This is a genomic window from Bacillus sp. MYb209 (genome assembly GCF_002975175.1).
GTDB lineage: Bacteria > Bacillota > Bacilli > Bacillales > Bacillaceae_G > Bacillus_A.
In genome coordinates this window covers 57,672-108,406 of record NZ_PCNZ01000018.1, presented here as the reverse complement: position 1 = coordinate 108,406, position 50,735 = coordinate 57,672, and the positions used below count along the sequence as shown (strand labels likewise).

44 protein-coding genes and 3 pseudogenes (1 of these 47 only partly in view) are annotated in these 50,735 nt (G+C 33.2%); 43 read left to right on the top strand and 4 right to left on the bottom strand.

All coding sequences use genetic code 11. The annotated features are described in order from the left end of the window. Positions 1-250: 250 nt before the first annotated feature. The 6 genes from CQZ94_RS21830 to CQZ94_RS21805 all read left to right on the top strand — a co-directional run bounded on the left by CQZ94_RS21830 (position 251) and on the right by CQZ94_RS21805 (position 6,692). Positions 251-886 carry a TetR/AcrR family transcriptional regulator gene (locus tag CQZ94_RS21830; protein ID WP_105587052.1) on the top strand — a complete coding sequence of 212 codons (636 nt, stop codon included), beginning with the start codon at positions 251-253 and terminating at the stop codon, positions 884-886. Between the two features lie 61 nt (positions 887-947). After that, positions 948-2,195, top strand: a complete 1,248-nt coding sequence (locus CQZ94_RS21825) for an MFS transporter (protein ID WP_105587051.1) — start codon at positions 948-950, stop codon at positions 2,193-2,195. Between the two features lie 6 nt (positions 2,196-2,201). After that, complete coding sequence (locus CQZ94_RS21820) at positions 2,202-4,541, top strand: ABC transporter permease (protein ID WP_105587050.1); 2,340 nt, start codon at positions 2,202-2,204, stop codon at positions 4,539-4,541. A 12-nt stretch (positions 4,542-4,553) separates the two neighbouring features. Next, on the top strand, positions 4,554-5,315 hold the full coding sequence (locus tag CQZ94_RS21815; RefSeq protein WP_142395900.1) for an ABC transporter ATP-binding protein: 762 nt from the start codon (positions 4,554-4,556) through the stop codon (positions 5,313-5,315). Between the two features lie 134 nt (positions 5,316-5,449). After that, on the top strand, positions 5,450-6,157 hold the full coding sequence (locus CQZ94_RS21810; RefSeq protein WP_105587048.1) for a class I SAM-dependent methyltransferase: 708 nt from the start codon (positions 5,450-5,452) through the stop codon (positions 6,155-6,157). A 121-nt stretch (positions 6,158-6,278) separates the two neighbouring features. Beyond that, positions 6,279-6,692, top strand: a complete 414-nt coding sequence (locus CQZ94_RS21805; RefSeq protein ID WP_105587047.1) for a VOC family protein — start codon at positions 6,279-6,281, stop codon at positions 6,690-6,692. A gap of 249 nt (positions 6,693-6,941) precedes the next feature. On the opposite strand, the gene CQZ94_RS21800 is transcribed toward CQZ94_RS21805, so the two are convergent. Continuing rightward, complete coding sequence (locus tag CQZ94_RS21800; protein WP_105587046.1) at positions 6,942-7,574, bottom strand: type 1 glutamine amidotransferase family protein; 633 nt, start codon at positions 7,572-7,574, stop codon at positions 6,942-6,944. A 273-nt stretch (positions 7,575-7,847) separates the two neighbouring features. On the opposite strand from CQZ94_RS21800, the gene CQZ94_RS21795 reads away from it, so the two are divergent. From CQZ94_RS21795 to CQZ94_RS21690, 20 genes and pseudogenes are all read left to right on the top strand, one after another. Next, entirely contained in the window at positions 7,848-8,324 is a 477-nt protein-coding gene (locus CQZ94_RS21795; protein WP_002147949.1) for a MarR family winged helix-turn-helix transcriptional regulator, read from the top strand. Between the two features lie 173 nt (positions 8,325-8,497). Beyond that, on the top strand, positions 8,498-9,235 hold the full coding sequence (gene gpmA / locus CQZ94_RS21790) for a 2,3-diphosphoglycerate-dependent phosphoglycerate mutase (RefSeq protein WP_105587045.1): 738 nt from the start codon (positions 8,498-8,500) through the stop codon (positions 9,233-9,235). Positions 9,236-9,421: 186 nt separating this feature from the next. After that, entirely contained in the window at positions 9,422-10,162 is a 741-nt protein-coding gene (locus CQZ94_RS21780) for a type II toxin-antitoxin system SpoIISA family toxin (RefSeq protein ID WP_002147945.1), read from the top strand. 111 nt (positions 10,163-10,273) lie between these two features. Continuing rightward, on the top strand, positions 10,274-10,399 hold the full coding sequence (locus CQZ94_RS21775) for a hypothetical protein (protein ID WP_033717878.1): 126 nt from the start codon (positions 10,274-10,276) through the stop codon (positions 10,397-10,399). A 74-nt stretch (positions 10,400-10,473) separates the two neighbouring features. Next, on the top strand, positions 10,474-10,650 hold the full coding sequence (locus CQZ94_RS31290; protein WP_181149533.1) for a hypothetical protein: 177 nt from the start codon (positions 10,474-10,476) through the stop codon (positions 10,648-10,650). Positions 10,651-10,787: 137 nt separating this feature from the next. Next, entirely contained in the window at positions 10,788-12,257 is a 1,470-nt protein-coding gene (locus CQZ94_RS21765) for an aminoacyl-histidine dipeptidase (protein WP_105587044.1), read from the top strand. Between the two features lie 380 nt (positions 12,258-12,637). Next, positions 12,638-13,297 carry a CatB-related O-acetyltransferase gene (locus tag CQZ94_RS21760; protein WP_105587043.1) on the top strand — a complete coding sequence of 220 codons (660 nt, stop codon included), beginning with the start codon at positions 12,638-12,640 and terminating at the stop codon, positions 13,295-13,297. Between the two features lie 484 nt (positions 13,298-13,781). Further along, positions 13,782-15,095, top strand: a complete 1,314-nt coding sequence (locus CQZ94_RS21750) for a D-alanyl-D-alanine carboxypeptidase family protein (RefSeq protein ID WP_105587042.1) — start codon at positions 13,782-13,784, stop codon at positions 15,093-15,095. 766 nt (positions 15,096-15,861) lie between these two features. After that, complete coding sequence (locus tag CQZ94_RS21745) at positions 15,862-16,377, top strand: transglycosylase SLT domain-containing protein (RefSeq protein ID WP_105587041.1); 516 nt, start codon at positions 15,862-15,864, stop codon at positions 16,375-16,377. A gap of 190 nt (positions 16,378-16,567) precedes the next feature. Continuing rightward, a complete protein-coding gene (locus CQZ94_RS21740; protein ID WP_105587040.1) occupies positions 16,568-17,677 on the top strand; it encodes an acyltransferase family protein in 1,110 nt (369 codons plus the stop codon). 352 nt (positions 17,678-18,029) lie between these two features. Continuing rightward, a complete protein-coding gene (locus tag CQZ94_RS21735; protein ID WP_105587039.1) occupies positions 18,030-19,061 on the top strand; it encodes a VanZ family protein in 1,032 nt (343 codons plus the stop codon). A 170-nt stretch (positions 19,062-19,231) separates the two neighbouring features. After that, a complete protein-coding gene (locus tag CQZ94_RS21730; RefSeq protein ID WP_142395899.1) occupies positions 19,232-19,825 on the top strand; it encodes an SGNH/GDSL hydrolase family protein in 594 nt (197 codons plus the stop codon). 542 nt (positions 19,826-20,367) lie between these two features. Continuing rightward, positions 20,368-22,335, top strand: a complete 1,968-nt coding sequence (locus CQZ94_RS21725) for a penicillin-binding transpeptidase domain-containing protein (protein WP_105587037.1) — start codon at positions 20,368-20,370, stop codon at positions 22,333-22,335. 619 nt (positions 22,336-22,954) lie between these two features. Next, positions 22,955-23,659, top strand: coding sequence for a response regulator transcription factor (locus tag CQZ94_RS21720; protein ID WP_105587036.1), 705 nt, complete (start codon positions 22,955-22,957; stop codon positions 23,657-23,659). A 2-nt stretch (positions 23,660-23,661) separates the two neighbouring features. Further along, the gene (locus CQZ94_RS21715; RefSeq protein ID WP_105587035.1) at positions 23,662-24,648 is read left to right on the top strand and encodes a sensor histidine kinase; all 987 of its coding nucleotides are present in this window, start codon (positions 23,662-23,664) and stop codon (positions 24,646-24,648) included. Positions 24,649-24,776: 128 nt separating this feature from the next. Further along, positions 24,777-25,547 (top strand): ABC transporter ATP-binding protein, encoded by a 771-nt coding sequence (locus CQZ94_RS21710; protein ID WP_105587034.1) that lies wholly within the window; start codon positions 24,777-24,779, stop codon positions 25,545-25,547. After that, positions 25,522-27,443: pseudogene (locus CQZ94_RS21705) on the top strand (FtsX-like permease family protein). The gene CQZ94_RS21710 and the pseudogene CQZ94_RS21705 overlap by 26 nt, the downstream one beginning before the upstream one ends. A gap of 35 nt (positions 27,444-27,478) precedes the next feature. Beyond that, positions 27,479-28,159, top strand: a complete 681-nt coding sequence (locus CQZ94_RS21700; protein ID WP_105587033.1) for a lipoprotein BA_5634 family protein — start codon at positions 27,479-27,481, stop codon at positions 28,157-28,159. Between the two features lie 216 nt (positions 28,160-28,375). After that, positions 28,376-28,909: an RNA polymerase sigma factor gene (locus CQZ94_RS21695; RefSeq protein ID WP_142395898.1), complete on the top strand. Its 534-nt coding sequence runs from the start codon at positions 28,376-28,378 to the stop codon at positions 28,907-28,909. Next, positions 28,899-29,726, top strand: coding sequence for an SH3 domain-containing protein (locus tag CQZ94_RS21690; protein WP_142395897.1), 828 nt, complete (start codon positions 28,899-28,901; stop codon positions 29,724-29,726). The genes CQZ94_RS21695 and CQZ94_RS21690 overlap by 11 nt, the downstream gene beginning before the upstream one ends. 10 nt (positions 29,727-29,736) lie before the next feature. Here the strand turns inward: CQZ94_RS21690 and CQZ94_RS21685 are convergent, their stop codons facing one another. After that, entirely contained in the window at positions 29,737-31,497 is a 1,761-nt protein-coding gene (locus CQZ94_RS21685) for a peptidoglycan D,D-transpeptidase FtsI family protein (protein WP_105587030.1), read from the bottom strand. A gap of 402 nt (positions 31,498-31,899) precedes the next feature. On the opposite strand from CQZ94_RS21685, the gene CQZ94_RS21680 reads away from it, so the two are divergent. The 15 genes from CQZ94_RS21680 (at position 31,900) to CQZ94_RS21610 (ending at position 48,611) form a co-directional block, all read left to right on the top strand. After that, positions 31,900-34,035, top strand: a complete 2,136-nt coding sequence (locus CQZ94_RS21680; RefSeq protein WP_105587029.1) for a peptidoglycan D,D-transpeptidase FtsI family protein — start codon at positions 31,900-31,902, stop codon at positions 34,033-34,035. A 282-nt stretch (positions 34,036-34,317) separates the two neighbouring features. Continuing rightward, entirely contained in the window at positions 34,318-35,244 is a 927-nt protein-coding gene (gene bla / locus CQZ94_RS21675; protein WP_374954554.1) for a class A beta-lactamase Bla1, read from the top strand. Between the two features lie 265 nt (positions 35,245-35,509). Next, complete coding sequence (locus CQZ94_RS21670) at positions 35,510-36,352, top strand: metallophosphoesterase (RefSeq protein WP_105587028.1); 843 nt, start codon at positions 35,510-35,512, stop codon at positions 36,350-36,352. 215 nt (positions 36,353-36,567) lie between these two features. Then, positions 36,568-36,819 (top strand): hypothetical protein, encoded by a 252-nt coding sequence (locus CQZ94_RS21665; RefSeq protein ID WP_002017002.1) that lies wholly within the window; start codon positions 36,568-36,570, stop codon positions 36,817-36,819. Positions 36,820-37,003: 184 nt separating this feature from the next. Continuing rightward, the gene (locus tag CQZ94_RS21660) at positions 37,004-37,729 is read left to right on the top strand and encodes an ABC transporter ATP-binding protein (protein WP_105587027.1); all 726 of its coding nucleotides are present in this window, start codon (positions 37,004-37,006) and stop codon (positions 37,727-37,729) included. After that, positions 37,726-38,745 (top strand): ABC transporter permease, encoded by a 1,020-nt coding sequence (locus CQZ94_RS21655; RefSeq protein WP_105587026.1) that lies wholly within the window; start codon positions 37,726-37,728, stop codon positions 38,743-38,745. The genes CQZ94_RS21660 and CQZ94_RS21655 overlap by 4 nt, the downstream gene beginning before the upstream one ends. Positions 38,746-38,769: 24 nt before the next feature. Next, positions 38,770-39,423: a TetR/AcrR family transcriptional regulator gene (locus CQZ94_RS21650; RefSeq protein WP_105587025.1), complete on the top strand. Its 654-nt coding sequence runs from the start codon at positions 38,770-38,772 to the stop codon at positions 39,421-39,423. A gap of 4 nt (positions 39,424-39,427) precedes the next feature. Then, positions 39,428-40,396, top strand: coding sequence for a YbgA family protein (locus tag CQZ94_RS21645; RefSeq protein WP_105587024.1), 969 nt, complete (start codon positions 39,428-39,430; stop codon positions 40,394-40,396). Between the two features lie 214 nt (positions 40,397-40,610). Further along, positions 40,611-41,756, top strand: coding sequence for an acyl-CoA dehydrogenase (locus CQZ94_RS21640; RefSeq protein WP_105587023.1), 1,146 nt, complete (start codon positions 40,611-40,613; stop codon positions 41,754-41,756). A gap of 15 nt (positions 41,757-41,771) precedes the next feature. Next, entirely contained in the window at positions 41,772-43,109 is a 1,338-nt protein-coding gene (locus tag CQZ94_RS21635) for an acetyl-CoA carboxylase biotin carboxylase subunit (RefSeq protein ID WP_105587022.1), read from the top strand. Positions 43,110-43,135: 26 nt separating this feature from the next. Beyond that, complete coding sequence (locus CQZ94_RS21630) at positions 43,136-43,351, top strand: acetyl-CoA carboxylase biotin carboxyl carrier protein subunit (protein ID WP_002136443.1); 216 nt, start codon at positions 43,136-43,138, stop codon at positions 43,349-43,351. A 21-nt stretch (positions 43,352-43,372) separates the two neighbouring features. Next, positions 43,373-44,284, top strand: coding sequence for a hydroxymethylglutaryl-CoA lyase (gene mvaB, locus CQZ94_RS21625; RefSeq protein ID WP_105587021.1), 912 nt, complete (start codon positions 43,373-43,375; stop codon positions 44,282-44,284). A 4-nt stretch (positions 44,285-44,288) separates the two neighbouring features. Next, a complete protein-coding gene (locus CQZ94_RS21620) occupies positions 44,289-45,077 on the top strand; it encodes an enoyl-CoA hydratase (protein WP_105587020.1) in 789 nt (262 codons plus the stop codon). A gap of 2 nt (positions 45,078-45,079) precedes the next feature. Continuing rightward, positions 45,080-46,621 carry an acyl-CoA carboxylase subunit beta gene (locus CQZ94_RS21615; RefSeq protein ID WP_105587019.1) on the top strand — a complete coding sequence of 514 codons (1,542 nt, stop codon included), beginning with the start codon at positions 45,080-45,082 and terminating at the stop codon, positions 46,619-46,621. 49 nt (positions 46,622-46,670) lie between these two features. After that, positions 46,671-48,611 carry an AMP-binding protein gene (locus CQZ94_RS21610; RefSeq protein WP_105587018.1) on the top strand — a complete coding sequence of 647 codons (1,941 nt, stop codon included), beginning with the start codon at positions 46,671-46,673 and terminating at the stop codon, positions 48,609-48,611. 101 nt (positions 48,612-48,712) lie between these two features. On the opposite strand, the pseudogene CQZ94_RS31840 reads toward CQZ94_RS21610, so the two are convergent. Both CQZ94_RS31840 and CQZ94_RS21605 read right to left on the bottom strand, forming a co-directional pair. Then, a pseudogene (locus tag CQZ94_RS31840) lies at positions 48,713-48,935 on the bottom strand (hypothetical protein). A gap of 395 nt (positions 48,936-49,330) precedes the next feature. Further along, positions 49,331-49,885: pseudogene (locus CQZ94_RS21605) on the bottom strand (collagen-like protein); the annotation flags it as partial. 138 nt (positions 49,886-50,023) lie between these two features. Here CQZ94_RS21605 and CQZ94_RS30925 point away from each other — a divergent pair. After that, complete coding sequence (locus CQZ94_RS30925) at positions 50,024-50,227, top strand: hypothetical protein (RefSeq protein WP_142395896.1); 204 nt, start codon at positions 50,024-50,026, stop codon at positions 50,225-50,227. A 493-nt stretch (positions 50,228-50,720) separates the two neighbouring features. After that, positions 50,721-50,735: the start of a GNAT family N-acetyltransferase gene (locus CQZ94_RS21600; RefSeq protein WP_105587017.1), read on the top strand. Its footprint extends 510 nt past the window's final position; the window shows 15 of its 525 coding nt (coding positions 1-15); the start codon lies at positions 50,721-50,723; the stop codon falls past the right edge of the window.

Genomic DNA, 50,735 nt, shown 5'->3' with positions numbered 1-50,735 from the left:
CTTCTTGATGTTGCCTAACTTTTTTCAAAATGTCCTTTACAAAGGGTACAGATTAAATTGCGTCTCTTTTTTTTTATTTACAATGAAGAAACTTTTATAATTTCATTCACCGTATTTGAAATGATTTTTAAAAAATCATAAAGGAAATATAAAGCGGAATGTTGTATATGTACATAGGAGGAATCTTTTTACTAATTAAACATATAATTAAAACAGACCGACAGTCGGTCTGTTAGGAAGGAGAACATGAATGAGAATCGTAAAGGAGTATGAAGAGCGTAGAAACGAGATTTTAGAAACTGCAGAAAAATTATTCGTTACAAAAGGGTATATGAAAACAACGATTAATGACATTTTAAAAGAAATCGGTATAGCTAAAGGGACATTTTATCATTATTTTAATTCGAAAGAAGAAGTGATGGATGAAATCATTATGAGGATTATTAAAGTGGATGTAGCGAAAGCGAAAGCAATAGTCTCTAATCCAGATATCCCGGTTTTAGATAAGTTATTTCGAGTTTTAATGGAACAATCGCCAAAATCAGGAGATATAAAAGAAAAAATGATTGAACAATTTCATCAGCCAAATAATGCGGAAATGCATCAAAAAAGTTTAGTGCAATCAATTATACATTTATCTCCTGTTTTAGCAGAGGTGTTAAAGCAAGGAATCGAAGAGGGTATATTTTCTACCCCCTATCCTCAAGAAACGATTGAATTATTAATTTCATCAGCGCAAGTAATATTCGATGATGGGTTATTCCAATGGAAGCCTGAAGAAATGATGAGAAGAGCTGAAGCCTATATTAAAATGATGGAAGCTTCTGTTGGAGCGAAGGAAGGTTCTTTTGATTATATGTTGGAGGTTTTAATCAAACAGAAATAGTAATTTTCTGTTTGATTAAAACAGACCGACAGTCGGTCTAAAATAAATGAAGGGTGTGGGTATGATGTCAATCAGCACAAAATCGTCTATGAAAGATTTTCATTTAATGGTTTTGGGGCAAATTATAACAATTTTAGGATCAACGCTCTTGCGTTTTGCTTTGTCCTTATATGTGTTAGATATAACAGGGCGTGCAGATATATTTGCGGGATTATATGCAATAACGAGTATTCCATTTTTGTTGGCACCTCTCGGCGGGGCAATTGCAGATCGCTTTAATCGCCGTAACTTAATGGTTATCTTTGATTTTATAAACGCTACAATTGTATTAGGTTTCATTGCTATATTAGTTAATGGTTCTGTATCTATTATATGGATTGGAATTGTTATGTTTCTATTAGCAGTTGTTAGTGCGATGTACGCGCCAGTTGTAATGGCAAGTATTCCGCAATTAGTTCCAGAAAAAAAGCTAGAGCAAGCTAATGGTATCGTTAATGGTGTGCAAGCATTATCCAATATTGTTGCGCCTGTATTAGGAGGAGTATTATATGGCATAATTGGTTTGAAAATGCTTGTTATAATAAGTGGCATTGCGTTTTTTCTATCAGCCATATTAGAAATGTTTATTAAAATACCATTTATAAAAAGAATTCAAGAAGACCATATCGTACCGACAATTGTAAAAGATATGAAAGAAGGATCTCTTTACGTTTTAAAACAACCATTTATTTTGAAATCTATGCTTCTTGCAGCGCTTTTAAACTTAATTTTGACACCATTATTTGTTGTAGGGGGACCTATTATTTTACGAGTAACTATGCAAAGTAGCGATACGTTGTACGGAATTGGGATGGGGTTAATCGATTTTGCTACAATATTAGGTGCATTATCAATTGGTTTCTTTTCTAAAAAGTTGCAGATGAAAACATTGTATTACTGGATGCTTGTTATTGCTTTATTAGTTATACCAATGGCTTTATCAGTTACACCATTTATCCTTAATATGGGACACTACCCTCCATTAATCCTCTTTATACTTTGTTCTATTTTTATTGCAATGATTATGACAATCGTCTCCATTTATGTAATTACCGTTGTACAAAAGAAAACACCAAATGAAAATTTAGGGAAAGTAATGGCAATCATAACAGCAGTGTCTCAATGTATGGCACCAATTGGGCAAGTTGTATATGGTTTTATGTTTGAAGAGTTTATTTTGAAAATTTATTTACCTATATTATGTATTAGTTTCATATTGATAATAATAGCTTTTGTGACGAAGAAAATATTACGGAATGAGGGGAACTAGATTGATATGATTAGGAGAATGTTAAAAAGAGATTTCTCTCAAAATAAAATGATAATCGTTATTTTATTTATGTTTATAATGCTATCAACTCTTTTAATGGTTAGTGCTTCAAGTATGGTTGTAACTCTGTTTAGTTCAATGGGTCAATTGTTTAAACAATCAAATGCACCTCACTTCGTACAAATGCATGCTGGAGAAATAAATCAAAAATCAATTGATTCTTTTGTTGCGAAAACGCCATTTGTAAAAGAACAGCAAACAGCTGAAACGATCCTATTGAATGGGTCTAATGTATTTATAAAAAATAAAGAGCATGCAGAACATAATAGTGTAATGGATATAAGTTTCGTTAAACAAAGCACTTCTTTTGATTTTCTATTAGATTTAAATAACAAAGTAATAGATGTTTCAAAAGGTGAAATTGGTGTGCCAATTTATTATATGCAAAAGTATGATTTGCATATTGGAGAGAAAATATGGATTGTAAAAAATAATATTGAACTGGAATTTACAATTTCGACATTTGTTCGTGATGTTCAAATGAATCCATCAATCGTTAGTTCAAAGCGATTCGTAATAAGTGATGTAGATTGGAAAAGAGTAAAAAGAAATTTTGGAGAAAGTGAATATCTTATTGAATTTCAGCTAACAGATTTAAATAAAATAAATGAATTTGAAAATTTATACCAGTCATCGAACTTACCTCAAAAAGGTCCCTCTATTACTTATTCTCTATATAAAACACTCAATTCGTTAACAGATGGAATAATAGCAGCAGTTATTATGATAATAAGTACCTTATTAATGCTAATTGCAATTTTATGTATTAGATTTACAATCATTACTTCTATGGAAGAAGACTATCGTGAAATTGGTGTTATGAAAGCTATCGGTATTCAAAATAAAGATATTCAAAAACTTTATTTAACAAAGTATGTTTTTATTTCGGCTAGCGCATGTATATTTGGATATATTCTTTCCTTATTTGTTACAAAAATCTTTACCTCTAATATCGTACTTTATATGGGAGCGGTAGATAAAAGTATTGTACATTATATTGTGCCGTTAATATCTACATCACTGATGTTTGTGGCTGTTATACTTTTCTGCCGATTCGTTTTGCGGAATTTTAGGAGAATTACGGCAATAGATGCTTTACGAAAAAGAGATGAGATAGGAAAAACAAAGCATAGAAAGTCTCTTTCACTCTTTCAATCTAAAATTTTAAGTGTAAACATATTTCTTGGTATACAAGATGTAGTGAAACGATTTAAATTATATCGAGTATTAATTGTCGTTTTAATAATTGCAGTGTTTATGATTGTTGTTCCAGTTAACTTTTTGTACACGATTAAGTCACCGCAGTTTGTCAATTATATGGGGACAGGGAAAAGTGATATAAGAATAGATTTACAGCAATCTGAAAATATAGAGAAACGATTTAAAGACGTTATATCGTATATACGAAAAGATAGTGATATAAAAAAACACGCTGCATTTGTAACAAGTACATTTAAAATGGTGAATGCTGATGGTACACATGAAAATATAAATGTGGAAGTTGGAGATTTTACTAAATTTCCACTAGAGTATGTTGAAGGTATGGCACCAGAAAATGAAAATGAAATTGCTCTTTCTTATATGAATGCTAAAGAATTAAAAAAGAATGTAGGTGATAGAGTAATTTTAATTGTAGAAGGAAAAGAGAGGGGGCTAACTATTAGTGGTATATACCAAGATGTAACGAATGGTGGAAAAACAGCTAAGGCGAACGTACCATATAACATAGAAAATATAGTATGGCATGTAGTAAATATAGATATAAAGCCTACTGTGAATATGCAAGAAAAAATGAATGAATATAAACAAAATTTTTATTCCGCAAAAATAACAGATACGGATGATTATTTGTCTCAAACTTTAGGAGAGACAATTAATCAATTAAAACTTGTGACTCAAGTTGCAATTATGATTGCTATAACAATATCTATTCTAATCACTACGATGTTTTTTAAAATGTTATTAGCAAAAGACTCCTCGCAAATTTTAATTATGAAAAGTATCGGCTTTTCTTACAAAGATATTCGTATGCAGTATGTAACTCGTTCTATTGCCATTGTATTAATTGGTATTGTAACAGGTACATTTATAGCTGCTACGTTTGGAGAAGTGCTAGTAAGTTGGTTAGGTTCATTTATGGGAGCTGCTCACATAAAGTTTGTAGTTGACCCATTTATTTCTTATGTAATATGTCCAGCTATTCTATTTATAGCAGTATCCACAACAACACTTTTTAGTAGTTTAACTGTGAAACAAACAAATGATTTAAAAGCAAATGGAGAATAGGAGGTGTGTAAATTGAAAAAGATTTTAGAAGTAAAACAATTAAATAAAAAATATTCAATAGATGGAAATAGAACTTACCACGTACTTAAAAATATAGATTTAGAGATTAATGTAGGAGAGTTTGTATCAGTCATGGGACCTTCTGGATCTGGAAAATCAACGTTACTTTATAATATAAGTGGTATGGATCGAATGACTTCAGGAAGTGTGAGAGTTTCTAATAAAAATATATCATTTATGAATGAGGAAGCGTTAGCAAAATTACGTCTTAACGAAATGGGATTTATTTTTCAGCAAAGCAATCTTCTTAGAAATTTGAATCTTTTTGATAATATAGTTTTGTCCGCATATTTAGCAAAAGTTGAGAGTAGGAAAGTCATAAATAAACGTGCACTTGAGTTGGTGAAGAAAATGGGGATAAGTGATATAGCAACTAATAATATAACTGAAGCATCAGGGGGACAATTACAAAGGGTATCTATTTGTAGAGCTCTCATAAACAATCCTAATATTATTTTTGCTGATGAACCAACTGGCGCTCTGAATTTAAAAGTGACAGAAGAGGTAATGGATATTTTATCGAATATAAATTGTAATGGTACTACAGTTATGTTAGTTACTCATGATGTAAAGGTAGCAGCTAGAACAGAAAGAATTCTTTTTATGGTGGATGGGGAATTTGTCGGTGAAATAAGAATGGGTAAGTATATGAAGGATGATTTGAAAGCACGAGAAGAGAAGCTCTTAAAATGGTTGACAGAAATGGGATTTTAATAATCTTTTAGTATGAATTTAAAAGAAGATGTTTCTGAATCACTACCTCCTACTGTAAGTGGGAGTTTTTTCTTTGTCTAAAAGTCTATAATTAGATATGATAATTTTCTGGATATTTAAAAGGGGGATTTTAAATGAAAAATGAAACGTTACATACACAAGAAGATGTTTTAAAAATGCTTGATTCCTTATTAAGACCCGCAGTACCATTTTGGAATGAATTTTATGCGAATAGAGAAAAAAATGTTCCATTTTTTGCAAATGTACCAGATGAGAATTTAGTTTCATATATACAAAAAGAATGGATTTCAAAAGGGAAAGTGTTAGAACTTGGTTGCGGTCCAGGAAGAAATGCAATTTATTTAGCGAAACAAGGGTTTGATGTAACAGGAGTGGATTTATCTATAGAAGGCATTAATTGGGCGAAAGAGAGGGCATTAGAAAAAGGAATAGAAATGCAATTTATTTGTGATTCGATTTTTAATTTAAATGTTCAAAATGAATTTGATTTTGTTTATGATTCGGGTTGCCTACATCATATTCCGCCACATAGAAGAATGAACTATATAGAGTTAATTAATAACTCTTTAAAATCAGGCGGTTATTTCGGATTAACATGCTTTGCAGCAGGTGATTTGGATGACCGGAATGGATCTGAAATAACAGATTGGGATGTATATAGAGGGTGGAATTTACAAGGTGGTCTTGCATATTCAGAAGAAAAGTTAAGAGAGATATTTAATGAATTTGAAGTAATTGAAATAAGAAAGATGAAACAAATTGAACACCCGAATGACATGTTCGGAGAATCATTTCTTTGGACAGCATTGTTCAAAAAATAACAAGGATAGACAATTGACAAGCCGAGGATTATTATAGATAATATAGTTACAAGAACGTGTGTTCTTAATTTTTATCCAGACGTATATTAAATGTATATACATAAAAGGGGGATGTCTCTAAATGAGTAACACAAATCAAAAAATCACTACTTTTTTAATGTTTGAGGGTAAAGCTGAGGAAGCAATGAACTTATATACATCACTGTTTGATCAGTCAGAAATTAAAAGTATCTCTCGTTATGATAAAAATGGACCTGGTAAAGAGGGAAATGTTATACATGCAACATTTACGTTAAATGGACAAGAGTTCATGTGTATCGATAGTTATGTGAAGCATGATTTTACATTCACTCCATCTATGTCTCTTTACGTAACTTGTGATACGGAAGAAGAAATTGAATCGGTTTTTAAAAAGCTAGCACAAGATGGGAAAATTCTTATGCCTTTAGGTTCGTATCCGTTTAGTAAGAAGTTTGGCTGGTTAAATGATAAATATGGCGTATCTTGGCAGTTAACTCTTGCTGGAGATGAATAATTAAAATAATATGGTGACATTAATGTCATAAAAAAAGGGATGATTCAAGATTAATATGTATCATCCCTTTTTTGTTTTACAACTGTCACCGATTCTTAATGATGTCTCATCATTATTACCAAAGTAGAAAGACCCCCGTTATGCAATAAAATTAAAAAGAGATTTAGTTACCGGTTGTATTTATAACAACTTTAGGGGTGTTTTTTAAGTTTTTTATATAATATAAAACTGCTAATTTAATTTTTTAGCTTATCTAGTAATTGAATTCATTAACTGGAAGAAGTATTCAGGTTTATAAGTCTTATTTAGGTTATACCATGAATGTAACGTATCTGGTGCAAATACATCAATTTTTTTCAGTACTTCCATTGCAAATTCCAGAGGAGCTACTCCTGATGCAGTAATCAAATTTTCATCACATACCGCAGGTTCCATTTTATAAAGTTTTTCTCCTTTATAATTAGGACAAACCATTTTAATATACTCTAAGTCATTGCTTGTATGCTTTCTAGAATCTAGGTATCCGAAATTAGCTAGTCCCTCAGTTGCACCACAAATGGCAGCAACAATAGTGCCAAGTTTTAACGCTTCACCAATTTTTTTCAAGATAGGGTGATGAATATGTTCTCCCCAAGTAGTCCCTCCAGGTAACACTAAAAGATCGTTACTCTCAAGAGTACATTTATCCAGAGAAATATCTGGTTTTATGCTCAGTCCTCCCATCGTAGTAATAATTTCATTAGTAGCTCCTACTGTAATTACCTTTAAAGAGGCTAAATCTTTTTTGAAATATCTTCCTGAGTTTAGTTCTGCAATTAAATGTCCATATTCCCAGTCTGACATTGTATTAAATACATAAAGGTAAACTTTTTTTGTTTGCATAAAATAACACTCCAATCACAATTGATTTTTTCGAAAAATATTAATAAATAAATTTTACAATATTTATCATTTGAATTTAACCTATTTCCTTAAGAAGTTTTTAAAAAGTAATTTGGAAACTTTATTTGAAGGTATAGTTTGCGAATTAAGCAACCTTCAAAAAATACAATAGTTGAAATTTATTGGTTTTAGAATGAAGAAATTAGGCTCAATATCCCAACTAAATTATTCATAAGTGAATTGTGGTATAATTTACATACAGGGGGAAAGTAGATGACACAACATAAAGAAGAACAAATGAATGAGGCATTAGCATTATTTTACTTTGCATATAAAACTTTTACAGAAAAACCAGATGAAATTATAAAAGAGTACGGTATACAGCGTGTACATCATAGAATTCTGTTTTTTATTGCTCGTTTTCCGGGGCTTAGTGTAAATGAATTGCTATCACTTTTAGAAATAAGTAAACAAGCTCTTCACGGACCATTGCGCCAACTGTTAGAAAAAGGACTTATTGAGAGTAATGAAGCTGCACATGATCGTCGTGTGAAACAGCTGTCTTTAACAGAAGAAGGAACAGACTTAGAGAAAAAACTGAGCGATGTTCAAAGAGAGCAAATGGGAGCTATTTTCTCACAGTTTGGCGAATCATGTGAAGAAAGTTGGCATCAAGTTATGAATGAAATGGCAAATAGCCGTTCAGGATTTGATGCATGGTCGTCTAAGCGTGAAATACCAGTAGAATAAAAGATATAAATAGTATCTTCTTTTGTAGTTTGAAAAATCATAAATTCTTATCTGTATATTTGGCAACTATGAATAAATCATAGAATGTATGGATAAAAAATTCACATTACCAAAAACTTTATATGTGTACGTATTGAAATTTTAAAATTCATATTTCCGAGAGGGGAATTATAATGATAAAACTTGTACTCATTCGTCACGGACAAAGTTTGTGGAATCTTGAAAATCGATTTACAGGATGGACAGATGTAGATTTATCAAAGAATGGATTAAGTGAAGCGAGAGAAGCAGGAACAATATTAAAAAAGAATGGATATACGTTTGATGTTGCGTATACATCAGTATTAAAACGAGCAATACGGACATTATGGATTGTACTTCATGAAATGGATCTTACTTGGGTCCCTATACATAACTCATGGAAGTTGAATGAACGCCATTATGGTGCACTACAAGGATTGAATAAAGACGAAACTGCAAAAAAATATGGAGATGAAAAAGTTCATATTTGGAGAAGAAGTATAGATGTGAGACCGCCTGCACTTACTGAAGATGATCCCCGATATACAGCGAATGATCCGAGATACAAAACGTTAAAAAAAGGCGAATTTCCATTGACTGAATGTTTAGAGGATACGGAGAAAAGAGTACTTGATTATTGGCATGCAGAAATCGCACCGGCATTAAAAAGTGGTGAAAGAGTAATGATTTCATCACACGGCAATACGATTCGTTCACTTGTGAAATACTTAGACAATCTCTCAAATGATGGTGTAGTAACATTAAATATACCGACTAGCATTCCACTTGTTTATGAATTAGACGAAAATTTACATCCAATTCGTCATTATTACTTAAGTATGGACGGAGAAGTACCTGAAGGGGAAATTCCGAAACATATTTCTTTTTAACATGAAAATTTGAAACGTATGCTTGTCTACATATACAATGTAGATTCATGACAAAAGACGTGGTCTGCTTCTAATGTATATGCGATGTAGCTAACTTTAGAAGGTTGTCCACGTCTTTTGTCATAAAGATGGCTCTTTGCGCATGTAATGGTATCGTGAGTAGTTTTGGAATGGAGGGTGATGTGATTGACGATCTCTAACATTCGAATCGGCTTATTTATTCTAGCAATCATCTTTGTAGTTCTTGTTTTCTTTTATTGGAAAAATGAAGAATTGTATGAGGAGAAGAAACAACGAATTCGAAAAACTTGGTATGGTTTGTTTATAACATCAGTCACAGTTTATTTCATGATTAAAGGAATAGATTTAACCCTCTGGAAAAACCTTTTAATGTTCACTGCGATGGTAATTTTCGTTGATATTGCATTCATTTTGACACCTAACATTTCAGAAATATGGGGCGCAAAATTCAGCGATATCGGAAAGACGGTCCAATCAATTAAACGGTCATTAATTGCTTCAAAAGCAAGAGGAGAAATATATACGACAATTATTCAAAATGTAAATCCAGTAGCATTTGGGACAATGGAATGGAATACGGAAGAAGAGTATACAAATAGTTTAAACGTATTTCTTGATTCGTATGGGGAAAAAGTAGGTGCGAAAATTGTTGTATTTGAAGCAGCGATCGAATTAAATACGAATTTCCGTGGTATTCGCTCTCAATTTAGTATTACAGTACCTTTAGAACACATAGAGCAATTGAATGGTCAGCAAGCGGTTCAAGTAGAAAATGTCGGAATTATACCAGCAAAAATAGTGAATGATGTTTTTATTGTTATTGATGGAAAGAAGAATAATCTACAAGATCGTGACTTTGAAAATGTATATAATTTAACAATACATCATAGTTATTTTAGTAAGTAAGGACAGAAACGTTTTCTGTCCTTTTCTCCAATACATAATTTAGAACAAAATCGGACAAAGTTGTATAAAATTGGACAATCATTCCTACACTAGTACGTAGAGGTGATTGTATTGATAAAAGATTATGATAATGATTTTTTTAAAGAAGAGACTGAAGATACAACAGATTTCTCTTTAATAAAAGGAGATACCTTGCAGCAAGTAGAAGAGTTGGAAGAAGAATTAAAAAGAAAATGATACGTGTACACTCTGTCTGCATTTGCTATATAATATAAATAAAAGGTTGTATCTTTTGAAAAGGGGGAGAAGAGATGGCTGAAATAAATGTACAAAATTCTTCGTTTTTTAAAGAAAAAAAAGAAGAAGCAAATACAGATTTCTCTCTTGTGAAGGGTGCATTAACAGAAAAAATAGATCACTTAGAGAAACTGATTGATGGAAAAACATCTAAATATATACAGCATAAGAAATTAAAGGAGAATACATAAATGTGTTCTCCTTTAATTTTTTGTTTCGTTATTGGTAGGGAATTATTCAGTATAAAAGTAAAATGGTGAATCATGATATAATAGAAGGTGATTTAAGTTATTTACATATTGATTGTATTTGAGAGAGGAGCTTAAAAATGTATTCCACTTTAGAACAATTAACAAAGCACCCTGTATTTTATCATTTTGCAGAAATTTCAAAGATTCCTAGAGGATCAGGTAATGAAAAAGAAATTAGTGATTACTTAGTGAGTTTCGCAAAGGAACGTAATTTAGAAGTTATTCAAGACGAAGCGTTAAATGTCATTATAAAAAAAGAAGCTACTTCTGGTTATGAGAATGTTCCAGCTATTATCATTCAGGGGCACTCTGATATGGTGTGTGAAAAAAACCAAGCGACAGTTCATGATTTTGAGAAGGATCCAATTGAATTAAGAATTATTGGAGATATGTTATATGCGAACGAAACTACTTTAGGTGCTGATAATGGTATTGCCGTTGCATATGCATTAGCATTATTAGATTCAACAGACATTCCGCATCCAGCTTTAGAAGTTGTTATTACAACTGAAGAAGAAACGACAATGGGCGGTGCATTCGCAGTTGATTCAAATCATTTTGACGGGAAAATATTTATTAATATTGATTCTGAAGAAGATCATAAATTACTAGTGAGTAGCGCAGGTGGTGCGAAAGCAGTTGAAACGATTTCAGTGATTTGGGATGAAGCGTCAGTAGATATGGACACATACCGACTATATGTTGGTGGACTTAAAGGTGGACATTCTGGTTTAGAAATTGATAAACAACGCGGTAATGCGAATAAAGTATTAGGACGAGTTTTACGTGATTTATCACTTCACATTCAATTTAATATGAGTGAAGTTCATGGCGGCTTAAAAACAAATGCAATTCCGCGTGAAAGTGAAGCTACAATTTTATTACGTGCAGAAGATGTACAGCAAGTAGAAGAAAAACTAGAATCATGGACACGTATTTTACAAGAAGAGCTGCGTGCTGTTGATCCGGATGTTCATGTTTCACTTACAAAAGTAGAAGAAAAGGCGGAAAAAGTCTTTTCTAAAGAAACACAAAAACAGCTTATTTCTTCATTATTCTTAATTCCAAATGGTATACAAAGTATGAACATGGATATTAAAGGTCTTGTAGAAAGCTCAACTAATTTAGGAGTTATTCAAACACTGCAAGATGAAATTAAATTACGAAGCGAAGTGAGAAGTTCTGTAAGTAGTTTAAAACAACATATTGTAGATGAAATTAAATATATTGCGGAATTAGTAGGTGCAACATTTGAAAAAGAGTCTGAGTATCCAGAGTGGCCATACAATCCAAATTCACCTATCCGTAATCTATTCGAAAAAGTACACCAAGAAAAATATAACAAAGATGCTGAAATCTTCGCAGTACATGCAGGGATTGAGTGCAGCGTATTTGTTCAAAAAATGCCTGAGTTAGATGCAATTTCATTCGGTCCAGATATCTTTAATGTTCACACACCAGATGAGCATATTAGTATTTCTTCTGTTGTGAATAACTGGGGATTCTTTGTTGATGTAATGAAGGGAACGAAAGAATTAGCTAAGTAATAACCGATGAATTTAAGAGCAGCCCATAAAAATTTATAGGCTGCTTTTTTGTATTGAATTTTTTATAAGTTTTGAGGATGGGAAATATAATGAACTTACACTACGTATATGAAGTGGAAATTTCATATACCGTATTTTATATAAAATATAAATAGTTTCAAAAGAAATAAAGTATAACAAATCCGTATTTATAAAAACAGATTTGTTATACCTTTCTCTATTTGACTTATGTAATTTATTGCATTATGATTTTTTTAGTATAAAAGAAAGGTTTGAAGATAATGATTCGTCGTTTGAAAAAGTTTAAAAATGTCGCTGTCGTATTAAGCTTCTAAGTAAATTGCAAAAATCTACAATACTTAGAAGCGAGGAATATAGTTATGAAGCATCCATTATTTAATCATTGGTCTGAAACAAAGTATTTAAAAGATATAGTAACAAATCCACTCATTGAAGTAGGAGAGTACTCCTATTATTCAGGGTATTATGGAAATCAAAATTTTGAAGATGGTTGTGTAAGGTATTTGTGGGGCGATGCTAAGTCCCAAGCACTTTTCAATCCAATTGAACAGATGGGTTGGCATCTTGATAAACTCATTATTGGAAATTATGTTTGTATTGCAAGTGGCGTTATCATTTTAATGGGTGGTAATCATAATCATCACTCAGAATGGATTACAGTGTATCCATTCGCTGAGCAAATCGGACAATCTTATGAACCGAAGGGTGATACAGTCATTAAAAGTGATGCCTGGATTGGTATGAATGCTATAATAATGCCTGGCGTTACAATCGGTGAAGGTGCAATCGTTGCGGCAGGATCTGTCGTATGTAAAGATGTTCCGCCATATACAATAGTGGGCGGTAATCCTGCTAAGGAAATAAAAAAACGGTTCACTGATACAGAAATTAATATGCTAATGGAAATGCGTTGGTTTGATTGGGATAGAGAATTGATTGAGAAGGCAATTCCTCTTTTATCTAGTCCAACCATTGAACCATTATTTGCTTTTTATAAAAATGAAGTGAAAAATAAATAAATTAGTTAGAAAAACTACATTCAATTTAGGATGTAGTTTTTTTACTATAAAAAAACTAATAGTTTAGATGAAGAAGAATTCATATTTGGTATGAGTCTAGCAAATAGCTGGATTGAATAATTAAAACCCTTGATAGCTAATAAACTAATGCTAGGCTACCAGTGTGTCTCGATATTTAATCGGGGCACACTGGTTTTATTTTTTTGTAAATGTGGAACAAATGTATTACTTAGATTGTCTATTAAGTGTAATCCTAAAAAATATGAAAGTACGGATCATTTTGAAAAATACAAGGGCATTAAAAAGAGGGATGTGTGTGGGAATACTAAGTGTCAGTGCGCCTAAAAGGGTGGGATGAGATGTTCTATATGAAAGCGATCCTAATGTCTTATATGTATATAGAATTTGATAACACTGTCTATTTTTTGGGAGATTATGTTAGAAAAACGTTTTTTTGAGTACAAAGATATTGGAGGTAACAGAAGTGAAAGGTATGTTTTGCAAGAGATTTATTGCAATAGTAACAGTGCTTACACTATTTTGTAGCATGGTTGTTACATCCGGGAGTGTATCAGCGGAAACAGTCCCTGTTCTAGACGTAGAAGCAGGATCAGCAATTTTAGTAGAAGCAAATTCCGGGAAAATTTTATATCAAAAAAATGCAGATGAATTATTAGCAATTGCTAGTATGACAAAAATGATGAGTGAATACTTAGTCCATGAAGCGGTGGATAAAGGAAAACTTAAATGGGATCAAAAAGTTAAAATTTCTGAATATGCACATAAGATTTCGCAAGATCGCTCATTATCAAACGTTCCATTAGAAAATGGTGGCTCTTATACGGTCAAAGAGTTATATGAGGCAATGGCAATTTACTCTGCAAACGGTGCAACAATTGCTTTAACTGAAGCAATTGCTGGAAAAGAAGTCGATTTCGTAAAAATGATGAACGATAAGTCGAAAGAGTTTGGAATGAAAAATTATAAATTTGTAAATTCTACAGGTTTAACAAACCAAGATTTAAAAGGACATCACCCAGAAGGGACAACTCCAGACGAGAAAAATAAAATGTCTGCAAGGGATTGTGCGATTTTAGCACAACGTCTCATTCAAGATTTTCCAAAAATATTAGATACAGCAAAAATCCCCAAAAAAACATTCCAAAAGGGTGGCAAGTATCCAATTGATATGGCGAACTTTAACTGGATGTTAAAAGGTTTAATTAAGCAATACGAAGGTGTAGATGGCTTGAAAACAGGAACTACTCCAGAAGCCGGAGATTGTTTCACTGGTACAGTAGAAAGAAACGGTATGCGTCTAATCTCTGTAGTGATAAAAACAAACTCTCATACAGCACGTTTTGATGAAACAAAGAAATTATATGATTATGGATTTGAGAATTTTGAAGTGAAGAAGGTCTATGGAAAAGATTCAGTAGTAAAAGGGCATGAAACAGTGCGAGTAGCAAATGCAAAAGACAAAGATGTAGTTGTTCAAACGAAGCAAGCTATTTCACTTCCAATGCCGAAGGGCAACAAAGATGTTTATACAAAAGAATTTAAAGTATCGAATAAAGAACAAGAAGCGCCTATTAAAAAAGATGTAACAATTAGTAAAATGATTATCTCGCCTAAAGATAGTACAGATCCTGGGTTTTTATCAGGTAAATCATTACAAGTAGACCTTGTAACAAAATCTGATGTAGAACAAGCTAATTGGTTTACACGTTTTATGCGCGAAATAGGATCTTTCTTTAACGGTATGTGGGATAGTGCGGTTGATATAGTAAAAGGCTAACTCTGTAGGATAAAACTAAATATTAGTCTGAAACAAAAGGTTTGAAAGTATTATAGATTCTTATGTGGATGGCTTGGAATTGAAGATTGCATTAATTCTCAAATTTGGTTCTTCGGAAATTTTGGTATTGCTATCAAGCTAAGATACATTTGTATCCATATAATCAAAAAACGCTATTCTTTTTGTAGAAATATACAGAAAGGATGGCGTTTATTATGAATCTTTCGATTCAAAGGATTCTGGTGCAAGGTTAGTTTAATAAAGTTACATGGTGGAAAAACATTCATTATTCCATCATGTGACAATAAAAAATTAATATCTGGTACTTATTTCTGTTATTAAATTTTATAAAAATTTAATAAAATCTTTTCTTTCTATTAAATATTTTGTTTTAAATTAATCATATAAAGAAATGGAGGCCAGGAAATGAATTTTTAAAAGGAATTTAAGTATCTTTTTATAGCGTTTATCCTTATGTATATAGTTATTCTTTAATTTCAATCGAATAAAAAAACAAGGTATTCGAGAAAAAGTACGATTTTAATGGATGGTACCATACGGAGAAAACTCTCTCCCATACAAAAGTAAATGTGCCGAAAGTGATAAAAGCGAATGCTATATGGAGGGGACCCCCTAATAATTCCACCTAAAAATCAGTAATTAATGAAATAAAGAATAATCAAATGATACACGATTACGAGTTAATATCCCCAAAAGATATGATTACTAGTGACAATCTTTGATACTGACAAGTGAGGTGACGTCGATGAGAGGGACATTAATAAAAAGTGGAGTATTTATTTTGGTTTTAACAGTAGGGCTATATCTTACAAAATACGCATATGACCATCATACTAACCGAGCTAAAGTAAGAGACACGATTCAACAAATATCAATAGAGCATGGTATACCACCATGGATTCCTTTATCTATTGCATTCCATGAAAGTAAGTTTGATCAAAATGCAGTCGGTGATCAGGGCACATCATTTGGACTGTTTCAGCTCCACCGGGGTGGACTAGCACCTAAAGATTTAACGAACGAAGATTTGAAAAATGCAGAAACCAATACTCGAATTGCAATATCTAATATGATAAATGCATATAACCGTGGTTTACAGCAAAATTTAAAAGGGCCAGAGCTATTAAGACATGTTGCAAATACCTCAGGGTGGCCTGGAAATAAGGGTGTTCAATGGACAGATAAACAGACAGACTATAACGAGGGTTTAGAAAACAGTTTTAAAATGTTTTCTAAACGACAATACGATTTTATAGAATGAAATTTCTTTTTTCTTTCTATTATTATATAAATTATGCCTAAATACGAAAGTTCCCTGAAACAGATACATAGATTGACTTTGTACTGCTTATATTAGGAATTTAAAGAAACAATATGTACAATTCTCCCACTACACTAGTATAGTGGCCTTTATTAACAGCAAAATCTACAATTTACAAGGAGAATATTTTATGAGTAAGAGAATAAAAGAATTAGATTCCATACGAGGGTTAGCGGCACTTACAGTGGTATTTGGACATTTTTGTTTAATGCTACCATCGTTGCCTAATTCTATTAAATTTTCACCGCTTAGGTTTTTATGGGCGGGTGGAGAAGCTGTAATTGTTTTTTATGTACTAAGTGGTTTTGTGTTATCTATGGCACTTTATCATTCAAAAACAAATTATTGGGGATATTTAATTAAGAGATTTGTAAGAATCTATATTCCTTATTATTTTTGGATAATCATAACCTTTGCTTTATTTATTTTGTTTTCGCCATATGAAGTGGCAGGACTACGGGATTGGTTCTATGATAGATGGCAAGGGTCTATAACAAAAATAGATATTATAAACCACTTTGTGCTTCTTAATAACTTTTTTACGGAAAATTATAATCCAGTTATCTGGTCATTGGCTCAAGAAATGCGTATATCTATTGTGTTTCCTTTGTTATTCCTTCTTTTTTATAAACTGAGTTGGAAGAAAACGATACTAATTGCTTTGAGCTTTTCTTTAATTAGTGTTTTCCTTAATATGTTGCATATTGGGAAAGCAGAGGGATTTTATAATGGTTATGCCGATACACTGCATTTCACATCGATGTTTATGGTTGGAATGTTACTTTTTAAGCATCAGGAAAAGCTTATTTACTTATATCAAAATATGAAAAAATTTAAAAAAGGATTTCTTATTACATTAGGGATAATTCTATATTTATATTCCATTTTAATTTATGGTTTTTCCCGTAATGACACTACTTTCTTATTAAAAGATTGGGGTGTCGTAATTGGTGTTAGTATATTTATTATCATGACGATGAGTAACCTAAAAGTAAAAGCATTTTTAAATAAGAGTGTATTTGTATACTTAGGGGAAATTTCATATAGTATCTATTTGTGTCATTTTCCAATCATGATGGTACTATTTAAACTTTTGTATACAAAGATACCTATCTTCTTCCTTCTTACTTTATGTATTACAATGACACTACTTTTTTCTATAGTATCGTATCATTTAATTGAAAAGAAATGTATCAACTGGGCAAAACAAAGAACAACAAATTTTCGGAAAAAAGTGTAATGCTTGAAGGAATCTTATTTCTTTAGTAAATATACGTATATTACCGGTTCCTAAGTATATTAGGAATCGGTCAATTATGGATTCTATATAAACATACTAAAATTGAATAAATTTTTAATTTTATACATAACTCCAAAAATCCTCTTACTAAAGAGAATCTTCGTAACGTTTATCCAAACATAGCCGAAAGTAAAATTAGTAAAACGCTAGTTTCCTTGTAGCCGCTTGGTCATATAAAGTTAGTTTCAAGAGTACAGGTTTAAATTATTAGAGGTAACAACACATCGCTATCTATATCTAGAATGTTATATAAAACTATTGAATATTTTATTCGTAAAAACAGAGGTGTAAAATGAATTTTATTTCCGAACTACTTGTTACCGTTGCAATTCCTACGATACAACTCACATTCTTGTTACTACTCATATTTGTTTTTAGCTACTTTGTAGTATACAAAAAGGTATGTAAAGGAGGAAAAAAATTTACCGTACAACAAATTATATTGTTTATATTTATAATAGGATATTATTCTCTTGCATTATCAGCTACTTCATTTGGTCGTCCAGATAATATAACTTTTGCAAGAACAATTGACTTTGATGTGCTTAGTGTTTATAAAAAAGCATGGAATACCTTTTCATTTTCTTCTTTTTTCCATATCATTGTAAATATAGGTATGCTTTTTCCGTTAGGAATTTTATTACCTTTATTTAGTGATATTTTCCAAAAAACAAAATGGATGTTAGTCAGCTCAATTATGGCAAGTTTATTGATTGAAATCCTTGAATTTATAATGCAACGCGGAAGTATGGAACTAGCCGATTTACTTCATAATACTTTAGGAATGATGCTAGGATATTCTATGTTAAATATAGTTCTTATATTGTTGAAGAAAAAAGAAACGGATACACAAATGATCAAGTATTTATTTCTTCCGATTACAGTAAGTTTTGTTGCACTTGGAATAATGATTTCGTATCAAATGAAGGAATTTGGGAATACGTCTTTTGATCCCATTACAAAAACAGATATGTCTGATGTCACTATAAAAACATCAATAGAGTTAAAAGACGAAGGTGAAAAAATGCCTGTTTACAAAGAGGAAATTACAAAAATGCCTGATGACAATGAGCTAGTTACAAAAAAATTACATATTCGAGATGTTGAAATTCTGTCTCCCAAAGAAGCATTTCAAAAACTAAAACAAGGAGACTTTGATCCTATAATATCTTTCAACGCAGGTGATACATTAGTCATTACAGATTATAATATAGATTACCACGCTGATTCGAAAGGTTTTTCTCAACCTATATATGTTTTTCAAGTACGCTTAAATGATAATGACAAAGATAGTTGGTCTCAACCTATTTCTGCGAGAAAATAACGTAGATTTTCATGTTTTTGTTCATGTGAAATAGTTCACTTCAGTTGTCTTGCTCATTTAAAAAAATCTCCTGTGGAATTTAATTGAAATTGAAAAACATTTAAGAAGAACAATTACGCTGTGGGCTATTGTATAGTGTAGATATGAATAACAAAAAAGGGGGACTAGATATGTGGAAGCGATTTGTAGCGATTGGTGATAGTTTTACAGAGGGGATAGGGGATGAAGTTGAGGGAATAGCATTAAAAAGCTGGGTAGGTCATTTTGTTCAACTTTGTGTAAACGATTTAAAGTATGCTAATTTTGCAAAACGTGGGTTAGTAACTAAAGAAATTCGCTCGCAGCAATTGGGAAAGGCATTAACTTTTAATCCAGATTTGGTTAGTCTAATTGCAGGTGCAAACGATGTTTTAAAAGGACGTTGGAATCATCATGCATATAAGAACGATATGGAATTTATGATAGATACATTAAGTAAAACAGGTGCTGATATTATTATAGCAAACCTTCCAGATTTTACAGTTAGGCTTCCTTTTTCTTCTGAAAAAAAACAAGTATTAAAAGAACAATTATTAGAGACAAATGAAGTTATACTTTCACTGAGTAGAGAGTATAAGCTTCATCATGTTGACTTTTGGAATCATCATTTAGTTAATGACAATACGCTTTGGTCTACGGATTTAATTCATCCAAACTCAAAAGGATATGTAAAAGTTGCTGAATTGATTTTTAGTAGTTTGCCTGTACATGACTCTTCTAAATAAGCTGTAGAATAAAATATGATGATACCGTCAGATAAGTATAATAGAATCCCTGTTGCATACAGCGCAGGGTTTTTTGATGCGAAAAAGAAGTACATAGAGCGCCCATAAATCCTACAATTAAAATTGTATATAATTTTATAAATAATAAAATATCAGGATGTAAATTATACTTTAAGTAATTCTTTTTATTGTTTATATTTTTGTTATTTTCTGTTGCAGAATCCTGAGTATAAGGATTCTTTTTTTGTATCAAAAATCTATAAAGAAAAAAGATAAAATCGGCGAAAACGAACTAAAAGGTGTTTTAAATGAAATTGTTAAAACAACACTAATAATGATAACGTTCGCTAAATATATTCGCTTCTTTTGTTTGTAAGAGTCTTAAAAATCTTCCCTTTTTGAATGCAGCTTAACCATAAATTTAATTTTTTTATAAATGTGGAACTATTTCATTACTTACACTGTCTATTAAGCGTTAAAACATTTTTTATTTAATATATTTAGAAAGGAATAATCATTTTTAACTAAGGGAGAAGATTGAATTGAAAAAAATATGTATGCTGCTTTTCTTTTGTTTCGGAGTTATGTTGGTAGGATGTAATAAAAACGAACCGCCAAAACAAGCATTTGATGAATATATCAATTTATGGAATGATAAAAAATTTACAAATATGTATGATCGTTTATCAGAACATGCAAAAAAAACGATTTCTAAAAAGGATTTCACAGAGAAATATCAAAAAATCTATGAGGGTATTGGAGTTAAGAATTTAAAAGTTAAAACGAAAGGAGAGAATACTAAAGATAAAGAACTTTTTCTTTTTGAAGTTAATATGGATACGGATGGAGGAACAGTTTCATTCATCCATGAAGCAAAACTCGTGAAAGATAAAGAATCTTGGAAAATAGATTGGACACCAGACTTCATTTTCCCAGGTATGAAAAAAGATTACAAAGTACGTATGCAAATAGAGCAAGGAAAACGCGGAGAAATATATGATCGAAATGGAAAAGGGCTTGCAACGAATGGTAAAGCGACTGAGGTTGGAATTATTCCAGAGAAACTAGGTGAAACGGCAGCGCAAACAAAAGAAATAGTAGCACAATTACTTGATATGTCTACAGAAGAGGTCGATCAGAAGCTCGCAGCGAAATGGATAAAACCAGATTCCCTTGTACCAATTGGTATTTTAAAAGAGGGAACCAGACAGAATGATTATATTGAATTAGAAGGAGTTTCATCTCGACCAGTAAATATTCGTACGTATCCATTAGGAGAAGCAGCGGCACACTTAACGGGATATATAGGAAAGGTAAATGCAGAGGAGTTAAAATCGCTTCAACAAAAAGGTTATCAAGCAGATGATTTAGTGGGTAAGACAGGTTTAGAGAAAGTATTAGAGAATAAACTGCGTGGTGAAAAGGGTGGACGCGTATTTATGGAAGATGAGAACGGGAAAGAGATTAAAAACTTAGCAAAAAAAGAAGCAAAAGAAGGGGGAAATGTTACGTTAACAATTGATGCTGCAATTCAAGAAAAAATCTTTAATGAGATGAAAAATGAGGCAGGATCTAGTGCAGCGGTCAATCCTAAAACGGGTGAAACAATCGCACTTGTAAGTAGCCCTGCTTATAATCCAAATACAATAGTTAGAGGAGCATCAAAAGCTCAACGAGAAGCATGGAATAACGACTCGAAACTGCCAATGATGAATCGCTTCACACAAGCATTTGTACCAGGTTCCGTATTTAAAACGATTACAGGTGCAATTGGTTTGGAAACAAAAACAATAAATCCTAAGGAAGAATTTAAAATCCAAGGATTAAAGTGGACAAAAGATTCATCGTGGGGAAATTATTATGTAACACGTGTGAAGGATGCTAGTCCAATTGATTTTGATAAGGCAATGAAGTACTCTGATAATATTTATTTTGCTCAACAAGCTTTAAAAATGGGAAAAGATCAGTATGTAAGTGAATTTAAGAAGTACGGATTTCATGAAAAATTACCAATCGAATACGAATTTCCTATTTCAATAATTGCAAAAGATGGGATAAAAAATGATATTCAACTAGCAGACACGGGATACGGGCAAGGACAAGTATTAATGACACCACTTCATTTAGCATTAACATATGCACCGATTGTGAATGAAGGGAATATTCCGTCGCCTCATCTTTTAAAAGAAGCAAAAGTAGCGGGGAATTGGAAAGAAAATGTGGTTTCTAAAAAGAATCAAGAGATATTAAAGAGTGCATTAATAAAAGTCATTAATGACTCTGATGGTGCGGGGAGAATTGCTAAGGTTGATGGTGTAACTCTTGCTGGTAAAACGGGTACAGCAGAACTGAAAGAGTCGAAAGAAGCAGACGGAAAAGAACTTGGATGGTTTGCAGCTTTTGATGCAAATGCGCCAGACATGATTGTTACCATGATGATCGAAGATGTAAAAGGAAGAGGGGGGAGCAATGTTCCAGGCGAAAAAGTAAAACATGTTTTTCAGAAATAATAGTTAATTAGAAGGTGAAATCGGCTGATACTGATATGTTAGTTTAGATTTTATGATTTTAATAATCGTATTTAATTACGTGTTTTTACACAATTAAATACGATTATTTTTTATTTGAAAATTATAAAACAAAAAGTTTAAAATGTTAAATTAAATAATTAAAATTTAAAAAATAAGAGAGCTATTATACTTAACTTTATTTTCAGAAACATTACACAGCTGTTAGTTTCAAGTAAGGTTATTCAATATAAGTAAGAGGGAAATTTCTTTATACTAAAAGATAAAAGTATATTTTATATTCTTACAGATAATAAACATATACTTTAACTAGTCCTACTTAACGACCTTGCGCCATGTTTGAAGAGGGAGATTCCTGCGGACACCGATGTAACCGTGGGTTGATCGAACGTTGAAGCTTTTACGATTTCAAAGATTTTTCTGCAACCAACCTCATATGTTCTGTTTTCAAAGAAAAATTTGTACAACTAAATCGGAGCAAACATCTTGGCTTACGCCAACCGGCATTCATCTTCCTCTTATGTGCTGATGCTATAATACCTTCACCTAAATTGATGAGGGAGCCTTCTATCGGAAAAGATAAATAAAAGGAGCTTAATATATGTATAAAATTATGATTGTAGAAGACGACCAAAAAATTTCTAAATTACTTCAATCCCATATTAACAAGTACGGATATGAAGGGAACATTACAGAGGATTTTGAAAATGTTTTGGTCAACTTTGAAAAAATCCAGCCTGATTTAGTTTTATTAGATGTAAATTTACCGAGTTTTGATGGTTTTTACTGGTGCCGCCAAATTAGAACGGTCTCTACTTGCCCCATTATTTTCATATCAGCACGTAGTGGAGAGATGGAGCAAGTTATGGCACTTGAACATGGTGCAGACGATTATATCACTAAACCGTTTCATTATGAAGTTGTAATGGCAAAAATCCGAAGTCATCTTCGAAGAATTTACGGAGAATACGCACCTAAAGCGGAAGAAAGAGTTGTTCAGCAATCTGGTTTAATACTTTATCCAGAAAAAATGGAATTAAAGCTAAATGATAGCATATGTATACTGTCAAAAAAAGAAACTGTTTTACTAGAAACTCTCTTACGACAATCTCCTAGTATTGTTAGTCGAGAGAAAATCTTAGAAAAACTTTGGGATGACTATACGTATGTAGATGATAATACTTTAAGTGTAAATGTTACACGTGTCCGAAAAAAATTAGAGGAAATCGGAATAAAAAATGCATTAGAAACAGTTCGTGGTGCTGGATATCGTTTGAAAATAACTTGGAAGAATGATGAGGTATAATAATGAATTTGTTTTTACGTGAACATATCCCTTTCATCTGTTTCTCAATCATTCAGCTATTTGTCGTTCTAACTGTTTATTGGCTGGATGGATATAATCACTTATCTACTGCATTATATAGTGTGTTTTTAGGGGGATGCTTTTTAATTGCGTTTTTACTTTATCGCTACCTTAGCCATCGTAGATTTTATAACAAATTATCCAACCCTTCTGAAACATTAGAGGACTCCTTAGAAGAACTCGATTCCACCCCATTATCAGTAGCACTTCAGCGTGTGTTAAAGACACAATACAGTCAATATCATCAACAGTTAAAGACTTGGGAATATAAACAAAAAGAGCACCTTACATTTATTAATCAATGGGTGCATCAGATGAAAACGCCTTTATCAGTTATTGAACTGATCACACAAGAAGAGAATGGGGAGGTTTTTGAAAGTATTGTAGAAGAAGTAGATCAAATGCAGTACGGATTAGAAATGGTCTTATATATGGCGCGATTACAAACGTTTGAGCAAGATTTTTATGTGGAAAGAGTTTCGTTACAGGATATTGTTCAAGAAGTAATTCGTGAAAATAAACGTCTGTTTATCCGTAACTATGTATATCCAGAAGTAAAAGTAAAACAAACTATTATGGTAGAAACCGATAGAAAATGGCTTCGGTTTGTTATTCATCAAGTGATATCCAATGCCATTAAGTATTCAGCAGGAAGTAGAAAAAACGTTACTATTACTACATTAGAAGAAGAGCGCTCTGTAATCCTTGCAATACAAGATCATGGTGTGGGAATTCCAAAAGAAGACCTTCCGAGAGTGTTCCGCCCATTTTATACAGGAATAAACGGTCGGAAATTTAAGGAATCTACTGGGATGGGATTATATCTTGTGAAAAATATTATAAAAAGATTGGAACATAATATTGAAATAAAGTCGGAAGTAGGAAGAGGAACAACAATCCGTATCATTTTCCCTTATGCAAATCGTTAGAATGTATTTTATTTTCACTTTTCAGAAATCTTACACGCCTGTTAGATACATGAAAGGTTAATCGATATGAGAAGAAGGGAAGTTTAGATAAACTTAGGTTATCAAAAGATAATAAGGAGCAAAATGATATGGAAATATTAAAGGTCTGTGAACTGAGTAAAATCTATACAGGAAAGGTATCTTATGAAGCACTCTCCGACATTAATTTGAGTGTAACAAAAGGGGAGTTTGTAGGAATAATGGGTCCATCAGGAAGTGGAAAAACTACTTTGTTGAATATGGTTTCTACTATTGATTCTCCCACATCAGGAGAAATATTGATTAATGGAGAAAATCCATATCAATTATCTCAAAATGAACTGGCATTATTTCGAAGACGTGAATTAGGTTTTGTGTTTCAAGCATTCAATCTTCTTACAACATTAACTGTAAAAGAAAATATTGTTCTTCCTCTGACGTTAGATGGTACTAAAGTTGAGGAAATGAATCAGCAGGTAGATGGTATTGCAGAAAAATTAGGCATTCAAGATATATTAAATAAACGAACATATGAAATATCGGGTGGACAAGCACAAAGAACAGCCATTGCACGCGCTCTAATTCATAAACCCAAATTACTACTAGCAGATGAACCGACGGGAAACTTAGATTCAAAAGCGGCTAATGATGTAATGGAGTTATTAAAACGATTAAATAAAGAGCAAGATGCAACAATGATGCTTGTTACGCACGATCCAGTGGCTGCAAGTTTTTGTGATCGTGTTGTATTTATTAAAGACGGAAAATTGTATAACGAAATTTATAATGGAGAAAATCAACAAATGTTTTATCAAAAAATTATAGATGTACTTGCATTACTAGGAGGTCGTAAGCATGACTTTTCAAAGATTCGCTTTTAATAATATCATTCGAAGTAAGCGGACTTATGCTGCACACTTTCTAAGTAGCTCATTTTCAGTTATGGTTTTTTTTACATATTCACTCTTACTTTTCCATCCTGATTTACAAGGAGAACTAGTCTCCACAAGTAAAACAATGAGTCTATTAGGAACAATGGGGATGCAAATATCTCAATATCTCATTTTTGTATTTTCATTCTTCTTTCTTTTATATTCGGTAAGTTCTTTTTTAAAAACAAGAAAAAAAGAATTTGGAATTTTAATTATGCATGGTATGACACCGGCGCAGTTAAATAAATTAATTTTTTTAGAAAATATGTTAATTGGAATCGCATCTATTATGTTTGGTATCTTAATTGGATTGATATTTGCAAAGCTCAATTTATTAGCAAGTGAAAATATATTAGCGATGGATAAGGGACTTCCTTTTTATGTTCCTATAAAAGCTGTATTTATGACAACTGGCGCATTTTTGACTCTGTTTCTAGTCATTTCGTTGTTTACTTCTAAGATGGTAAAAGGAAACAAGTTGATTGATTTGATGAAATCAGAGGAAAAGCCAAAACCAGAGCCGAAGGCATCAAAAGGATTAGCATTCCTTTCCGTAATCTTCATTGGATTAGGGTATGGATGTGTATTCTATTTCGTACTAGAAAGAAACTTCATTATGCCTTACTTACTTGGAGGGGTAGTCCTTGTAGTGATAGGGACGTATTTTCTATTTTCTCAGTTGAGCGTGTATGTAATACGCGTCTTGAAGAAAAGGGACAAAGTGTTTTTTAATAAAACAAACATTCTTACTATATCTGAATTGGCCTATCGTATGAAGGATAATGCAACTATGTTCTTTATGCTAGCGATCGTTTCCGCTGTGGCCTTCACAGGGATTGGTACATGCCTAGCAATGGGGAATAAGGGATTAACCGAAATGACAAACCCATTTGCATTTACCTATACCTCGTTAGGAGAGAATCAACAAGAAGAAGAGCACATTACAGAAATAAAAAAACAACTCACTCGCTCAAATTTCTCTTATCAGGTAGCGGTTACGAATCCTAAATTCACGGAAAATAATTTAGTGTTAATCAAAGTATCAGAGTATAACAAGTTTGCAAAAATCTTCGGATATGAAATGGAAAAGTTAGACAATGATCAAGAAGCGATCATTGTGCCATCCATAGTTTCGCAAGAGGAAAAGATATACCTGAGAAAATAGATGTGGTACAGGAAAACTTGGAGATGGCTCTTCAGGTCAAGAAGGCAGTCCCATATTTAGTTCTCCCAAATACAATTGGAGCTATTATTGTTGTTTCGGATTCTTTGTACGATAAAATTCCGAATAGAAAAACGGAAGATGATTCTTACGTAATGAAAAGTCAATATGGTTTTGTCGTGGAAAATTGGGAAAAATCAAGAGCAGTTACAAAAAAATTAGAAGCAACAATGGGTAATAATAATTTGGCGGAAGCACATTATTATTTTGAAGCATTGTATTCTGAATGGATTTCTTCGAAACAAAAGAACGGTATTTTACTTATCGTCAGTGTATTAGTAGGTATCGTATTCTTTACGTTTGCAGCCAGCCTATTATATTTCCGACTATATGCAGATTTAGAAAGGGAACAACAACAATATGAAATGATTGCAAAGGTTGGTCTAAGTAGAAGAGAGCTAAAGAAAATTGTAACGCGTCAGCTTATGTTAATGTTCTTCTTGCCTTTAATTATAGCGATTATTCATAGTGGTGTCGCTTTTATAGCCTTACAGCAGTTAATTGACTTCTCTATTTTAAAGATGTCCATTTTAATTATACTAGCCTTTATATCCATTCAAAGTGTGTACTTTTTCACTGTTCGTTGGCGTTATTTACAACGGTTATATAAAAAAATCATGTAGCGTATTGATAAAACAAGCAAAGAGGAGAAAGAGAAATGAAAAAAGTAATGAAAATGTGTATGGCAGGAATTGTATCTATTTCTATGTTAGGAGCTTGTTCTTTTGGAAAGAAAGAAGAGCCAAGGAATGCCGCTTTATTGATTGGGGAAGAACAATCATTAAAAGAAATAGTAAGTCAACATAAAAGTGAAATTAAGACCAACACTTTATATAAAGTGAAAAAAGCAGAAACTGGTGGCAAACAACTATTAATTCTGGATCAAAAAACTGCAGAGAAAATGGTTGAGATAGGTGTGTTGAGAGAATCAGATAATGATAATGAAGTATGGAGTTCAGATTCAATAAAGTCATTACCTTCAGTTCCAAAAGGTAAAGCTGTATTACTAGCTAGTAAGAAAAATGATAAAATGAAGGAATTAACAATTGGTGATAAGAAAATAGATGTTCAGTATGCTAGCGATACTTGGTTCGGTCACTATCGTAATTCAGATTATGAGGAGCTGATTGTAATTGTAGACAAAGCTACATTCAATCAAATTCCTGTAAATGAAACATCAATGGAGATTCTTCATTTCAATAAATCGTATGGTGAAGATAGGCCCTACAATGCAGATGATGTAAAAGCTGTACAAGCAGAAACCGAATGGAAAAAACTCACTAAAACTATGGGGAGTCAAGTAGATGCATTAGATGCGGTTTCTATTATAAATAAATAGTGAAAACATATTTAATACAGAAAAACCAGGATAATTTTAAGAATTTATCCTGGTTTTTTCATTATATCTCCCACTTTTACATTTTTTAAGAAAGAGTTTTCTATCGAAAAAAGATTATTAATGGAACAAATGAAACTTGCATCATGTCTATATATTGAAACCATAATAAAAGTGAGGGCAGTTTTATGTTTATTCAAATAAGTTTGAGGTGTGGAAATGGAACAGAAGTTTATTGAAAAATGTAATCATGATGAGCTTGACTATGTTATAAAAGACTATTGGCAGGATGTATGGAATTATTCATTTATTATTACGAAAGATCCGCACTTATCAGATGACATCACGCAAGATGTATTTATAAAGGTTTTTAAACATTGGCATTCATTTCGAAAAGAGTCATCTATTAAAACGTGGATATTAAAAATTACAAGAAATACTGCAATAAACTATTTGAAATCCTCCTATTTTAAAAGGATTTCTTTAATAGGATTTTTTAGTGACGATAAGCAATCTTTGTCGGCGGAACAAGAATTTTTTAAGCAAGAGGAAATGAATGATGTGTGGGAGGTTGTATTAAAACTACCTAAAAAACACCGTGAAATAATAATATTGGACGCAAAATATGAATTGTCTTATGAAGAAATGGCTGAAACATTAGGAGTGTCAATTGGAACTGTAAAATCTAGATTAAGCCGAGCGAGAAGTAAGGTTTCAAAATTAATAGGGGAGGGTAGAAATGATGAACAATAAAAAAAATCCCGACTGGTATAGCAAATTAAAAAATGGGCCAATGGAGCATCGTAAAGATGAAGAAGAATTTATTTATAAAATAAAGCAATCGATATACCAAAATAGTGGAGTAGATTCTGTAACATACAAGAAACCATTTCGTAAAAAAGCATTGCCTATTGTAGTTGTTTTGGTTTGTACAATGTTATTTTTTATTGTTCAACAACCTTGGCTTGATGATAATAAATCACCGGTACAAAGTAGTACTCAAATTAAGCCTAAAACAAAAGATGAATCTGCTCAAGATCCATCATTAAAACAATTTATGAATGACTTATATCGAAGTACAAATTCTAAAAATGAAAATGATTTGTATAGAGCATTAAATGATGAAGTTATATTTAAAGGGAGTATGTATAAGAAGGATGAATTGCAGTTTGATGAGGATATTTTTCATGAGTTGCAAGTCGCTCTTACAATGGGAGGAGAATTTGCAAATGATACAAAGAAAGTATACAAAATACCAAGTGGATTGACAGAAAGTAATCAATCAAAGCAAGAACATTATATATATGCAACTGTTATTGGAAACAAAACAAAAATTTTAGCTGAACCAAAACTAGAATCACAAGTTTTATATCAAGTATCTAATGAAATGGTAAAAGCTTGGATTCCGGAAACAATGCAGAATGATGGATATATAAAAATATCGACTATTAACGGTAATACTGGATATGTACAAAAAGAGTATGTTTTAACTGATATTAAATATTCTTTCATGTTCGAAAAAAATGATGAAGGTAAATGGAAAATAACGAATATAGATTCTATATGGTAAAGAGGAAGGTTCACTTTAATGAACTTTCCTCTTTGTTTTTATTTTCTTTTTGAAGAGTATTCCAGGACTCTAAAATTTCTGATGTAACGAGAGCGGCAATATTTTTTTCTGAATTGTTACCAGGAATAACGACAGAAATAGCAATTTGTGGATCTTCGGTAGGAGCATATGCAATGAAAAGAGAATGATTTATCACTCTTTCTTGCTCATTCGGAGAACCTGTTATACCCGTTTTACCTGCGACATCAAAGGGCAAGTTTTTAATCTCCTGTATATTTTGACTCATCCCACCTTGCATGACACTCCAAAATTTCATGGGATAACGATTTGAACTTTCTAAAATTGGTTTAAACTTTTTTGTTTCCTTACCGTCTCGACCAATTATAGCACTTACGATTTGAGGCTTATATTTATCACCTTTACTTGCCAAAGTTGCTGCATATTGAGCGAGTTGAAGAGGAGTATGCACTTCATTTCCTCCCCAAGAGGCATTTAATAAAGCGGAGATCCCATTTTCAAACTTATTAGATGGATGGAATTCATATTGTCCGTCTTCTTCAAAGGGTAAATCAATACCCGTTTTAGAGCGAAGACCGAATTGCTTTAAATAATCTGTCCATATATTTGCTACTTTTTCTATATTCCCATTATTTTGGTTGAATAAGGGTAGAGCTACTTTTGCTGTCATAAATGTATTAGATGAATTAATGATAGCCTGGCTGGGTGTAATTTCACCTGTTGGCGTTCCAGGTGCATTAGTAATGTTATTTTGATTATCATACTGAAAAGTACCTTTATCTAAATAAGTATCTTCAGGTTGAAAAAGCTTTTCGTTTAATCCAATTAAAATAGTAAGTGGCTTTATAGTAGAGGCCATATTTACATAAGATTCACCATACTTTAATTTTTGAATTGCTTTATTTTGCGACAATGATTTGATGTTTTCTTTTTTAGATGATACATGTGTATGTAATGTATTTGGATCAAAAACTGCTGAGTTGGCCATAGTTAAAATTGCACCAGTTTTTACATCGGTCACTACAGCATAACCAGCGTTAGCATCACGTATTTTCTTAATTTGAGATCTTAATGCTTCCTCTGTTTTTTGCTGCAACTTAGAGTCTAAAGCTAGCTGGACATCTTTTCCTTTTTGTACTTTTTGAATGCTCCATAAGAACTTTTTATTATTCATTTTAAAAATCAGAGTTTTTCCTGATTTTCCTTTTAAATCATTTTCATATTGAAGCTCAATCCCACTTTTTCCAACAGGTCCATACTTAGAATTAAGGTCATTTTCTACATACCCAATTAGCTGTGAACCAATTTCATGTTTGGGATAATATCGAATTAATTCATCTTTGATTATTACATGATTGGGTTTGTTCTTGTTTATGAATGTAAGTTCATTCTCATTTATGTCAGAGTATAACGGTATATCATTCATAGTCTGCTTTTTACAAGATTGTTGTAATTGCGATTTTATGTCCTCTGCAGAAATGTCATGTTGAAACTCGCTTGAAAATTGATTGAAAAAAGCTAATGTGTTTGATGTATCTTGATTCGATAGCTTTTCATCATTAGAAGTGCAATATAGAGACTTAACTTTCTTATTTGTAGCTAGTATTACACCATTTTGATCAAAAATTTTTCCTCTTTCAGCTGAAGAAGTTGCGATAGTAATTGAAATGAAGTTGATTTTTAATAAAATTAGTAAAATCAAACCTACAATAGAAAGAACCGCAAAAAATCTCCATCTTTTTGTATGTAACATATAGCCCTCCCTTATGTAGCCTATTTCATCTTATAGTTAATTATTTTTTTTGTAAATGTGGAACAACTTTATTACTTAGGTTGTCTATTAAGTATTACAGCATGAAGAAAGGAATAATCAGTATGAAAAGTTACTAGCAAGTCTATGTGTAAGTTTAATATGAGTCATTATACAGTTTAGCATTTCTAATGCAAGCGACAAAAAAATAGAGAGAAAAACAGGAAGGGAGATTTATCAATTACGCGGCTAAACCAAAAGAAATTGAAGCTTACAAGGATTTAGAAAAAAAGATAAGACACTATTTATAACTGAATGGTGGTTTCTAATATATAGGGAACGTATTTAGTATATTTATTTACTAAGTATTAGTGAGGAGTTCCGGAAGAATTATATGGAGGATTTATGAAAAAACAAAAAGAAAAGAAGCAGAAGACATATATATCTATTCGATTAAATATAATGTTCCTTTGCATATTTGTACTATTCTCAGCTATTATTATGCAGCTAGGAAAAGTACAAATCGTTGAGGGAGAGGCTTATAAGAACCAAGTGGAAAACAGTCAAAATGAAACAACTAGTATACCAGTTCCACGTGGACAAATTCTAGATCGAGAAGGAAAAACGGTCGTTAATAATAAATCTCTTCGCACAATTACGTATACAAGGGTGAAGGGGATTACGAGTGAAGATATATTAAAAACAGCAAAAGGATTGGCGAAAGTACTTGAAATGCCCGAACAAGATATAAATAAGTTAACCGATATCGATAAAAAAGATTTCTGGATGCAATTGAATACGAAACGTGCGGAATCAAAGATTACTAAAAAAGACATAGGAAAGTTTAAAGAAAAGGGAATAGAGGGAAAAGAACTAGACAAAAAAATTCAAGACTTAAGACGAAGTCGCGTTACAGAAGTAGAATTGGCAGAATTAACAGCACAAGATTTAAAGGTGTTAGCTATTAAAAGTAAAATGAGTTCAGGTTATCAACTAACACCACAAATTATTAAAAAAGATGTGACAGATCAAGAATATGCGCGGATAAGTGAAAACCTTGCGGAGTTTCCAGGAGTAGATGCAACAGTTGATTGGGAACGTAATTATGTAAATGGTAATTTATTTCGTTCCGTGTTAGGTAATATTACAAGTAGTGAAGAAGGATTACCGAAAGAAAACTTAGATTCTTATTTGGTACGTGGATATAACCGTAATGATCGTGTAGGAAAAAGTTATATTGAACAACGATATGAAGATGTATTACACGGTACAAAAGAAGAAGTGAAAAACATTACTGATAAAACAGGAAACATTATAAACACAGAAATAATCTCTAAAGGAAAAAGTGGTAATAGTTTAACATTAACGATTGATATGGAATTACAAAAGAAAGTGGAAGAAAGTATAGAGAAAAATTTGAGAGCTTTTAAGAGTTCAGAGCCACTGTTGGACCGAGCGTTTGTCGTCATGACAAATCCAAATAACGGACAGATTTTATCTATGGCAGGCAAAAAGATTGTAGAAAAAGAAGGGAAAATAGAGATTGAGGATTTGGCATTAGGTAACATGACAACTTCGTATGAGCTAGGGTCAGCTGTAAAAGGCGCAACGATATTAACTGGATATGAGACAGGGGCAATACAGCCAGGAGATCAATTTTATGATGCACCGATTAAATTTAAAGGTACACAAGCCAAGAAATCATGGAATGTATCCGGATTTGGTAATATTAATGATTTAAGAGCTTTACAAGTATCTTCGAATGTATACATGTTCCAGACAGCTTTAAAAATTGCGGGAGTTAATTACGTACCAAATGGTTCGTTGGATATTAAACAAGAAGCATTTGATACGATGCGCTATTATTTTAAACAATTTGGTTTAGGTGTCCCAACAGGTATTGATTTACCGAATGAAATAACTGGACAAACGAGAAAAGTAGATAGTCAACCTGGGTTTTTATTAGATTTTTCTATCGGTCAGTATGATACGTATACACCATTGCAATTGGCACAATATATTTCAACTATTGCAAATGGTGTATATAGAATGCAACCCCAAATTGTACAAGAAATACGAGAGCAATCAATAAAAGAAGAAGAGGTCGGTAAAGTTATACGCTCTATAGAGCCTGTCGTATTAAATCGAGTTGATATGAAGAAAGAACATATTGATCGGATAAAAGAAGGCTTTAGATGGGTATTCCAAGAAGGTGATGGAACTGGCGTGAAGTATTTCAAAAATGCTCCATATAAACCAGCAGGAAAGACAGGGACAGCTCAAACTGTATATGGTGGAGATGATCCAATTGGTAGAAATGCAAAAGGAGAACGTATGGAATGTTACAACTTAACATTAGTTGGATATGCTCCATATGATAATCCAGAAGTAGCATTTTCTGTAGTAGTCCCATGGCTTCATGATGATAAAAATGGAATTAATTCTATAATTGGAAAGGAAATTTTAGATGTATACTTTGATTTAAAAAAGCAACGTATACATGGTGAAGCTGCTAGTACAGATAGTTCGAATCAAAATTAGTAAAATTTGTGCACTTTTCTCAGGGGAAGAAACCCTGTTTATATAAAAGCCTTTATAAGTTAAAGAAAAAGGAAGATTTGAAATAAGAGATAGCAGCTATCATAGTTGCTATCTCTTATTTTTGTTAATATCTTGGCTACTAGTTAAAAAGGTTTTAAATTTATGGAACAAACTTGTTTCTTAGATGGTCTAATATGTGTACGTATAAAAACAGGTGTTCAAATAGGATACAGTGTATTGAATTTACTACTTGTTTTCAGTATTGAAAGTTTGAAAGGAATGATGATTTTGAACAACAAGAGGATGCTAAAAATAGGAATATGCGTTGGTATATTAGGTTTAAGTCTTACAAGCCTAGAAGCTTTTGCAGGAGGGGCATTGCAAGTTGAAGCGAAAGAAAAGACCGAACCAGTTAAACATAAAAATCATGCGACGTATAAAGAATTCTCTCAACTTGAGAAAAAATTTGATGCTCGATTAGGTGTGTATGCTATTGATACTGGTACAAATCGAACAATTGCTTATCGACCTAACGAAAGATTTGCCTTTGCATCAACCTACAAGGCATTAGCGGCAGGAGTATTGCTACAGCAAAACTCAATTGAGAAATTAAATGAAGTTATCACTTATACGAAAGACGACTTAGTGGAATATTCACCTGTTACAGAGAAACATGTAGATACCGGAATGGCACTAGGAGAAATTGCTGAGGCTGCTGTTCGTTCCAGTGATAATACTGCAGGGAACATTTTATTTAATAAAATAGGCGGACCCAAGGGATATGAAAAAGCGCTTAGACAGATGGGTGATCGGGTTACTATGGCTGATCGCTTTGAGACAGAGTTAAACGAGGCTATTCCAGGAGACATTCGTGACACTAGTACAGCAAAAGCAATTGCTACGAATCTTAAGGCTTTTACGGTAGGAAATGCGCTTCCAGCTGATAAACGTAAAATTCTTACAGAGTGGATGAAAGGAAATGCTACTGGAGACAAACTTATTCGTGCAGGCGTACCAACTGACTGGGAAGTTGGAGATAAATCTGGAGCTGGAAGTTATGGGACACGAAATGATATTGCTATCGTTTGGCCGCCTAATAGAGCACCCATTATCATCGCAATTTTATCCAGTAAAGATGAGAAAGAGGCTACCTATGATAATCAACTAATTGCAGAGGCTGCTGAAGTTATAGTTAATGCTCTTAAGTGATAATCTTTCAGTTTTTTCATTTCTTTATCTAATGTTATTAAAAGTATAAAATTAGAAAACGATTCTTTTTCGTGTGAAAAGAATCGTTTTTTTTGTATAATTATAATTAAAAGGATAAAAGTAAGAATATAACGAACATATATTACGTATCCGGAATGAAAATTTCATGTACTGAATTATTTTATTAACATAAACAATTTCAAAAAAGTATAATATAATTTAGTTCAAATATATAAGTGTTTTATGAAAATAAAAAGGAGAAACTATGAAAAAAAATATTAATAGATTCATTTTGATTATTAGTACAATAGTTGGTATTAGTATATTTTCATATTTGCAGAACAATTTAATAAGTGTAAGTGAAATTAATATAACATCTAGTAAAATCCCTTCCTCTTTTAAAGGGTTTAAAATCCTTCAACTTTCAGATCTACATAATAAAAAATTTGGTAAAAATCAAGACGTTTTAATTAAAAAAGTAAAAAACTTGAATCCTGATATCATTGTTATTACCGGTGATTTAATTGACAGTAAATCATATGATGCAGAAATTAGTTTGCAAGTAATACGAGAACTTGTGACGGAGTATCCAGTATATTTTGTGACAGGGAATCATGAGCAGTGGTCAGGGAAATATAACAGTTTGGAGAAAAAATTGAAGAAATACAATGTTACTGTTTTAAGAAATGAGCATGCAAGTATTCAAAAAGGTGAGCAAGAAATATACTTACTAGGTATTGATGATCCTGATTTTACTAATGAAAACCGTGACGAAGGAAGTATTATAAAAGCTGAAATTGAAAAAGCAAAGGATAAAACGCAATCAGATGGATATAAGGTATTGCTATCTCATAGGCCTGAATTTTTAGAAGAGTATGCTGACGAGCAAGTAGATTTAGTTTTATCGGGTCATGCACATGGGGGACAAGTTCGGTTACCTTTTATCGGGGGATTAGTTGCTCCTAGTCAAGGAATACTGCCAAAATATACAGCGGGTTTATATGAAAAACAAAATACGTCTATGATAGTTAGTAGAGGATTAGGCAATAGTATCATTCCGCAAAGAGTTTTTAATAGACCTGAGATTGTAGTCGTGCAGTTAAATTAATCTGTACGGCTTTTTTGTTCAGGGGAATAATTTAAAGGGAGTTTTTCTTCAGTACAAGTTTCTATTACAATTTTGTTAAAATTTTTCAACGTTACATAAAGTAACAAAATTTGACCTATTGATTTTGTTATAGTTTAAATAATCAAAAAATTAAAAATTAGTCGAGTTAAAATAGTTATTATTAAACGATATTAACAATATAAAGGGGTGTACAAATGCATAAAGAATTTGAAATTGAAGAATATACGGCGATCGAGGAGCAAATTCATTATTATAGTACGTCTTTATTAGTAAGTCATCCTGAGCAAATTGTAAAGTATTTAGAAAAACGGTTAGAAAAGTATGCAGAAACGTTACAATATGCACATTTATATCCGGAAACGGTTATATTACCAATACAGCAAATAGTTATCGAATATTCTTTAGATGTTGCTAGAATTAGAAGGTATTTAAATTTAAAAACATAACAAAAATCGAATAATTTACAATGAAACAGAGTCGACTTTAAGAAAAGATATTCTAATGTCGACTCTGTTTCATTGTTTTAATAAGTAACAGAAAAAATATTTATTAGTATTGTTTGACATATAATAACTCGAGAGTAAAATAAAAGTGAGTACTCACTCATTTTAAAGAAAAGGGGGATTTTTAGTGCAACAACCTTCAATTATTTTACGAGATGTATCAAAAAGTTTTGGGAAAAAAGAAGTTTTGCATAACCTTTCAATGCAAGTAGAAAAAGCAGAAATTTTTGGCTTGGTTGGACCTTCCGGATCAGGGAAAACAACACTCATTAAAATGATTGCAGGTATTAATGAGTCAACTACAGGGGATGTCATTGTTTTTAATACAAACATGCCTAATTTAAATGAAATGAAAAGAATTGGTTATATGGCTCAGGCTGATGCATTATACGAAGAACTATCAGCATATGAAAATGCAGATTTTATTGCAACGATGTATGGGTTAAAAGGTAAGCGTAAGAAAGAGAGAATCGAAGAAGCTTTTGAACTTGTACAATTATCAGTGCATATGAAAAAGCAAGTACAGCATTTTTCAGGTGGAATGAAAAAACGTTTATCATTGGCGATAGCACTCCTTCATGAACCAGAAATATTAATTTTAGATGAGCCAACAGTTGGGATAGATCCTCTACTTCGAAAATCGATTTGGGAGAAGTTTTATGACCTTAAAAAGAAAGGAACAACTATTATTGTAACAACGCACATTATGGATGAAGCTGAGTTTTGCGAACGTCTAGGGCTAATTAGAGAAGGGAATTTGGTTGCGATGGGCACACCGGAGGAATTGAAAAAACAAACATCTTCTGGACGAATTGAAGATGTCTTTATGTTAGAAGGAGTGATTGAATCATGAGAGTTAATGGTGTAGTCATTCGTATCATTCGTCAATTTTTTCGAGATAAGCGTTCTTTAGCAATGATGTTTGGGGCACCAATGTTATTACTTTGGTTATTGTCGCTAGTATTTACACAAAAAGACTATATACCGCATATTGCTGTAGTCGATGTGCCTGCTCCTATAGTAAAAGTAATGAAAAATCAAGAAGTGTCAATTTACGAATATAGTAAAGACAAAGCAATTTCGGAGTTAGAAAAACAAAAGGTAGATGCAGTAATTCATTTAGAGAATGGAAAAATGAATCTTCTATTAGAAGGCAGTGATTCATCAAAAAATCGTGCGGTACTTCAAGTATTGCAAAAGAGTACAGAGAAGAATGATGTATCAATGATGAAGCCTGAAGTGGATTATTTACATGGCTCTAAAGACATTACGATGTTCGATGGGCTTGGTCCCGTATTAATTGGTTTCTTTACATTTTTCTTTGTATTTATATTGTCCGGAGTTTCTTTCGTAAGAGAACGTTTAAGTGGTACATTAGAGAGATTATTGTCCACACCAGTGAGAAGATGGGAAATAGTTGTAGGATATATTATTGGTTTTGGAATCTTTGCATTTATACAATCTATTATAATTGTAAGTTTTTCAGTTTATATTTTAGATTTATATGTAGCTGGCTCAATATGGCTAACGCTACTTATTACATGTATGCTTTCTTTAACTGCACTAACATTAGGCACATTTTTATCGGCATACGCAAATAATGAATTTCAAATGATTCAGTTTATACCGCTTGTTATCGTGCCACAAGTCTTCTTTTCTGGGTTGTTTCCAATGGAATCCATGAATACATGGTTACAAATGTTAGGTAAATTATTTCCACTCACATATGGTGCCGACGCTATGAGGCAAGTAATGATTCGGAATCAAGGGTTTGCAGAAATTGCTTTAGATCTTACTGTTTTACTTCTTTTTTCACTATTATTTGCAGTAGGAAATGTATTTGCTTTAAAGAAACATCGCAAAATATAATGACGACAAAAAGGAGCATTATAAATGAAGAAGGATTGGCTGGAAGAATTAGTTGCCGCAACGGATACTGATAAACGTAATGAACGTCAAATGCGTATATTAGAGGCGGCTGTTGATATGTTTGGAGAAAAAGGATACGCCTCAACTTCAACAAGTGAAATTGCAAAGAGAGCTGGTGTAGCGGAAGGAACAATCTTCCGCTACTATAAAACGAAAAAAGATTTATTGTTTGCAGTCGTGATGCCGACCTTAACAAAGTTTGCTGCACCATTTTTCGTACAAGCCTTTGCAAAAGAAATATTTAAAACAGATTATGAATCGTATGAAGTGCTTTTAAGAGTAATAATTCAAAATAGATTTGAATTTGCTAAAAAGCACTTTCCAATGATAAAAATATTAATTCAAGAAGTACCATTTCAGCCTGAACTAAAAAGTGAAATACAACAATTAATAGAAACAGAACTGCTTGTACATTTTAAAAAGTTGATTGCAAAGTTTCAAGATGAAGGAGAAATTATTAAACTTCCACCATCTTCCGTATTACGTCTTACTTTATCAGCTGTACTAGGGTTACTCTTAACGAGGTTCTTATTATTACCTGAAGAGAAATGGGACGATGAAGTGGAAATTGAAAATACGATTCAATTTATATTGTATGGACTAACGCCACGGAGGTAATGTGATGCGACAATTTGCTAAACCTAAAATTGTTGTAAGTAAATGCTTAGAATTTGATGCCTGTAGGTATAATGGAGAGAGGGTTCCAGATATAACAATTCGAAATTTAAAGCCATATGTTACATTTATACCAGTATGTCCTGAAGTAGAAATTGGTTTAGGGACTCCCCGTGAAACGATACGAATTGTAGAAAAAAATGGTACGAATAGGCTTGTGCAACCGTCAACACGAGAAGACGTAACTAAAAAAATGGAACAATTTTCAAATGAGTTTTTACAAACATTATCTGAAGTTGACGGTTTTATTTTGAAGAATCGTTCGCCAAGTTGCGGAACTCGTGATGTGAAAATCTATTCTGGTTTTGAAAAAGGACCAGTAAAAGGAAAAGGAACTGGATTATTTGGCGGAGCAGTAATAAAAAATTTTTCGCATCTTCCAATTGAAGAAGAAGGTAGATTGTCGAATTTTATTATTAGAGAGCATTTCTTTACAAGATTGTTTACAATCGCGCATTACAAAATGATTAAACATACTAAAAATATGAAAGAACTCGTAGCGTTTCAATCAGATTATAAGTATTTATTTATGGCATATAATCAGGTGAAACAAAAAGAATTAGGGCGTATTATTGCAAATCAAAAAAATGAAACGATTGAAGTTGTATTTGATAACTATGAGAAGACTTTATATGAATTATTTATGCACGCGCCCCGCTATACATCGAATGTAAATGTATGTGAGCACATTTTCGGATATTTTAAAACAAAGCTAAAAAAACAAGAAAAAGTTCATTTTTTAGAGCTGTTACAGAAGTATTCTGAAAAGAAAATCCCACTTAGTAGTTTACTTGTAATTTTAAAAACATGGGCCATTCGATTTGATGAAAAGTACTTATTAAGACAAACATATTTTGAACCATACCCTGAAGCTTTAGTAGAAATTTCTGATTCGGGAAAAGGTAGAGATTATTAAACATTTTGATACATAATTCGACAAAAACCCCTATGTTGTTGTAGAACAATGTAGGTTTTTTTTTGTGCATTGGTACAGAATCTGTTTTAAAATTAAGTTATGACAGAATTATAGCAATTGTCTAACTAATATTCGTTTCTTTTAAGAAGTAATGTTTGTAGTAGAAACTCGCACGCTGTCGAAACTCAATATTCGATAAGGGGTGTGTAGCGGAATGGAATTTACTCTAACTCGCGAAAAACAAATGATTAAAGAAATGGTACGTGACTTTGCTGAAAAGGAAATCGCACCGAAAGCTGTGTATTATGACAAAACTGCAGAGTTTCCATATGAAACATTTCAAAAAATGGGCGAACTAGGATTATTAGGCATCCCATTCCCAGAAGAGTATGGAGGTTCAGGTGGCGATACGTTATCGTACGCGTTAGCAGTTGAAGAAATTGGTCGTGCTTGTGGTGGTACTGGTTTAAGCTATGCTGCAACAATTTCATTAGGTGCTTCTCCAATTTATTATTTCGGTACAGAAGAACAAAAACAAAAGTATTTAGTTCCAATGGCGTCAGGTAAAACATTAGGTGCCTTCGGATTAACAGAGCCGAACGCTGGATCTGATGCAGGAGGCACACAAACGAAAGCAATATTAGATGGCGATGAATATGTAATTAGTGGCGAAAAGTGTTGGATCACAAATGCAGAGTATGCAAATACAATTATTGTAACCGCTATCAACGGTTTTGAAGACAATGGTAAGAAACGTATTTCTGCATTTATTGTACCGACTACTAGTGAAGGATTAACGATCTCAAGTCCGTACGATAAGATGGGTGTTCGAGCTTCTAATACTTGTGAAATCGTACTTGATGGTGTGCGTGTACCGAAAGAAAATATACTTGGTGATGTAAATAAAGGATTTAAACAATTCTTATATACACTTGATGGAGGACGTATTTCAATCGCAGCATTAGCAGTAGGTATTGCACAATCTGCATTTGAACGTGCATTGCAATATGCGAAAGAACGTCAACAATTTGGAAAAACGATTTCTAATTTCCAAGCGATTCAATTTAAATTGGCTGATATGGCGACTGAAGTGGAATTAGCTCGTAATTTAGTACATAAAGCAGCTTGGTTAAAAGATAACGATAAACCTTTCGGTAAAGAAGCGGCTATGGCAAAATTGTTTGCATCTGAAGCAGCTAGTCGTATTGCGAATCATGCAGTACAAATTCATGGTGGATATGGCTATATGCGTGAATATGAAGTTGAACGATATATTCGTGATGCAAAACTTTTAGAAATTGGTGAAGGAACTTCTGAAATTCAACGTCTCGTAATTGCAAGACATTTAGGATGTAGATAAAAAGGAGGAGTCACTATGTTTCAAAAAATATTAATTGCTAATCGCGGGGAAATCGCAGTTCGTATTATGAAAACTTGTCAAAAACTTGGCATTCGTACCGTTGCTATTTATTCTGAGGCTGATGAAAATGCCCTTCATGTGAAATTGGCAAATGAAGCTTACTTAGTAGGCGGTCCACGTGTCCAAGAAAGCTATTTAAACCTTGAAAAAATTATTGAAATAGCTAAGAAGACAAATGCTGAAGCAATCCATCCGGGGTACGGATTATTATCAGAGAATCCATCTTTTCCGATTCGCTGTAAAGAAGAAGGAATCGTATTTATCGGTCCTTCAGAAGAAATTATTACTAAAATGGGAAGTAAAATTGAGTCACGTATAGCGATGCAAGCAGCAGATGTGCCAGTAGTTCCAGGCATTACTACAAATATTGAAACTGCTGAAGAAGCAATTGAAATTGCAAAACAAATTGGTTATCCATTAATGCTTAAGGCATCCGCGGGTGGCGGAGGCATTGGAATGCAGTTGATGGAAACTGAGCAAACGCTCACCAAAGCATTTGAAAGTAATAAAACAAGAGCGCAAAATTTCTTTGGTAACGGAGAAATGTATTTAGAGCGCTATATAGCAGATGCACACCATATTGAAATTCAGCTTTTAGCAGATACACATGGTAATACAGTGTATTTATGGGAACGCGAATGTTCAGTGCAGCGCCGAAATCAAAAAGTAATTGAAGAAGCACCTTCACCATTTTTAGATGAAGGTACACGAAAAGCTATGGGAGAAGTTGCTGTACAAGCTGCTAAAGCACTTGGTTATACAAATGCAGGTACAGTTGAGTTTCTTGTAGATGATCAGAAAAACTTCTATTTCTTAGAAATGAATACGAGATTACAAGTAGAACATCCAGTTACGGAAGAAATTACTGGTTTAGACCTTGTTGAACAACAACTTCTTATCGCATATGGTGAGAAGCTATCATTTACACAAGATGATGTAAAACGTAGTGGTCATGCCATTGAGGCTCGTATTTATGCAGAAGATCCGAAAACATTCTTCCCATCACCTGGGAAAATTACAGATTTAATTTTACCGACAAATGTACGTATTGATCACTTTTTGGAGAATCAAGTAACGATTACACCTTTCTATGATCCAATGATTGCGAAAGTAATCGCTCATGGTGAAACTCGTGAAGAAGCGATTTCAAAATTACAGGATGCGTTGCAAGAGTTAAAAGTAGAAGGTATTAAAACAAACACACCAATGCTACTACAAGTATTGGAAGATGATGTGTTCAAAAGTGGTATTTATACAACGGGTTTTGTAACGAAACAACTTGTTAAAAAATAAGATTTATGAATATTAAGGGGGAAAAAATGATGACGAAAGTATATGCATCGATGGCAGGAAATGTTTGGAAGATTGTTGTAGGAGTAGGAGACACAGTAGAGGAAGAGCAGGATGTCGTCATTTTGGAATCTATGAAAATGGAAATTCCAATCGTTTCAGAAGAAGCCGGAACTGTTATGAAAATAAGCGTTCAAGAAGGCGATTTTGTAAATGAAGGAGATGTATTACTAGAAATTGAATAGGGAGATATAGGGGGAAGCGAATTGAAACTACCTAATTTTGCTGTCATTAAAGAAGTCGGGCCACGTGATGGCTTACAGAATGAAAAAAAGATTGTTGGCACAAAAGATAAAGTAAAATGGATTCAACTACTTACAGAAGCGGGATTGTCGTACGTTGAAGTTTCCTCATTCGTTCACCCTAAATGGGTTCCTGCATTAGCAGATGCAAGTGATGTATTTTCTGAGCTAAAAAGGGATCCAAATGTTACATATGCAGCGCTTGTTCCAAATCAAAATGGTTTGGAACGAGCTTTTTTGCAAAATGTAGATGAGGTGAATGTTTTTTTATCAGCAAGTGAATCTCATAATAAAAGTAATATTAATAAATCAATTAAAGAAGCATTAGCTGTAATTGAAGATATAACAAAGCAGGCAACATTCGAAGGGAAAAAGGTAAGGGGCTATGTTTCTACTGTATTTGGATGCCCTTATGAAGGAGACATAAGTGTTGAAGCGGTTGACGAAATATGTAATCAACTATTTTCATACGGCATTTATGAAATCTCTCTTGGTGACACGATTGGTGTAGCGAATCCGTTACAAGTAGAGCAAGTATTAGAACATTTATTAAAGAAGTATGATGCTTCGCAGTTTGCAATGCATTTTCATAATACGTATGGAATGGCACTGGCAAATGTAGTTAAGTCTTTAGAACATGGTATTACAACGTTTGATAGTTCTTGTGGTGGACTTGGAGGATGCCCTTATGCACCAGGAGCATCGGGTAATGTTGCTACTGATGACTTAGTACATATGCTCCATAAGTTAGGTGTCCAAACAAATATAGACGAAGAAAAGTTATTGAGAGCTAGTCAATTTATTCAAAGTAAGTTAAATATCCAATTACCGAGTCATGTGTATAGAGCGCTTCAGCATAAAACGATAAGTAGGTGAGAAGATGCTACAATTACAAAACATTTCCGTTGACTATGTTACACCGCACGTTGTAAAGATTTCGTTAAATCGTGAAAGACAAGCAAACTCATTATCTTTGGCATTATTAGAAGAATTACAAACTATATTAACTCAAATAAACGAAGAATCAAATACGCGCGTTGTTATTTTAACAGGGGCTGGTGAAAAAGCGTTTTGCGCTGGTGCGGATTTAAAAGAGCGTGCCAACATGAATGAAGAACAAGTTCGCCATGCTGTGGCTATGATTCGTTCTACTATGGAGATGGTTGACCAATTATCACAACCAGTTATTGCTGCTATTAATGGAATCGCACTTGGTGGAGGTACTGAATTAAGCTTAGCTTGTGATTTTAGAATTGCTTCTGACACTGCAAGTCTAGGTCTTACTGAAACTTCCCTTGCAATTATACCTGGTGCGGGTGGTACTCAGCGCTTACCGAGATTAATTGGAGTTGGTAGAGCGAAAGAATTAATTTATACAGGAAGACGTATTTCGGCGCAAGAAGCGAAAGAATATGGTTTAGTAGAATTCGTAGTACCAGCTGATTTACTAGAAGAGAAAGCAATTGAAATTGCAGATCGAATTGCTAATAATGGTCCAATTGCCGTTCGATTAGCAAAAGAGGCAATTTCAAATGGTATTCAAGTAGATTTACATACCGGATTACAAATGGAAAAACAAGCGTATGAAGGCGTAATTCATACGAAAGATAGATTAGAAGGATTACAGGCATTCAAGGAAAAACGCAAACCAATGTATAAGGGGGAGTAAATATGTTAGATCAAAAACAACAATCTAATTCATTTGAAGAACGAGTTGAAACAATTAAGCAAGGCGGGGCACCGAAATATCATGAGCAAAACAACGCAAAAGGCAAACTTTTTGTTCGAGATCGTTTAGCTCTTCTATTTGATAATGGCGAATATGTAGAAGATGCATTATTTGCAAATTGTGAACAAACAGGATTACCAGCTGATGGTGTTGTAACTGCAACTGGTAAAATACATGGTCGTACTGCATGCGTAATGGCAAATGATTCAACAGTTAAAGCCGGATCATGGGGGGCACGTACAGTTGAAAAGATTTTACGTATTCAAGAAACGGCTGAAAAATTACGTGTGCCATTGTTTTATTTAGTGGACTCTGCTGGGGCACGTATTACCGATCAAGTAGAAATGTTCCCGGGACGCCGCGGTGCAGGAAGAATCTTTTATAATCAAGTGAAATTATCAGGTAAAGTACCGCAAATCTGCTTATTATTTGGGCCTTCAGCAGCTGGTGGTGCGTATATTCCAGCATTTTGTGATGTTGTTATGATGGTGGAAGGAAATGCATCTATGTATTTAGGGTCTCCACGTATGGCTGAGATGGTTATCGGCGAGAAGGTAACTTTAGAAGAGATGGGTGGAGCTCGTATGCATTGCTCTGTATCAGGGTGCGGAGATGTATTATGTAAGACAGAAGAAGATGCAATTACGCAAGCTAGACAATATATTTCTTATTTTCCAAGTAACTATTTAGAAAAGACTCCTTTGATTACACCTCAAGAACCGAAACAGTTCGATAAAACGTTAGAAGAAATCATTCCAGAAAATCAAAATGCTCCTTTCAATATGAAGGATCTCATTAACAGAATTATTGATGAAGGTTCTTTCTTTGAAGTAAAAAAATTATTTGCTCAAGAACTAATTACAGGTTTAGCACGTATTGATGGTAAGCCAATTGGCATTATTGCAAATCAGCCACGTATGAAGGGCGGCGTATTATTCCACGATTCAGCTGATAAAGCAGCGAAGTTTATAAATTTATGCGATGCATACCATATTCCATTATTATTCCTTGCAGATGTACCTGGATTTATGATTGGTACAAAAGTAGAACGTGCTGGTATTATTCGTCACGGCGCAAAAATGATCTCTGCAATGAGTGAAGCAACTGTACCGAAAATTTCTATCGTCGTTCGAAAAGCATATGGAGCTGGCTTATATGCAATGGCAGGTCCAGCGTTTGAACCAGATTGCTGCTTAGCATTACCGACAGCTTCTATTGCAGTAATGGGTCCAGAAGCAGCGGTCAATGCTGTATATGCAAATAAAATTGCAGCTTTACCAGAAGAAGAGCGTGCAAGTTTCATTGCTGAAAAACGTGAAGAGTATAAGAAAGATATAGATATTTATCATTTAGCATCTGAGATGGTGATTGATGGTATTGTTCATCCAAACAATTTACGTGAAGAGTTAAAAGGCCGATTTGAAATGTATATGAGTAAATATCAAGTATTCACGGATCGTAAACATCCTGTATATCCAGTTTAAAAGCCCTATTTAGGGCTTTCTTGCTCAAAAAGTCAAGGAGGGGAAAACATTGAAACAAGCAGTTTGGTTTCCAACAGAAGAATATAAAGAAAAAACGCGTTTATTTGGTTGGATGAAATCATTAGGCTATGAAGATTACGAGGCCTTTTATAATAAGTCAATTGAAGAAACAGCCTGGTTTTGGGGAGAAGCTGAGAGAGCGGTTGGCTATCAGTGGATGAAACCTTATACAGAAGTATTAGATTTAGAAAATGGTACACCTTTTGCGCAGTGGTATACTGGCGGAACTTGTAACGTTGTAGAATCTGCTTTATCTCGCTGGCTTGCAGACGATGAAACGAAAACACAGCCAGCACTTATGTATGAAGGGGAAAATGGAACTTCGAAATCATTTACATATGAAGAGCTTGATAGTTGGGTAAGTCGTGTTGCAAATGGTTTAAAACACGCTGGTATCGAGAAAGGTGATCGCGTAACAATTTACATGCCAATGATTCCTGAAACAGTTGTTGCTATGTTAGCAGTAATGAAAATTGGAGCGATTATTTCACCAATATTCTCAGGTTTTGCTGCTGATGCAGTAATGACACGTGTACAAGCAGCGGGTTCAAAAATGATTATTACCGCAGATGGCTTTTCACGCCGTGGGAAAATTGTTTCTTTAAAAGATGAAGTAGATAAAGCTTGTGAACATTGTCCAACTGTTGAAAAGGTGGTAATTGTTCGTCATGCAGGAAATGATTTTACACCGCATAATTACGATTTTTCATGGAGTACGTTAGAAAAAGAAAAACCATTCATACATGCTGAGGAAATGCATAGTGATGATCCATTAATGCTCATTTATACATCAGGAACAACTGGTAAGCCGAAAGGAACAGTACACACACATGCTGGTTTTCCGCTGAAATCTGCATTTGATGCAGGATTTGGAATGAATATAAAACAAGGCGACCGCGTATTATGGGTAACTGATATGGGCTGGATGATGGGACCATTTTTACTATTCGGCTCTTTAATTAATGGCGCAACGATGGTTATGTACGAAGGTGTCCCAGACTTCCCAGAAGCAGACCGCTTATGGGAAACAGTCGATAAATATGAGATTACACATCTCGGTATTTCACCAACATTAATCCGTGCTTTAATGGCAAAAGGTGATGAATATGTAAATAAGCACTCTTTAAAAAGTTTAGAAGTATTCGCATCAACAGGAGAACCTTGGAATCCAGACCCATGGATGTGGTTATTTAATACAGTCGGTAAAGGTAAAGTACCAATTTGTAACTATTCAGGAGGAACTGAAATTTCTGGTGGGATTTTCGGAAACGTCCTTATTAAACCAATTGCACCGATTAGTTTTAACGCATCTTTACCAGGAATGGCAGCGGTTGTACTCGATGATCAAGGTAAACCTATTCGTGATGAAGTCGGAGAGTTATGTTTAGAAAAACCTTGGGTAGGTATGACGAAAAGTTTCTGGGAAGATGATGCACGTTATGTGAGCACATACTGGTCACGTTTTGAAAATAAATGGGTCCATGGTGATTGGGTTATTTACGATGGTGAACAATATATTATAACGGGGCGTTCAGATGATACGTTAAATATTGCTGGAAAACGCATTGGGCCTGCTGAATATGAATCTATTCTTGTGAAACATAATAATGTAATAGAAGCAGCCGCTATTGGTGTACCGGATGATGTAAAAGGTGAAGTTTGTCATTGTTTTGTTGTATTACGAGACGGTGTAACATTCTCAGGAGAATTAAAGAAAGAATTAATGAGTTTAGTAAACTCTCATATTGGAAAAGCTTTATGTCCAAAAGACATTCACGTTGTAGAAGATTTACCAAAAACACGAAATTCTAAAGTAATGCGACGTGTCATTAAAGCAGCTTACTTAGGAAAAGAGTTAGGAGATTTATCGTCACTTGTAAATCCTGAAGTAGTGCCGTTTATTCAGGGGTTACAGTCTAGTCAACTATAAAATTATGAATGAGCTCTGTGTAAATAGAGCTCATTTTTAATGTTTACAAAAAGATAAGAGAGAAAAAGTAAATTTGAAGTAGAAAAATTCTACTATAAGTGTTAAGTATGTCTGTTTGTTTTATAGTTTTTATCAAAATAGGATAATTTGCTCTTATTTCTAGAGGGAATTGTACCAAAAATTGCTCCTGACATTGCTCCGATTAAAGTCATAAAAATCGCACTCCATGCTGCAAATGACATAATTACACCTCCTAATAATAAATTGTTGTAACTATATAAAGTTATTGTTTCTTAGCCATTTTAATAGAAATGATGATTGCAACAACTATTAAGAAAATAAGAGGAGACCAAGAAAAGAAAGCCATTTAGTATTCTCCTTTCAATATTAATTTTAAATCTTTGTATAAACCAATTATTACATGTTTGTAAATCGAACATATAGAATATGTAATATTGCATATCGAATTGTAGAATGCGAAGAAGTGAAAACGGTAATTGAATAAAAACGCTATTTTAATAGCAGGGGGCGGAATAGTGCACCTAAAGGAGTATACCATTTACAAAGGTGAATCACTCATATGTATCGGGACTATACAGGAATGCGCGCAGCATATGGGAGCATATGGTGATTCTTAATGTGAAAAGAGAGCCCAAAGGCTCTCTTTAATAGTTATGGGGTCCACCAACAAAACGAAAAGCTGCAAGTGCATCAGTATATTAGAAATTTTGTGAACATGAAGTACAAGGTCCACCAGTAGGTTGAAATACGACATTGTCAACAAAAGCTGTTGCGCCTTCCCCACCTGTAGCAATATTTTGGAAAGCAACACATGCTGCAGTTACACCAGGAAGTATACACACAACAAGAATATAATGTTGGAAAAGAGATTGTGGTTGATTCATAACTGGTATAATATGGGGAATGTTTAATGGACCAAGAGTTGTAGAAAGAGGAGGACATCCATGTCCAAGTTCTGGAAAAGATACAGAAGCTATAAGAAATGCATTATCCCTTACATCCGCAGCAAAAGAAAACGTAAAACAACAACCTTCGTCAACATCAACCAATTGATTAATACTTCCACCTGGTCCAATTGAAGCAGCTAAGAGACTAAGTGTCCCATCTGAAAGAATACGACCACTATGAGCATTTGGAACACCTACTTCTGTAACATCCCCAGCCTGATTCCAACCAGGAACTGGATCGGTTATTACTGGCGGTTCATCAAATCCAGGGTTGTCAAGAACATTAGTACATGGACAACACCCTAAAATAAAAATTCTGTATATTTTTACCTGGAGATGTCAATTTTCTCGTTTTGGGGTATTAGCTTTTCTTAGCTTAATGGCGATAGGTAATAGATAGTAGAAATCGAAAAGTTAGCAGAAATTATAGATGCGAGCGCAAGCATGGCTTTTAGTCATACTTTAAGTGCAGTATTAGCAAGAACAAAAAAACAGTGGATTGGTCAAACTGTTTATTCATCAAAGTATTTGAAGAGTATGTATTCGATAATTGGACAAACATTTCATTTTGTAGAGAAAAAACTACAAAGAGCACTATCAATTAGTGCCCTTTGTAAAAATTACATAAGTAACGAGCTCATGTTATAAAGAGAGGTAGAATTTAATATATTCGCAATTTGATTAAATGGTGAATATAAAAAAGCAGCTAGCTCAAGCTAACTGCTTAGCCCCAAGGAAGAGAGAGGAGCGCTATATTAGGTCTAAGGCTGAAATAAGGGTTTTAGATGTTAAGACCTAAATATAGTATGGATTTCACTTCGGAAATTATGCATATAAATTGTGTTCCTACAAAAATGGTTAAAAAACAAAGCAGCTAGCTCAATTAGCTAGCTGCTATTCCTGGTTCAGTCGCAGCAATTATATCTCTTTGTAAAATTGAAGCGATTTTACCACCAGCTACAACTGTTACTGCTGAGTTTGATTTTAACGGTATTGACGTAGCAAATAAAGCATAATTTTGCTTGTTTTTTGTGTGAGGTCATTCATAAGAATGGCTTTTTATTTTGTACAAAAGGGAATAAATGTTTCATATAGAAATAAATTTGAAGGTATATAAAAGGTGGATGAAAGGAGAATAAGAATGATTAGGCTAAAA

What these genes read in the sequence shown, in the direction of transcription:
- CQZ94_RS21830 (WP_105587052.1), top strand. Translation starts at nt 251, where the DNA reads ATGAGAATCGTAAAGGAGTATGAAGAGCGTAGAAACGAGATTTTAGAA.
- CQZ94_RS21825 (WP_105587051.1), top strand. Translation starts at nt 948, where the DNA reads ATGATGTCAATCAGCACAAAATCGTCTATGAAAGATTTTCATTTAATG.
- CQZ94_RS21820 (WP_105587050.1), top strand. Translation starts at nt 2,202, where the DNA reads ATGATTAGGAGAATGTTAAAAAGAGATTTCTCTCAAAATAAAATGATA.
- CQZ94_RS21810 (WP_105587048.1), top strand. Translation starts at nt 5,450, where the DNA reads ATGAAAAATGAAACGTTACATACACAAGAAGATGTTTTAAAAATGCTT.
- CQZ94_RS21805 (WP_105587047.1), top strand. Translation starts at nt 6,279, where the DNA reads ATGAGTAACACAAATCAAAAAATCACTACTTTTTTAATGTTTGAGGGT.
- CQZ94_RS21800 (WP_105587046.1), bottom strand. Translation starts at nt 7,574, where the DNA reads ATGCAAACAAAAAAAGTTTACCTTTATGTATTTAATACAATGTCAGAC.
- CQZ94_RS21795 (WP_002147949.1), top strand. Translation starts at nt 7,848, where the DNA reads ATGACACAACATAAAGAAGAACAAATGAATGAGGCATTAGCATTATTT.
- gpmA (WP_105587045.1), top strand. Translation starts at nt 8,498, where the DNA reads ATGATAAAACTTGTACTCATTCGTCACGGACAAAGTTTGTGGAATCTT.
- CQZ94_RS31290 (WP_181149533.1), top strand. Translation starts at nt 10,474, where the DNA reads ATGGCTGAAATAAATGTACAAAATTCTTCGTTTTTTAAAGAAAAAAAA.
- CQZ94_RS21765 (WP_105587044.1), top strand. Translation starts at nt 10,788, where the DNA reads ATGTATTCCACTTTAGAACAATTAACAAAGCACCCTGTATTTTATCAT.
- CQZ94_RS21760 (WP_105587043.1), top strand. Translation starts at nt 12,638, where the DNA reads ATGAAGCATCCATTATTTAATCATTGGTCTGAAACAAAGTATTTAAAA.
- CQZ94_RS21745 (WP_105587041.1), top strand. Translation starts at nt 15,862, where the DNA reads ATGAGAGGGACATTAATAAAAAGTGGAGTATTTATTTTGGTTTTAACA.
- CQZ94_RS21740 (WP_105587040.1), top strand. Translation starts at nt 16,568, where the DNA reads ATGAGTAAGAGAATAAAAGAATTAGATTCCATACGAGGGTTAGCGGCA.
- CQZ94_RS21735 (WP_105587039.1), top strand. Translation starts at nt 18,030, where the DNA reads ATGAATTTTATTTCCGAACTACTTGTTACCGTTGCAATTCCTACGATA.
- CQZ94_RS21730 (WP_142395899.1), top strand. Translation starts at nt 19,232, where the DNA reads ATGTGGAAGCGATTTGTAGCGATTGGTGATAGTTTTACAGAGGGGATA.
- CQZ94_RS21720 (WP_105587036.1), top strand. Translation starts at nt 22,955, where the DNA reads ATGTATAAAATTATGATTGTAGAAGACGACCAAAAAATTTCTAAATTA.
- CQZ94_RS21715 (WP_105587035.1), top strand. Translation starts at nt 23,662, where the DNA reads ATGAATTTGTTTTTACGTGAACATATCCCTTTCATCTGTTTCTCAATC.
- CQZ94_RS21710 (WP_105587034.1), top strand. Translation starts at nt 24,777, where the DNA reads ATGGAAATATTAAAGGTCTGTGAACTGAGTAAAATCTATACAGGAAAG.
- CQZ94_RS21700 (WP_105587033.1), top strand. Translation starts at nt 27,479, where the DNA reads ATGAAAAAAGTAATGAAAATGTGTATGGCAGGAATTGTATCTATTTCT.
- CQZ94_RS21695 (WP_142395898.1), top strand. Translation starts at nt 28,376, where the DNA reads ATGGAACAGAAGTTTATTGAAAAATGTAATCATGATGAGCTTGACTAT.
- CQZ94_RS21690 (WP_142395897.1), top strand. Translation starts at nt 28,899, where the DNA reads ATGAACAATAAAAAAAATCCCGACTGGTATAGCAAATTAAAAAATGGG.
- CQZ94_RS21685 (WP_105587030.1), bottom strand. Translation starts at nt 31,497, where the DNA reads ATGTTACATACAAAAAGATGGAGATTTTTTGCGGTTCTTTCTATTGTA.
- CQZ94_RS21680 (WP_105587029.1), top strand. Translation starts at nt 31,900, where the DNA reads ATGAAAAAACAAAAAGAAAAGAAGCAGAAGACATATATATCTATTCGA.
- bla (WP_374954554.1), top strand. Translation starts at nt 34,318, where the DNA reads ATGATTTTGAACAACAAGAGGATGCTAAAAATAGGAATATGCGTTGGT.
- CQZ94_RS21670 (WP_105587028.1), top strand. Translation starts at nt 35,510, where the DNA reads ATGAAAAAAAATATTAATAGATTCATTTTGATTATTAGTACAATAGTT.
- CQZ94_RS21665 (WP_002017002.1), top strand. Translation starts at nt 36,568, where the DNA reads ATGCATAAAGAATTTGAAATTGAAGAATATACGGCGATCGAGGAGCAA.
- CQZ94_RS21655 (WP_105587026.1), top strand. Translation starts at nt 37,726, where the DNA reads ATGAGAGTTAATGGTGTAGTCATTCGTATCATTCGTCAATTTTTTCGA.
- CQZ94_RS21650 (WP_105587025.1), top strand. Translation starts at nt 38,770, where the DNA reads ATGAAGAAGGATTGGCTGGAAGAATTAGTTGCCGCAACGGATACTGAT.
- CQZ94_RS21645 (WP_105587024.1), top strand. Translation starts at nt 39,428, where the DNA reads ATGCGACAATTTGCTAAACCTAAAATTGTTGTAAGTAAATGCTTAGAA.
- CQZ94_RS21640 (WP_105587023.1), top strand. Translation starts at nt 40,611, where the DNA reads ATGGAATTTACTCTAACTCGCGAAAAACAAATGATTAAAGAAATGGTA.
- CQZ94_RS21635 (WP_105587022.1), top strand. Translation starts at nt 41,772, where the DNA reads ATGTTTCAAAAAATATTAATTGCTAATCGCGGGGAAATCGCAGTTCGT.
- CQZ94_RS21630 (WP_002136443.1), top strand. Translation starts at nt 43,136, where the DNA reads ATGATGACGAAAGTATATGCATCGATGGCAGGAAATGTTTGGAAGATT.
- CQZ94_RS21620 (WP_105587020.1), top strand. Translation starts at nt 44,289, where the DNA reads ATGCTACAATTACAAAACATTTCCGTTGACTATGTTACACCGCACGTT.
- CQZ94_RS21615 (WP_105587019.1), top strand. Translation starts at nt 45,080, where the DNA reads ATGTTAGATCAAAAACAACAATCTAATTCATTTGAAGAACGAGTTGAA.
- CQZ94_RS30925 (WP_142395896.1), top strand. Translation starts at nt 50,024, where the DNA reads ATGGCTTTTAGTCATACTTTAAGTGCAGTATTAGCAAGAACAAAAAAA.